Annotated in this window: 44 protein-coding genes and 1 tRNA gene (1 of these 45 running past the window's edge); 18 read left to right on the forward strand and 27 right to left on the reverse strand. The window is 63.7% G+C overall.

Going from position 1 to position 57,671, the window contains the following annotated elements; genetic code table 11:
• Positions 1-504: 504 nt before the first annotated feature.
• From olsB to B9A15_RS14620, 5 genes are all read right to left on the reverse strand, one after another.
• Positions 505-1,347, reverse strand: a complete 843-nt coding sequence (gene olsB, locus B9A15_RS14600) for a l-ornithine N(alpha)-acyltransferase (RefSeq protein ID WP_244556973.1) — start codon at positions 1,345-1,347, stop codon at positions 505-507.
• Between the two features lie 233 nt (positions 1,348-1,580).
• Positions 1,581-2,570, reverse strand: a complete 990-nt coding sequence (gene acuI, locus B9A15_RS14605; RefSeq protein WP_084411210.1) for an acrylyl-CoA reductase (NADPH) — start codon at positions 2,568-2,570, stop codon at positions 1,581-1,583.
• A 53-nt stretch (positions 2,571-2,623) separates the two neighbouring features.
• Positions 2,624-3,142, reverse strand: coding sequence for a signal peptidase II (gene lspA, locus B9A15_RS14610; RefSeq protein WP_084411051.1), 519 nt, complete (start codon positions 3,140-3,142; stop codon positions 2,624-2,626).
• Entirely contained in the window at positions 3,139-4,005 is an 867-nt protein-coding gene (locus B9A15_RS14615) for a TrmH family RNA methyltransferase (RefSeq protein WP_084411053.1), read from the reverse strand. The genes lspA and B9A15_RS14615 overlap by 4 nt, the downstream gene beginning before the upstream one ends.
• Positions 4,006-4,011: 6 nt before the next feature.
• Positions 4,012-5,223: a class I SAM-dependent methyltransferase gene (locus B9A15_RS14620; protein ID WP_084411055.1), complete on the reverse strand. Its 1,212-nt coding sequence runs from the start codon at positions 5,221-5,223 to the stop codon at positions 4,012-4,014.
• Between the two features lie 268 nt (positions 5,224-5,491).
• Here B9A15_RS14620 and B9A15_RS14625 point away from each other — a divergent pair, with 268 nt between their 5' ends.
• Positions 5,492-5,974, forward strand: coding sequence for an SRPBCC family protein (locus B9A15_RS14625; RefSeq protein WP_084411057.1), 483 nt, complete (start codon positions 5,492-5,494; stop codon positions 5,972-5,974).
• A gap of 110 nt (positions 5,975-6,084) precedes the next feature.
• Here the strand turns inward: B9A15_RS14625 and B9A15_RS14630 are convergent, their stop codons facing one another.
• The gene (locus B9A15_RS14630) at positions 6,085-6,498 is read right to left on the reverse strand and encodes a universal stress protein (RefSeq protein ID WP_084411059.1); all 414 of its coding nucleotides are present in this window, start codon (positions 6,496-6,498) and stop codon (positions 6,085-6,087) included.
• A gap of 309 nt (positions 6,499-6,807) precedes the next feature.
• Between B9A15_RS14630 and pheA the strand changes: the two genes are divergently transcribed.
• The 4 genes from pheA to B9A15_RS14650 all read left to right on the forward strand — a co-directional run bounded on the left by pheA (position 6,808) and on the right by B9A15_RS14650 (position 10,713).
• Positions 6,808-7,641, forward strand: coding sequence for a chorismate mutase (gene pheA / locus B9A15_RS14635; RefSeq protein WP_084411061.1), 834 nt, complete (start codon positions 6,808-6,810; stop codon positions 7,639-7,641).
• 25 nt (positions 7,642-7,666) lie between these two features.
• On the forward strand, positions 7,667-8,761 hold the full coding sequence (locus tag B9A15_RS14640; RefSeq protein WP_084411063.1) for a pyridoxal phosphate-dependent aminotransferase: 1,095 nt from the start codon (positions 7,667-7,669) through the stop codon (positions 8,759-8,761).
• Positions 8,761-9,705, forward strand: coding sequence for a prephenate/arogenate dehydrogenase family protein (locus tag B9A15_RS14645; RefSeq protein WP_084411065.1), 945 nt, complete (start codon positions 8,761-8,763; stop codon positions 9,703-9,705). Before B9A15_RS14640 ends, B9A15_RS14645 begins: the two co-directional genes overlap by 1 nt.
• Before the next feature lie 78 nt (positions 9,706-9,783).
• The gene (locus B9A15_RS14650; protein WP_084411066.1) at positions 9,784-10,713 is read left to right on the forward strand and encodes a glutaminase; all 930 of its coding nucleotides are present in this window, start codon (positions 9,784-9,786) and stop codon (positions 10,711-10,713) included.
• Between the two features lie 30 nt (positions 10,714-10,743).
• On the opposite strand, the gene smpB is transcribed toward B9A15_RS14650, so the two are convergent.
• Both smpB and dapA read right to left on the reverse strand, forming a co-directional pair.
• Positions 10,744-11,214: an SsrA-binding protein SmpB gene (smpB, locus tag B9A15_RS14655; protein ID WP_084411212.1), complete on the reverse strand. Its 471-nt coding sequence runs from the start codon at positions 11,212-11,214 to the stop codon at positions 10,744-10,746.
• 109 nt (positions 11,215-11,323) lie between these two features.
• Positions 11,324-12,205: a 4-hydroxy-tetrahydrodipicolinate synthase gene (dapA, locus tag B9A15_RS14660; RefSeq protein WP_084411068.1), complete on the reverse strand. Its 882-nt coding sequence runs from the start codon at positions 12,203-12,205 to the stop codon at positions 11,324-11,326.
• A 482-nt stretch (positions 12,206-12,687) separates the two neighbouring features.
• Between dapA and B9A15_RS14665 the strand changes: the two genes are divergently transcribed.
• Positions 12,688-14,820 (forward strand): lytic transglycosylase domain-containing protein, encoded by a 2,133-nt coding sequence (locus tag B9A15_RS14665; RefSeq protein ID WP_084411214.1) that lies wholly within the window; start codon positions 12,688-12,690, stop codon positions 14,818-14,820.
• A gap of 31 nt (positions 14,821-14,851) precedes the next feature.
• Here the strand turns inward: B9A15_RS14665 and B9A15_RS14670 are convergent, their stop codons facing one another.
• Complete coding sequence (locus B9A15_RS14670) at positions 14,852-15,901, reverse strand: histone deacetylase family protein (RefSeq protein ID WP_084411070.1); 1,050 nt, start codon at positions 15,899-15,901, stop codon at positions 14,852-14,854.
• 152 nt (positions 15,902-16,053) lie between these two features.
• Between B9A15_RS14670 and B9A15_RS14675 the strand changes: the two genes are divergently transcribed.
• The 3 genes from B9A15_RS14675 to B9A15_RS14685 are packed head-to-tail and all read left to right on the forward strand — an operon-like array spanning position 16,054 to position 19,804.
• Positions 16,054-17,052 (forward strand): TAXI family TRAP transporter solute-binding subunit, encoded by a 999-nt coding sequence (locus B9A15_RS14675; protein ID WP_084411072.1) that lies wholly within the window; start codon positions 16,054-16,056, stop codon positions 17,050-17,052.
• A gap of 23 nt (positions 17,053-17,075) precedes the next feature.
• Positions 17,076-17,624 (forward strand): DUF1850 domain-containing protein, encoded by a 549-nt coding sequence (locus tag B9A15_RS14680; protein ID WP_084411074.1) that lies wholly within the window; start codon positions 17,076-17,078, stop codon positions 17,622-17,624.
• A 5-nt stretch (positions 17,625-17,629) separates the two neighbouring features.
• Entirely contained in the window at positions 17,630-19,804 is a 2,175-nt protein-coding gene (locus B9A15_RS14685; RefSeq protein ID WP_084411076.1) for a TRAP transporter permease, read from the forward strand.
• Positions 19,805-19,999: 195 nt separating this feature from the next.
• On the opposite strand, the gene B9A15_RS14690 is transcribed toward B9A15_RS14685, so the two are convergent.
• Positions 20,000-20,530 carry a disulfide bond formation protein B gene (locus tag B9A15_RS14690; protein WP_084411078.1) on the reverse strand — a complete coding sequence of 177 codons (531 nt, stop codon included), beginning with the start codon at positions 20,528-20,530 and terminating at the stop codon, positions 20,000-20,002.
• Between the two features lie 44 nt (positions 20,531-20,574).
• Positions 20,575-21,156: a YqaA family protein gene (locus B9A15_RS14695; RefSeq protein ID WP_084411080.1), complete on the reverse strand. Its 582-nt coding sequence runs from the start codon at positions 21,154-21,156 to the stop codon at positions 20,575-20,577.
• Positions 21,157-21,435: 279 nt separating this feature from the next.
• Between B9A15_RS14695 and B9A15_RS14700 the strand changes: the two genes are divergently transcribed.
• The 3 genes from B9A15_RS14700 (at position 21,436) to B9A15_RS14710 (ending at position 24,411) form a co-directional block, all read left to right on the forward strand.
• Positions 21,436-21,520 (forward strand) — tRNA-Leu (locus B9A15_RS14700).
• A 341-nt stretch (positions 21,521-21,861) separates the two neighbouring features.
• On the forward strand, positions 21,862-23,151 hold the full coding sequence (locus B9A15_RS14705; protein ID WP_210190527.1) for an MFS transporter: 1,290 nt from the start codon (positions 21,862-21,864) through the stop codon (positions 23,149-23,151).
• 18 nt (positions 23,152-23,169) lie between these two features.
• Entirely contained in the window at positions 23,170-24,411 is a 1,242-nt protein-coding gene (locus B9A15_RS14710) for an arsenic transporter (protein WP_084411082.1), read from the forward strand.
• Between the two features lie 169 nt (positions 24,412-24,580).
• On the opposite strand, the gene B9A15_RS14715 is transcribed toward B9A15_RS14710, so the two are convergent.
• From B9A15_RS14715 to B9A15_RS14725, 3 genes are all read right to left on the reverse strand, one after another.
• Positions 24,581-25,060 carry a MarR family winged helix-turn-helix transcriptional regulator gene (locus tag B9A15_RS14715; RefSeq protein WP_084411084.1) on the reverse strand — a complete coding sequence of 160 codons (480 nt, stop codon included), beginning with the start codon at positions 25,058-25,060 and terminating at the stop codon, positions 24,581-24,583.
• 366 nt (positions 25,061-25,426) lie between these two features.
• Positions 25,427-27,070, reverse strand: coding sequence for an acyl-CoA synthetase (locus tag B9A15_RS14720; RefSeq protein ID WP_084411085.1), 1,644 nt, complete (start codon positions 27,068-27,070; stop codon positions 25,427-25,429).
• A 123-nt stretch (positions 27,071-27,193) separates the two neighbouring features.
• Positions 27,194-28,804 (reverse strand): long-chain fatty acid--CoA ligase, encoded by a 1,611-nt coding sequence (locus B9A15_RS14725; protein WP_210190528.1) that lies wholly within the window; start codon positions 28,802-28,804, stop codon positions 27,194-27,196.
• A gap of 334 nt (positions 28,805-29,138) precedes the next feature.
• Here B9A15_RS14725 and B9A15_RS23415 point away from each other — a divergent pair, with 334 nt between their 5' ends.
• Together B9A15_RS23415 and B9A15_RS14735 are read left to right on the forward strand one after the other, a co-directional pair.
• Positions 29,139-34,802 (forward strand): LamG-like jellyroll fold domain-containing protein, encoded by a 5,664-nt coding sequence (locus B9A15_RS23415; protein WP_084411087.1) that lies wholly within the window; start codon positions 29,139-29,141, stop codon positions 34,800-34,802.
• Between the two features lie 234 nt (positions 34,803-35,036).
• Positions 35,037-38,477 carry a galactose oxidase-like domain-containing protein gene (locus B9A15_RS14735; protein WP_084411089.1) on the forward strand — a complete coding sequence of 1,147 codons (3,441 nt, stop codon included), beginning with the start codon at positions 35,037-35,039 and terminating at the stop codon, positions 38,475-38,477.
• 34 nt (positions 38,478-38,511) lie between these two features.
• Here the strand turns inward: B9A15_RS14735 and B9A15_RS14740 are convergent, their stop codons facing one another.
• Positions 38,512-39,228: a transporter substrate-binding domain-containing protein gene (locus tag B9A15_RS14740; RefSeq protein WP_170923313.1), complete on the reverse strand. Its 717-nt coding sequence runs from the start codon at positions 39,226-39,228 to the stop codon at positions 38,512-38,514.
• Between the two features lie 230 nt (positions 39,229-39,458).
• Here B9A15_RS14740 and B9A15_RS14745 point away from each other — a divergent pair, with 230 nt between their 5' ends.
• The gene (locus tag B9A15_RS14745; RefSeq protein ID WP_084411093.1) at positions 39,459-40,127 is read left to right on the forward strand and encodes an HAD-IA family hydrolase; all 669 of its coding nucleotides are present in this window, start codon (positions 39,459-39,461) and stop codon (positions 40,125-40,127) included.
• Positions 40,128-40,175: 48 nt separating this feature from the next.
• On the opposite strand, the gene B9A15_RS14750 is transcribed toward B9A15_RS14745, so the two are convergent.
• The 8 genes from B9A15_RS14750 to B9A15_RS14785 form a co-directional block, all read right to left on the reverse strand.
• Positions 40,176-40,403, reverse strand: coding sequence for a hypothetical protein (locus B9A15_RS14750; protein ID WP_084411095.1), 228 nt, complete (start codon positions 40,401-40,403; stop codon positions 40,176-40,178).
• Between the two features lie 116 nt (positions 40,404-40,519).
• Positions 40,520-41,032 carry an RNA pyrophosphohydrolase gene (locus tag B9A15_RS14755; protein ID WP_084411097.1) on the reverse strand — a complete coding sequence of 171 codons (513 nt, stop codon included), beginning with the start codon at positions 41,030-41,032 and terminating at the stop codon, positions 40,520-40,522.
• Positions 41,033-41,143: 111 nt separating this feature from the next.
• The gene (locus tag B9A15_RS14760; RefSeq protein ID WP_244556968.1) at positions 41,144-42,343 is read right to left on the reverse strand and encodes a divergent polysaccharide deacetylase family protein; all 1,200 of its coding nucleotides are present in this window, start codon (positions 42,341-42,343) and stop codon (positions 41,144-41,146) included.
• 161 nt (positions 42,344-42,504) lie between these two features.
• On the reverse strand, positions 42,505-43,848 hold the full coding sequence (locus tag B9A15_RS14765; RefSeq protein WP_084411101.1) for a S41 family peptidase: 1,344 nt from the start codon (positions 43,846-43,848) through the stop codon (positions 42,505-42,507).
• Positions 43,838-45,514, reverse strand: a complete 1,677-nt coding sequence (locus tag B9A15_RS14770; protein ID WP_170923314.1) for a peptidoglycan DD-metalloendopeptidase family protein — start codon at positions 45,512-45,514, stop codon at positions 43,838-43,840. Before B9A15_RS14770 ends, B9A15_RS14765 begins: the two co-directional genes overlap by 11 nt.
• A gap of 291 nt (positions 45,515-45,805) precedes the next feature.
• Positions 45,806-46,288: a 23S rRNA (pseudouridine(1915)-N(3))-methyltransferase RlmH gene (gene rlmH, locus B9A15_RS14775; RefSeq protein WP_084411220.1), complete on the reverse strand. Its 483-nt coding sequence runs from the start codon at positions 46,286-46,288 to the stop codon at positions 45,806-45,808.
• A gap of 459 nt (positions 46,289-46,747) precedes the next feature.
• The gene (rsfS, locus tag B9A15_RS14780) at positions 46,748-47,158 is read right to left on the reverse strand and encodes a ribosome silencing factor (RefSeq protein ID WP_139798405.1); all 411 of its coding nucleotides are present in this window, start codon (positions 47,156-47,158) and stop codon (positions 46,748-46,750) included.
• Between the two features lie 203 nt (positions 47,159-47,361).
• On the reverse strand, positions 47,362-47,826 hold the full coding sequence (locus tag B9A15_RS14785; protein WP_084411107.1) for a YbgC/FadM family acyl-CoA thioesterase: 465 nt from the start codon (positions 47,824-47,826) through the stop codon (positions 47,362-47,364).
• Positions 47,827-47,989: 163 nt separating this feature from the next.
• On the opposite strand from B9A15_RS14785, the gene B9A15_RS14790 reads away from it, so the two are divergent.
• A complete protein-coding gene (locus B9A15_RS14790) occupies positions 47,990-50,176 on the forward strand; it encodes an esterase-like activity of phytase family protein (RefSeq protein WP_084411109.1) in 2,187 nt (728 codons plus the stop codon).
• A gap of 500 nt (positions 50,177-50,676) precedes the next feature.
• Here B9A15_RS14790 and B9A15_RS14795 read toward each other — a convergent pair whose 3' ends face one another.
• Positions 50,677-52,344 (reverse strand): AMP-binding protein, encoded by a 1,668-nt coding sequence (locus B9A15_RS14795; RefSeq protein ID WP_084411110.1) that lies wholly within the window; start codon positions 52,342-52,344, stop codon positions 50,677-50,679.
• A gap of 119 nt (positions 52,345-52,463) precedes the next feature.
• Here B9A15_RS14795 and B9A15_RS14800 point away from each other — a divergent pair, with 119 nt between their 5' ends.
• Positions 52,464-53,384 carry an alpha/beta fold hydrolase gene (locus tag B9A15_RS14800; RefSeq protein WP_170923315.1) on the forward strand — a complete coding sequence of 307 codons (921 nt, stop codon included), beginning with the start codon at positions 52,464-52,466 and terminating at the stop codon, positions 53,382-53,384.
• Between the two features lie 56 nt (positions 53,385-53,440).
• Here B9A15_RS14800 and B9A15_RS14805 read toward each other — a convergent pair whose 3' ends face one another.
• Entirely contained in the window at positions 53,441-54,517 is a 1,077-nt protein-coding gene (locus tag B9A15_RS14805; RefSeq protein ID WP_084411114.1) for a hypothetical protein, read from the reverse strand.
• Positions 54,518-54,987: 470 nt separating this feature from the next.
• The gene (locus B9A15_RS14810; RefSeq protein WP_084411116.1) at positions 54,988-56,196 is read right to left on the reverse strand and encodes a porin; all 1,209 of its coding nucleotides are present in this window, start codon (positions 56,194-56,196) and stop codon (positions 54,988-54,990) included.
• 809 nt (positions 56,197-57,005) lie between these two features.
• Between B9A15_RS14810 and B9A15_RS14815 the strand changes: the two genes are divergently transcribed.
• The gene (locus tag B9A15_RS14815; RefSeq protein WP_084411222.1) at positions 57,006-57,437 is read left to right on the forward strand and encodes a glyoxalase superfamily protein; all 432 of its coding nucleotides are present in this window, start codon (positions 57,006-57,008) and stop codon (positions 57,435-57,437) included.
• Between the two features lie 163 nt (positions 57,438-57,600).
• Here B9A15_RS14815 and B9A15_RS14820 read toward each other — a convergent pair whose 3' ends face one another.
• A protein-coding gene (locus B9A15_RS14820) for a glycine--tRNA ligase subunit alpha (RefSeq protein ID WP_084411118.1) crosses the window boundary here: on the reverse strand, positions 57,601-57,671 show its 3' end. It continues 865 nt past the right edge of the window; the window shows 71 of its 936 coding nt (coding positions 866-936); its start codon lies off the right edge, out of view — the gene reads right to left on this strand; it ends in the stop codon at positions 57,601-57,603.

The raw sequence follows: 57,671 nt of genomic DNA on the forward strand, positions 1-57,671 counted from the left end.
GAAAGTCGCAATCATCGCCGTCGCCAGAAAGCTTCTCACCGTCCTCAACGCCATGCAGAGAGACAAAAAGGCCTTCGCATGAACACAGTTGCCATTCCCCGGCGAGCGGCCCTAGAGCCTGATGCGGAAAAGTTGCATGACTTTTCCGATCACATCATGCGGCAGAACAAAGGGCTAGAGAGAAATGGCGATCCCGATTCACGGTACACGACAGTCTCTTCGCACGGCGTCTGGAGAGGTCTCGGCGCTTGCAAGTCGGGCGTTCACATGCATCGCGTTCGTCATGCTCGGGCCCCGTCCCGAGCATCCAGTACGCCAGTGAAACCTCTCTATTTTCAGACGTTTCTGGATTCTCGGGACGGCGCCCGAGAATGACGATGCATCGAAGGAATCGATTTCTCGACCAGGTCGCAGGCTGCGCTTGTAAGCGTAGTGTCGTGTACCGCGATCCCGATTGGTCGCATCTCGCTCTTGCCCGTCACAAAAGCGCGCGGGACGAGCCCATCAAGCCGCAAAGCGGCTGGCATCGGCGCCGTAATAGGTGACATAGCGCGGATTGATGCGCTCGCGCGGCAGGACCACGAGAACGTCGGTCGTGCCGAATTGATGGTCGACCACGGCGCCCTCGCCGATATAGCCGCCGATGCGCAGATAGCCCTTCAGAAGCGGCGGCAGGGAAGCCAGCGCGCGCTTCGGATCGGCATTCGCGACATCCGCGCTGATGAAGGTGCCACAATGATCATGGGCGCGCACGCGCCATTCGGCGGGCGACGGGGCATTGTCGCGCAGGAAGGCGAGCGGCAAGGCGATCTTGTCCGGATCGGTGCCGGCGATGGAAGCGCAGCCGAACATCACGTCGATGTCGTGAGCGAGCACATAAGCCCAGATGCCCTGCCACAAGAGCTCCACAGTGCGCTTGCCGCGATAGTCGCGTAAGACGCAGGAGCGGCCAAGTTCGAGGAAGCGGCGACCGGGATGCCGGGCGAGCATCGGCGCGATGTTGAATTCGCCAGCCGTGTAGAAGCCGCCAGCGAGCTGGGCCTGTTCGGCGCGCAGCAGGCGATAGGTGCCCACGATCCGTTCGGTAATCGGCCCGTCTCGGTCGTGATCGATGACGAGGAGATGGTCGCACCATCGGTCGAAGGCGTCGCGGTCCCGGCGCGTCAGCTGCTGGAAGCGATTCGGGCGCGCGCTCATCTCTTCGTAGAAGACGTGATAGCGCAGCTGCTGGGCGGCCTTCACCTCCACCGGGGTGCGGGCCAGCCGCACTTCCAAAGAGCCCAGACGTCCGAGCGAGGGCGCGAGCGGGTCGAAGCGGCGTGCCAGATGCACGATCTTCGCCGGCATGCCCTTGAAGCTTCCGGTCGTGAAACGCGACGAACCGAACCGAAATTTCAGGCTGAACTTTTCCGGGCGAGTGGCTTGATGGACGGCCGCGTGCGCAACCATGTCGTCCTCCGTCGAGTAGTCCGTGCTCATCTACGATGATTCAGCGACGGTTTCATGACGCGCTGTCGTAGCAGACCATTGTCATAAACGGCAGGTCCTGCGCCAAGTTCCGGTCGCGTAAAGCAGAAGCGTCACATCTTCACCACGACTCGGCCGCGGATCGAGCCGTCGAGAATGCGTTTCGCGGTCTCGATCACCTCATCGAAGGCGACGATGGAGGTGATTGCCTTGATCACCTTCGGGTCGAGGTCGCTTGCAAGCCGCGACCAGGCCTTCAAGCGCCGCTCTTTGGGCGCCATGACCGAATCGACGCCGAGAAGCGAAACGCCGCGCAGGATGAACGGCATGACGGTGGCCGGCAGGTCCGGCCCTTGGGCGAGACCGCAGGCGGCGACGGCTCCGCCATAGGATGTGCCCGCCAGCACATTGGCCAGTGTGTGGCTGCCGACGCTGTCGATGCCGACCGCCCAGCGCTCCTTAGCGAGGGGCTTTCCCTTTTCGGACAATTCGACACGGTCGATGATCTCGGCCACTCCGAGGCCCTTCAGGTAATCGCTCTCGCCGGTGCGTCCAGTCGCGGCGATCACATGCCAGCCCTTGGCCGCGAGCAGCGCGACCGCGAAGGAGCCGACGCCGCCAGAGGCGCCCGTGACGATCGCCGGCCCCTTGTCCGGGGTCATGCCGGCCTCTTCGAGGGCGAGAACCGAGAGCATCGCCGTATAGCCCGCCGTGCCGATCCCCATCGCCTGTTCGGCCGTGAAAGCATCCGGGAGCGGGACCAGCCAATCGCCTTTGAGCCGCGCCCGCTCGGCATAGGCCCCGAAATGGGTTTCGCCGCATCCCCAGCCATTGAGAATGACCTTATCGCCCGGCTTCCAATCGGGATGGTCGGAAGTGACGATTTGGCCGGCGAGATCGACGCCCGGAATCATTGGCCAGCGGCGCACGACCGGCGAGGCGCCTGTGATGGCGAGGCCATCTTTATAATTGACGGTGGTCGCCTCGACCGCGACGGTGACGTCGCCTTCCATCAGATCGTCGAGCCCAAGCTCGGTGATCTCGACCGACTGGTTCTTGTCTTCGTCCCGCGAAATCAGAACCGCTCGAAACCGCTCCGCCATCATCGTCTCCCCGTCCCGTTTTTCGTCAGCAGAGAGGGCGAGCGAGCCCGATGTCAATTCCCCTCGCCCGGCCTGCCCTTGCGCGCCAACGCGGCCTCCTTACGCGGCGCGAGCAGGAACTCGTCGATCACGATGAGAAAGGCGCCGACGCTGATGAAGCTGTCGGCGAGATTGAAGACCGCGAAGCTCCAGACCGGCGTGTGGAAATAGACATAGTCGACCACATAGCCGAGGACGAGACGATCGATGAGATTGCCGATTGCCCCGCCGACGACGATGGCGAGGGCGAAATGGGTGAGCTTGCGATCGGGCGGGGTCTTCACCCAGAGCCAGAGCACGGCGACGAGGACCACGGCCGCAAGGCCGGCGAGTTCGATCGGCCCGAGGCCGGCGAGCATCGAGAAAGCGATGCCGGTATTTCTGGCGTGAAGCAGCGCCAGAAACGGCATGATCGGGATCATCTCGCCGAGCGGCATGGTGGCGACGACGATCGCCTTCACCACCTGATCGAGGACGACCGCGAGAACTACCACGACGATGTTCAAGGTCAGAAGGCGGCGGCTCGGCTTCATAGTTTCAGAACTCCGCGGCGTGCCTCGAACAGCATGACGCCCGTGGCTACGGCGAGATTGAGGCTATCGGCGCGGCCCGCTTGGGGAATGCGCACCAGCGTGTCGCAGGACTCCGCCAGCGTGTCGGTCAGGCCCGCCTGCTCGTTGCCCATCAGCAGAACTGCGCCCTTGGCGCCATAATCCGGGTCACGATAGTCGGTCTCGCCCTTCATATGGGTGCCGACGACGAGCGCGGGCGTCGATCTACGCCATTTGAGGAAATCGGCCTCGCTTGCCCGGGCGAGCGGCACCGCGAAGATCGAGCCCATGGTTGCCCGCACGGCCTCCAGCGAAAAGGGATCGACCGTCTCGCCGATCAGAACGACGCCGGCCGCGCCCGCCGCATCGGCTGTTCGAAGCACCGTGCCGAGATTGCCCGGATCGCGCACCCGGTCCAGCGCGATCAGCGCCTCTCCGGGTTTGATGCGTAAGGCGTCGAGTGGCGTCAGCCGCTTGCGGAACACGCCGATCGCGCTTTGCGGATTGTCCCGCCGGGTGATCGCCTCCAGCACCTTGCCATTGGCCTCGATCAGATCGGCGCCGAGCGCGACCGTTCGCGAAGCGGTCTTCTGCAGAAGCGGATTATCGGAAGCCGCCTTGGCAACGACGAGGCTCGATATCTCCCAGCCGGCGTCGAGGGCGTCGATGACGAGCTTCAGCCCCTCCGCCAGAAACAGCCCCGTCTCGTCGCGATGCTTCTTCTGGGCGAGCGCGCGGATATCCTTGACGATCGGATTGGCGGTGCTCGTCACCTCCTTCACCCGGCCGGGCGCGGCAAGGCCCTGGCTGCGGCGGCGATGGGGCGCGTCGGGTCTCTCAGTCATCGTCGGTCAGGCCGTCCAGCGGGAAAAGAGGGAGGTGGAAAGAAGGCGCGGGTCCTCGCCCTCCTCCTCGATGAGAAGTTCGCCGGCCTCGATCTGTCCGCCAAGACCGCGAAAGCTCTCGCCCATCAGCGCGCCGAGGGAGAAGAAGGAGGCGCGGATCGAATAGGCGGTCAAGATCAGGAAAAGCGGGCGATCGGACAGGAGCGCGCGGGTGAGACCCAGGAGATAGGGCAGATCTTCGAACAACTGCCAGACCTCGCCCTTGGGGCCACGGCCGAATTTCGGGGGATCGAGGAGGATCGCCTCATAGCCGCTGCCGCGCTTGACCTCTCGCTCGGCATAGCGGACGGCATCCTCGCAGATCCAGCGGATCGGCTTGTCGTCCATTTCGGCGAGCGCCTGATTCTCCCGCGCCCAACCGATCGCCTTCTTCGAGGCGTCCACATGGGTCACCTCGGCGCCGGCGCGGGCGGCGACGAGCGAGGCGAGCCCCGTATAGCCGAAAAGATTGAGAAGCCGCACAGGCCGCCCGGCCCCAGCGATCGCCTCGGACAGAAAGGACCAATGGGCCGCCTGTTCGGGGAAAACGCCAGTATGGCGAAAGCTTGTAAACCGGCCGTGATAGGCGATGCCGTCATAGGCGAGTGGCCAGGTCTCGCCGAGCGGCTCGGCGGGAAAGCGCCAGCGCCCGGTTCCCTCCTCGTCGGTGTCGCCGGTGAAGATCGCGTCGGCCCCGTCCCATTCGCTGGAGGTCCGGCGGCGTGGCCAGATCGCCTGATTTTCCGGGCGGCGAACGGTCAGCGGGCCATAGCGCTCCAGCTTCTCCCCATCGCCGGTGTCGAGAAGGCCGTAAGTCTCGTCCGGTTTGACGGTGAGGATCGCGGGCGCGGCGAGCTTAGGGCGCGGGCCCGTCGGACGGGGCAGGTCGAGACGCTTGACGCTTGGGCCCGCGTCGGCGGCAAGGGCCGGCGTCTCTTGAGATATGGCCCTCGCACTCTTGCCCTCGGAAGCCGCCGTTTTGGCCTGAGAAGCCGAGGTCGGCCTTGTCCGCCCTCGCCCCGCCTCGTCTTGCCCCTTAGCGGGACGCGCGTCACGCGAACCACCCGGACGAGCACGCGCGCCGCCGCGGCCCTCGCCGCCCGTTCGCTTGTCGCCTCGTCCGTCTCGCTTGCGTGCCACGCCGTCCCGCCTTTCGTCCTTTGGTTCAAAGCGCTGCATAAACGCTGCCGAAGCCCTTGGCAAAGCCGCTCAAGGCGTGATGCTAGGGGCTGGATGTTGTGCGTTCGGCGCTCGCAGGTCCGGGAGGGACTTATCGGGAGAGGCGCGACCCTCTCCTGATCCGCCTTAAAGGATCGGGCGCGGCGAAGGCACCTGGGCCATTCAGCCGAATGGCTCCGACTGGTTTGTTGCGGCCCGTGAGGCTCGCCGAGGGGTTTTGAGATCCTTCGGCGTCATGGTCCGAAGGCTCGAAAGGGAGGAGACCCAAATGGAACTCAAGGGTGAATACCGTCTGCCCGCCGATCGCGAAACGGTCTGGAAGGCGCTGAACGACCCGGACACGCTGCGCGAATGCATCCCCGGCTGTGAAAGCCTGACCATGAATGAGGACAACACCATGGCGGCGACGGTCAAGATCAAGATCGGGCCGGTCAAGGCGACCTTTAACGGCGAAGTGCGGCTCGAGAACATCAACGCGCCCGAGGGTTATTCGATCGTCGGCGAGGGCAAGGGCGGCATTGCGGGCTTTGCCAAGGGCGGCGCCGACGTCCATCTTCAAGAGGCGAGCCCCACCGAGACGATCCTCACCTATGAGGTGAATGCCCAGGTCGGCGGCAAGCTTGCCCAGCTCGGCGGCCGGCTGATCGATTCCACCGCCAAGAAGCTCTCGGGCGAATTCTTCGACTGCTTCGCCAAGAAGGTCTCGGATGGCGAGGCCGATGGCGCCACCGGCGAGGCCGTTTCGGCCTGATCGCCTGCGAGCGATCGAATTGGAGGACGCGCCGGGCCGTCGAAGCGTGACCCGGCGCTTTTCGTTCGGCCTGGCGCCGCGTTCGGCAGGCCGTGCGATGGCCTCCGGTTCTAGCGCACCACGAAGACCGAAATGCCGGCCCGGGTCGCAACCTTGCCGCCATGGGACGAGAAGAAGTGGTCGGGAATGCCCGGCACATGGCTCGCCATCACGATGAGATCGGCATTGCCGTCCTGCGCGGCCTGCAGAATAGCGTGGTCCAGCTCGACGGCCGGATCGTGGACGATGACCGGATGGGCGTTCGTCTCCAATCCGTGCTTCTCGCCTTCGCCCCTCGCAAAGCGTTTCAAGTGCTCGCCGAACTCCTCGGGCGTCCGGCCCGGTCCGCTCGGCGAGCCCGAACCGACCCCCAGATAGGTGACCGAGGCGTCGAAGGTCTGCGCGAGCTTGGCGGCGGTCGAAAGCGCCTTGTCCATCCGCTCGAGATGAGACAGGTCGACCGGGACGAGCAGATTCGTATACATGGCAGGTCCTCCTCGAGGTCGTCGCGCGTTCATCCGAATGCGCTTCTTGATGAAAGACGTTTTGCCATAGGGGGAGGTTTCATCGCTTGACCGAGGTCAACTCGGCGATCGATCTCGACGTCGATCGCGAAATGGGCTCCGATCGCAGCTCCGAAAGCCGATCGGGCGGCCCTATTAAACCGGCGAACGACGTATGTGACCGGTTCCCACCCGTCCCCGATTTGGATTAGAAGGCGTTCATTGTGACGCTGGGGCGCGTCGCTTGAACCATCGGCCCTGAATCTGCCCAATCGGAAAGACGACGATCCCATGAGCGAGAGTTTGACCGGCGACCCTCAGCGTCTCGTGGAACTTCGGGCGAAGATCGACGCCATCGACGAATCCGTCCATCGCCTCCTGATGCAGCGCGCCACCGTCATCGACACCCTTATCGAGGTGAAGGGAACGGCGCGCAACGGCGCCGCTTTCCGCCCGGGGCGCGAAGCCTCGATGATGCACGAGCTCGTCGCCCGCCATGGCGGCCATCTGCCGGTGACCGCCGTCGAGCATCTTTGGCGGGAGATCATCTCAACCTTCACAGCGCTCCAGGCGCCCTTCTCGGTCCATGCGACGCCGATGGAGGGCGACCTGATGGCCGCGGTCGATACGGCGCGCTTTTATTTCGGCTTTTCCGTCCCGCTCCTCATGGAAGCGACGGCCCAGGACGTCGTCGCGACGATCGAAGCCGGCGGCGACAAGCTTGGCATTCTGCCGCTCGAAGGGCTTTATCCGTGGTGGCAGGGCTTGCGCAAAGCCCAGATCGTCTGCCGCCTGCCCTTCATCGAGGCCGAGAACAGGCCGGCCGGACGGCCGGCCGTCGTGATCGCGCCGCCGCTCGCCGACCCTGTTAGTCCCGAGATCACCTGTTACCGGGTCGATGGGCTGAGCGCCATGGCGCCCGTATCGGAGGGCCTGACGATTCTTTCCCAGGCGCCCTACGGCACAGGCCTTTTCAGCGCGCTCGTCGCAACGCGCGAAGGGGTGGACGCCATCACCGCCCGCCTCAGCCATGGCCTCGACATCGCCCCCGTCGGCGGCTACGCCCCGACCATCCCCTATCCGAATGGCGTTCAGACCGCGTCAACGCCATCCGCAAAGCTCTGACGCTCGGCCGAAAGACCTTCAAGCCATGACGACCCCGCAACCGATCGACGGCATTCTCGACATCGACCCTTACGTCCCCGGCAAGAGCTTGGCGCCGGAAGGGGTGAAGCTGCACAAGCTCTCTTCCAACGAGACGCCGCTCGGCGCCTCGCCGGTCGCCCTGGAAGCGGCGCGAAATGCTTTGTCGAAGCCGGAACTCTACCCCGACGGACAGGCGAGCGCGCTGAAGGCTGCGATCGCGGAGGTCCATGGGCTGAACCCCAAGAACCTTCTTTGTGGCAACGGTTCGGACGAGCTGCTTGGCCTTCTCTGCCAATGCTATCTGGCGCACGGCGACGAGGCGATCCACACCGAGCACGGCTTTCTTGTCTATGACATCCAGATCCGGGCGCGCGGGGCAACACCCGTGGTGGCCAAGGAGACGAATGCGACGGCCGATGTGGACGCGATCCTGTCCTGCGTCACCGAGCGCACGAAGCTCGTCTTCCTCGCCAATCCGAACAATCCGACCGGCACCTATCTGCCCTTCGACGAGGTGAGGCGTCTGCAGGCGAGCCTGCCCGGCCATGTCATTCTCGTCCTCGACGCGGCCTATGCCGAATATGTCCGGCGCAACGACTATGCCGCCGGGATGGAGCTCGTCTCGGCCTCGAGCAATGTCGTGATGACGCGCACCTTCTCGAAGATCTACGGCCTGGCGGCGCTGCGGATCGGCTGGCTCTACGGGCCGGAGGCGATCGTCTCGGTGCTCGACCGGGTGCGCGGGCCCTTCAACCTGAACGCGCCGGCGATCGCGGCCGGGGCAGCGGCGATCCGCGACCGCGCCTTCGTTGAAAAGGCCGCCGACCACAACGCCGAATGGCTCGCCTGGACGGTCGGAGCGCTGGAAGGCCTCGGCCTGTTGGTGACGCCGAGCGTCGGCAATTTCGTGCTCATCCATTTCCCCGAGAAGCCGGGCGCCACCGCCGCCGAGGCCGACGCCTATCTGACGGCGCGGGGCTTCATCCTGCGCCGTGTCGCCGGCTATGGCTTCCCCAACGCGCTTCGCATGTCGATCGGGTCGGAAGAGGCCAATCGCGGCGCGGTGGCTGCCTTGGCAGACTTTCTGGGACAAAGCTGATGGCGGAAGCCTTCCAACCCTTTTCGCGGGTCGCCCTCATCGGCATCGGCCTGATCGGCTCGTCGCTCGCCCATAATATGAAGGCGCATGGCCTCGCGCAGCACATCGCCATCACGACACGGCGGGCCGAGACCTTGAAGCGCGCCGAAGCGCTCGACCTCGGCGACAGCTATCATCTGGAAGCGGCGGATGCCGTCGCGGGCGCCGATCTCGTCATCCTCTGCGTTCCCGTCGGCTCCGTCGGCGCGGTAACGAAGGAGATCGCGGCTTCGCTCGCGCCTGGGGCCATCGTCTCGGATGTGGGCTCGGTGAAGGCCTCGGTCGTCAAGGCGATGCAGCCGCATCTGCCAGAGAATGTCCATTTCGTCCCTGCCCACCCGATCGCGGGCACCGAGCAATCCGGCCCCGATGCCGGCTTCCTGGAGCTTTTCGAGCGCCGTTGGTGCATCCTTACCCCCGTAGAGGGGTCGGACGAGACGGCGGTCGAGCGGCTGAAGGCCTTTTGGACGGCCTGCGGCTCGGATGTGGAGGTGATGAGCGCCGAGCATCACGATCTCGTCCTCGCCATCGTCTCCCATGTGCCGCATCTCATCGCCTACAACATCGTCGGAACGGCTGCCGATCTGGAAAAGGTCACGGAGAGCGAAGTGGTGAAGTTCTCGGCTTCCGGCTTTCGCGACTTTACCCGCATCGCCGCCTCCGACCCGACCATGTGGCGCGACGTCTTCTTGAACAACCGGGAAGCGGTTCTGGAAATGCTCGGCCGTTTTTCCGAAGATCTCGCCTCCCTCCAACGGGCGATCCGCTGGGGCGACGGCGACAGCCTGTTCGAACTCTTCTCCCGCACGCGAAAAATCCGCCGGGAGATCATCGAGGCCGGCCAGGATACGGCTAGCCCCGACTTCGGACGCGGGCCTAAGCACGAGGTCAAACAGGAGGGCTGAGGCCGAACGGCCCCTTCCCCTTCACCCCAAGGGCTTTCTATAAGGGAGCGGGAGGCTGGTTCCGGCCCGGAGACCCGTTTGAGCGAGATCGAAGCTGCCGTCCGCGAGATTGCGGAAGAGATGCGCGTGAGGCCCGATCGGGGCGCGGTCGCGACCTATATTCCTGAGCTTGGCCGGGTTGATCCCGGCCAATTCGCGATCGCGGTCGCGACGAAGGACGGCGAGGTGATCGCGGCGGGCGATTGCAACACGCCCTTTTCCATCCAAAGCGTCTCGAAGGTCTTCACCCTGACGCTGGCCCTCGGCATGATGGGCGACGTCGTCTGGCAGCGGGTCGGGCGGGAGCCCTCGGGCAGCCCGTTCAATTCGATCGTCCAGCTCGAATTCGAGAAGGGGCGGCCGCGCAATCCCTTCATCAATGCCGGCGCGATCTCCGTCACCGATCTCATCCTGTCGAAATACCAGCCGCGCGAGGCGCTCGGCGAGATCCTGCGCTTCCTTCAATATCTCGCGGACGACGATGCGATCTATATCGACGAGGCGGTCGCTGCTTCCGAACAGCGCACGGGTTATTCCAACCGGGCGTTGGCGAATTTCATGAAGGCCTTCGGCACGGTCACCGGGACTGTCGACTATACGCTGGGCGTCTATTTCCACCATTGCGCCATCGCCATGACCGTTCGCCAGCTGGCGCGGGCCGGCAGCTTCCTCGCCCATCTTGGCCGCGATCCGGTAACCGGCTTTTCGGTCGTCTCGGCCGAGCGGGCGCGGCGCATCAATGCGGTGATGCTGACCTGCGGCCATTATGACGGCTCGGGCGAATTCGCCTATCGCGTCGGCCTGCCGGGCAAAAGCGGCGTCGGCGGCGGCATTTTGGCGATCGCGCCGGGCAAGGCTTCCATCGCCGTCTGGTCGCCCGGCCTCGATGCGTCCGGCAATTCCCATCTCGGCCGGATCGCGCTGGAAAAGCTCACCCAGCGCATGGGCTGGTCGGTGTTCGGGGCCTGACCTGACTGCCCCGCCTGCTGCGGCAGGCGCTCAACCCTGTTTCAGAATCCGCTGCTTCTGACGGTTCCAGTCGCGTTCCTTGATCGACTGGCGCTTGTCCGGCGCGTTCTTGCCCTTGGCCAGCGCGAGTTCCAGCTTCGCCGTGCCCTTGTCGTTGAAGTAAATCTTCAACGGAACGAGGGTCATGCCGTCGCGCTGGACGGCACCCGCCAGCCGATTGAGCTGGGCCTTATGGACGAGGAGCTTCCGCCGTCGCTTCGGATTGTGGTTGAAGCGGTTGGCCTGGAGATATTCCGGCAGGTTGGAATTGATCAGCCAGAGCTCGCCTTGCTCTTCCGTCGCATAGGCTTCGGCGATCGAGGCCTTGCCGCCGCGCAGCGACTTCACCTCGGTCCCCGTCAAAGCGAGACCCGCCTCAAGCGTGTCGACGATCTCGTAATTGAAGCGCGCCTTGCGGTTCTCCGCCGCAATGTTGCTGCCGGCCGATTTCTTCTTCGCCATGGTTTCGACGAGGCGCAGCATTCGGCGCCTCGATCCCTTTCATCTGTTCCGGTCCGTTTTCGGACAAACTCTCTCGGACCGGCTTAGATTGCGTCTGAGGCCGGTGATTTCAATCCAGAAGGCCCGCATGGCGCAGCGCGTCGTCGATCGCCTTTTCGGTCGAAGCCTCGATCGGCACCATCGGCGAGCGCAAGGTGTTGCGGCCCCGTCCGATGCGCGACAGGGCGTATTTGACGCCCGCCGGGTTCGGCTCGATGAACAGCGCCTTGTGGAGCGGCGCCAACCGGTCGTGATAGGACAGCGCCGTCTCGAAATCGGCCTGGGCGCAAGCCGCCTGGAAATTGGCGCAGAGCGACGGCGCCACATTTGCGCTGACCGAGATGCAACCGACGCCGCCATGGGCGTTGAAGCCGAGACAGGTTGCGTCCTCGCCGGAGAGCTGCACGAAATCCTGGCCGCAGGAAAGGCGCTGTTCGGAGACGCGCTCGACCTTGGCCGTCGCATCCTTCACGCCGATGATGTTGTCGAAGTCCTTGGCGAGCCGGCCCATCGTCTCCGGCGTCATGTCGATGATCGAGCGGCCGGGAATATTGTAGATGATGATCGGCAGCGAGACCGCCTTGGCGATCGCGGCATAATGGGCGTAGAGGCCGCGCTGGTTCGGCTTGTTGTAATAGGGCGTGACGACGAGGAGACCGTCGGCCCCGGCGCTCTCGGCGAAACGGGCAAGATCGATCGCTTCGGCCGTGTTGTTGGAGCCAGCGCCGGCAATCACTGGAATGCGCTTGTTCACGGTCTCGACACAGATCTCGACAGCCCGCTTGTGCTCGTCATGGGTCAACGTCGGCGACTCGCCGGTCGTGCCGACCGGCACCACGCCATGCGATCCCTCGCCAATCTGCCATTCGACGAAGTCCCGATAACCGGCCTCGTCCAACGCTCCCGTCTCGTCGAACGGCGTCACCAGCGCCGGAATCGAACCCTTGAACATATCGCCTCGCACTTTCCCGTCCTCGTCCCACCAAGGGACCGATTCATATCGAAGACGGCCTTCCCAATTCTTGACGAAGAACCGCGATATACCCTGAAAAGGCGCTTGCCAATGGTGGGAAGGCCGACAAAACAGGGTTTCGGCGCAGGGTGTCGCACGGGATCCGCATCACCTAGGCAGCGATGTCCCCGTTGTTGGAAACGAAGCCTTAAGGCTGATCGTGTGAGACTTTCGAAACCATCATGCCGGTCCCGTTCTCGGAATTGGCCGTATCCGTCGCGCCGTGGCGAGCCTTTGAAAGGCCCCGGGTGCGATGACGGCGTTTCGGGCCCGGCGGCGTTGCGGAAAAGTCCGGAAACGAGTTCTGCTGATCCATGACACGCTCTGCCACACGCTGCATCCTCGCGATCCTGTCGGCCTCCATCCTGATCGGGTCGCCGGGGACGAGCCTTGCCTCTTCCCTGCTGCCTGACGCCGGGCCGATGCCGCGCCCGCGCCCCAATGGCGGGGCGCCGCTCTATGCCGCGCCGACACCCGTCCAGACCTCGAACGCCGCGGCGTCTCGCACCAGCGAGCCGATCGGCAACGATCTCGATCCCTGGCGCTTCGGGCGCAAGGTAACGGCACCCGCCAATCCGCTCGTCAGCCGCTCTGCGCCGGACCTGCCGTCCTCGGCCGGGGCGTTCACCGCCTCGATCGCGGCGACCGGCATGCGCAACACCGCCGTCGCGCCGATGCGGGGCGAATTGAAGGAAGGGCTTCAGGCGCTTTCCGACCGGGACGAGACCAAGGCGCGCCGCATCCGCGAGGGGCTGAGACCCGGTTCGCTCGACCGAAAGATCCTGACCTGGGCGATCGCGCTGTCGGGCGCCGACGACGTGCCCTCGGTCGAGATCGCTTCGGCGGCGGCCGAACTGTCCGGTTGGCCGGGCATGAAGCGTCTTCGGATCAACAGCGAGAAGGCGCTTTGGCGCGAAGGCCGGCCGGCCCAGGCCGTCATCTCCGCATTCGGAAGCGGCGCGCCGGAAAGCCCGGAAGGCACGATGGCGCTGGCCCGCGCCTATATCCAGGCCGGACAGGCGGGTAACGCCAAAGCGCTCATCTCCAAACTCTGGCGCACAGAGCGGATGGACGTCGCCACAGAACGGGCAGTTCTGAAGAATTTCGAGACGCTGCTGACGCGCGACGATCATCTCCATCGCATGGAGATGTTTCTCTATGCCGATCGTATCAGCGATGCCGAGCGTCAGGCGGGACGGGCCGGCGCGACGACCCTCTTCAAGGCGCGCACGGCCGCAATTCGCGGCCAGTCCAATGCGGGCTCGCTCCTCAATCAGGTGCCGGCGAACCAGCGCGGCGTCAGCTATCGCTTCGCTCTCGCCGAAAGCGCCCGCAAGGCGGGCCGCGTCTCGGAGGCCGCCGGGATCGTTCTCGATACGACGCGCGATCCGGCCAAGCTGATCGATCCGGACGCCTGGTGGAACGAGCGGCGGATTCTCGCCCGCGACCTCCTCGACATTGGCAAGCCGCAGCTCGCCTACAAGATCGCGGCTGGCCATTCGGCCAAGGACGACGTGGAGCGCGCCGAGGCCGAATTTCACGCCGGCTGGATCGCGCTTCGCTTCCTCAACGATCCGCGCACGGCCCACAGCCATTTCGCCAATATCCTGAAGGTCTCGTCCAAGCCGATTTCCGTCTCGCGCGGCTATTACTGGCTCGGCCGAGCGGCGGAAGCCGGCGGCGGCGGCAATGCGGCGAGCTATTACGCCTCAGCCGCCCAACATTCGACGACCTATTACGGTCAGCTTTCCGCCGCCAAGCTCGGCCGCGCGCCGGGCTCGATCGCCTTTCCGAGCCCGAGCGATGCGGAGCGGCGCCGCTTCGAATCGCGCGAGGCCGTGCAGGCGATCCGCCGCCTTGAATCGATCGGCTCGGACTGGCGCGCCGACATTCTTTACCGCGCGCTCGGCGACGAATTGCAGAGCCCCGGCGAGCTCGCGATGCTCTCGGTCATGGCCGAGCGGCGCGGCGACCATCATCTGTCCCTCACCGTCGGCAAGCTTGCTTATTGGCGAGGCGTCGACGCGCCGGCGCTCGCCTTCCCCGTCGGCGTCATTCCGGCAAGCGCGGAGATCTCGGCAGCCGGCAAGGCACTCGCTTATGCGATCGCGCGCCAGGAAAGCGCTTTCAATCCGAAGGCACGATCGGGCGCCGGCGCGCTCGGTCTCCTGCAGCTCATGCCCGGCACGGCCCAGCAGGTCGCGCGGCGGGCGGGCCTGCCCTACAGCCAGTCGCGCCTCACCGCCGACCCGGCTTATAACGCCACCCTTGGCGCGCGCTTTCTCGGCGAGCAGATCGAGAATTTCGACGGCTCCTACGTCCTGACCTTCGCGGCCTATAATGCCGGTCCGCGCCGGGCGAAGGAATGGATCGAGCGCTTTGGCGATCCGCGCGGCAAGCCGATCGACGAGGTCGTCGACTGGGTCGAGCGCATCCCCTTCACCGAGACGCGCGCCTATGTTCAGCGCATCATGGAGAATTATCAGGTCTACAAGATCCGCCTCGGTGCCGGCGCCTCGATCGTCGAGGACCTGCGCTTCGGTCGCCATCGGTGAAAGGGCGGCCCTGACCGCCCCGCCACCTGAATCAAGCGTTCGACAGGAAAGCCTCTGTGAAAGCCGGGGCGCATTCGGCGACGGCGACGAGGGAATAGCCACCTTCCTGCACGATGACCGTCGGCAAGCCGGCTTTCCCGAAGATCTCGCCGATGCGCGGATAGGCTTCGCTCGAGACGTTCAGACGCGACAGCGGATCGTCGCGATGGGCGTCCCAGCCGGCTGAGACGACGAGCGCCTCGGCACCGAAGCGCTTTGCGGCTGAGAGGAGCTCGGTGACGGCGGAGACATAGTCGTCGTCCCCGGACCCTGTGGCGAGAGGCAAATTGAAGTTGAAGCCCTCGCCCTCTCCTTCGCCGCGCTCGTCCGCATAGCCGTAATAATGGGGATAGTAGCTGGTCGGGTCCGTATGGACCGAGCCCACGAAGACATCGCTGCGCCGATAGAAGATCGCCTGCGTGCCGTCACCGTGATGGGTGTCGAAGTCGATGATCGCAACCTTGGAAAAGGTCTTCCGCAGCCTTTGCGCGGCGATCGCCGCATTGTTGAAGAAGCAGAAGCCGGTCGCGCGATCGGCATAGGCGTGATGGCCCGGAGGGCGGCACAGCGCGAAGGCCGAGCCAACGCCTTCGGCGACCGTTTCGGCGGCCGAGGCTGCGCTCATCGCCGAATGATAGGCTGCCCGATAGGTCCCCTCGCCCATGGCGCAGGAGAGATCGCCGATATACCATCCGGCCTGGCCGAGGATGCCGGTCGTGCGAGGAGCCGGCCGCGCGGCGAGATGGGCGGCGGGCGTCGAATAGGGATGGACGTTCGGCAAGACCTCCGGCCCGGCATTGGGCAAAGCCCGGAAGCGCTCAAAGGCTGTTTCCAGGAAGGTCACATAGTGATCGGCGTGAACCGCCTCGATCATGGAGCGACCGCAATCGCGCGGCTCGGCAACGGAAAGCCCGAGGTCCGTAAGGCGCTCGATCAGCGTCTCGGCTCGTTCGGGATTTTCAAGCGGGCGCACCAGTCGCCCGTGAACGCCATACTGTACGGGTCGATGAGCGAGCTGCTCCCTGGCAAAGAAAACGTCCAAACCGGCCTCTCTTCTTCATTCCCTTTCGGCGCGCTTCGTCACGACGCCCGCCTGATTCGACATGGACACCCCGGCAGCCAGTCGTTGCACCTGGCCGGACAATCGGTATGCTCCCCCTCGGACATAACTAGCGCATTCGGGAGGCGCATAACATGAACCTCATCAAGTCGTTTCGCACTTTGCCTATGGCTTTCGCCGCAGGCCTGGCGCTGTCGCTCGCGGCAGGCGCGCCTCAGGCCGCCAAGGCTCAGGAGACCAATCTCATCTTCGGCACGGGCGGTACATCCGGCAGCTATTATCCGATCGGCGGCGCCCTGAAGCGCGTCTTCGAGGACAGCGACGCGATTGGCGACGTGCAGGTCGTCTCCACCGGCGCGTCGGTCGCCAACATCCAGAACATCCAGGATGGGCTGAACCAGGTCGCCATCGTCATGAGCGACGTCGCCTATGACGCTGTCGAGGGCAAAGGCCAGTTCGAGGGCAACAAGGTCGATCTCAAGGCGATCGCCGGGCTCTATCCGAATGTCGTCCAGATCGTCGCGACCGCCGATAGCGGCATCAAGACCGTCGCCGATCTCAAGGGCAAGCGCGTCGGCGTCGGCAAGGTCGGCTCGGGCGTCGAGCAGAGCGCCCAGAAGGTGCTGGAAGCGGCCGGCATGACCTATGACGACCTCGCCCGTGTCTCCAACACCGGCTATGCCGATTCAGTCACCGATATGAGCAACGGCAATCTCGACGCCGCCTTCTTCACCTCCGGCGTGCCGAACTCCTCGATCACCGGCCTCATGCAGACGAACGACATCACTTTCGTCCCTGTTGACGGCGAGGTCGCCGAGAAGCTTCTCGCCGCCTATCCCTATTACGAATCCTACGAGATTCCGGCCGGCAAGGCGGATGCCTACGACCTTCAGAACACGCTCGATACGGTCGCTATCCGCAACATGCTCGTGGTGCCCGGGTCGCTCGACGACACGGTGGCCGAACAGCTCGCCGAGAAGTTCTACGCCTATCTGAAGTCCGGCAATGTCTCGGTCGGCGCCCTGACCCAGTTCGACCCGGCCACGATGGATAAGGGTCTCGTGGCTCCCGTTCATCCCGGCGCGGCCGAATTCTACAAGACGGTCGAAGGCGGCGAGACCTCGAGCCAGTAAGCTTGAACAGGATCGGGCGGACCATGCGCCCTTCCCTCATCGTCGTTGCGGCCGCCTTCTTCTGGGCGGCCGCAGCCGCGGGTGCGGCTTCTCCCGTCGATCCCGGCGAAGCCGGTCGCACCCAAAACGCCCAACACCTCGTCATCGCCGAGGCGGAAACGCCCCTTCTTTGCTTTCCCGTTCAAACGGGTGATCGCTTCACCTTGTCCTGGGTCCATTCGGTCGAGATGGAAGACTGGCAGGAGGTCTTCGAGATCGAGGCGGATGGCAGCATCGAGGTCGTCGCCACCCGCTTCAAGACCTTCGGCGCCGGCGTTCCCGCCGATGCCGGCCAGACGACCCGGCTGGAGGATGGCTGGGTGGTCATGGAAGGCATCGATCGCGACGTCGATCCTCTGGCGATCCTGGCAACGCCGAGGCAGAAATATCGCTTGAGCCTTGCCGGTCGCACCCTCTCCCTGACGCCGGATGGACAGCCCCATCTCCTGACATTTCGCACGACATCCGATCAGCCGCCCGCCAACTGCCCGGACGCCGATCCATCCTCCGCCACCGCCCCTCTCCAACGGTAAGGCCCATGACCGACGCCAAGAGTGCCCCGACAGCCGACGCGCCCCTCGATCGTGAGCTATTGGAAAAATACGACAAGGAAAGCGCTTATCGGCACGCGCTGCCCAAGCCGATCGCGCTCTTCGTCACGAGTGTCGCCGTCGCTCTCGCCCTCTTCCATCTCTACACGTCGGTCTCCGGCCCGCTGATCGACATCGACCAGCGTTCGATCCACCTCTACACCCTGCTCGGCCTGACCTTCGTCCTTTATCCAGCAACGCGGAGCGGGGCGCGCGATCGCCTGCCGATCATGGACGCGGTCCTCGCCGCCATGGCCTTCGGCATCGGCCTTTACATGCTTTTCGTCTCCGACCGCGTGATCGCCTCGGGCGGGCGCATCACCCTGACCGACGCCGTCATCGGCATCGTCGCGGTCGCTCTCGTCATCGATGCCGCGCGACGCGTCACCGGCTGGGGCCTGACGATCCTCGCTCTCATCTTCTTCGCCTATGGCTTCTGGGCCAAGCTCTCCTTCTACAACGATCTGAACCAAGCGATCGTGCTCGCGACGATTCGCCAGGTGATGAGCCATCTCGTCTTCATCACCGAAGGCCTGCTCGGCACCGCGATCGGGGTTTCGGCGAGCTACATCATCCTCTTCATCCTGTTCGGCGCCTTTCTCGGCAAATCGGGCCTCGGCCAGCTCTTCAACGATATGGCCCTCGCCATTGCCGGCCATTCCAAGGGCGGACCGGCCAAGGTCGCGGTGATCGCCTCGGGCTTTCTCGGCTCGATCAACGGTTCGGCCATCGCCAATGTCGTGACCACGGGCGCCTTCACCATCCCCTTGATGAAGAAGACCGGCTACAAGCCGAACTTCGCCGGCGCCGTGGAGGCCGCAGCCTCGGTCGGCGGGCAGATCCTGCCGCCGATCATGGGCGCCGCCGCCTTCATCATGGCCGAGGTGCTCGCGGTCCCCTACACGCAGGTCATTCTCGCCGGCATCATCCCGGCGCTGCTTTTCTATGTGGGCGTCCTGGCCCAGGTTCATCTCAGAGCCCTTCGAAACGGGCTTCAGGGCATCCCGCGCTCCGAATTGACGCCGGTGCGCCAGGTCATGGCCGAACGCGGCCATCTTCTCGTGCCGATGGCCGTTCTGCTCTGGCTTCTCTATCAGGGCTACGCGCCCTTCTTCGCCGCCTTCTGGTCGATTGCAGCGACGGTTCTCGTCTGCGGAACGCCAGCCGTCGTCGCTGTCTCCGGCATCGTTTTCGCCGCACTCGTCGTCGAGCCGCAGATCTGGGCGATCGTCGAGGCCCGCGACTTGCCGAACCTGCCTTCGGGCCGCTGGCAGCTTTTCGCGATGATCGTCATCCCGATCGTCGTCAATTTCGCGCGGCGCCGCATCGGCCCGATGCATGAGGAGATGGATTTCGCCAGCTGCCGCGACGCAATGGCGAACGGCGTGCGCGAATCGATCCCGGTCGGCATCGCTTGTGGCGCCGTCGGCGTCATCGTGGGCGTTGCGACCCTCACCGGCATCGCGCTCGAAGCCGCCGACGCGGTAGTCGATCTCGGCAGCACGATCCCCTATCCGACGCTTCAGCTGGTGGTGACCCTCGTCCTGACCATGATCGCCTCGATCGTGCTCGGCATGGGCCTGCCCTCGATCCCCACCTACATCATCACTTCCACCATGGCAGCGCCGATCCTCCTCAGCCTGCCGCTCTTTCGCGAACTCGCCGGCTCCAACGAGACGGCGATCTTCGTCGCCCATATGTTCGTCTTCTATTTCGGCATCTTCGCCAATCTGACGCCGCCGGTCGCGCTCGCGGCCTATGCCGGCGCCGGCATTTCGGGCGGCAATCCCAACGCCACCGGCGTTCAGGCAATGAAACTCGCCATTGCGGGCTTCGTCGTGCCCTACATGTTCGTCTTCGCCCATTCGATGCTGATGATCGATGCGACGGTGACCAACATCATCTGGGTCATCGTCACCAGCGTGACCGGCGTTCTGCTCCTGGCAGCGGCGATCGAGGGCTATTTCCGCGGCCCGCTGCCCGCCTGGGCGCGGGTCCTGGCGCTGATCGGAGCGCTTGCGCTCATCTTCCCCGGCCTCGTCAGCGATCTCGTCGGCGCGGCCGTCGTCGCCATCCTGATCTTGGCCGGCGGCGTCAAGCCGACGACCGTGCGGGCGGCTTAAGAGGGCGGAGGGTCAAATCGGGGGCTGCCGCCCCCGATCCCCTGCTTGAGAAGCAGAGCTACCCAAACCCATCCGTTTTTTCATCGAGTGGGACGGGGGTGTGCCCCCGTCCCACTCGATGATGAAAGACACTGAAGGTCTGGAGGCCGAGCCTCCAGGCGGGTTCGGGCGGCAGCCCGATTTAAATCCCGGCGCTCAGGCGAACCGATCGGCCTTGGCGACGCTGGCGCGCAGGGCGATGGCGGCGAGAATGGCCGAGGCAAGCGCGTTCCAGCCAGCGAAAGAGAGGCCGAGGAAGCGACCGGCCGCCTCGTTGCAGGACGGAGCGCGAACCCGGTCGATCGCGCCGAGGAGATCGTTGCTGAGAAGATCGGCATTGCCGCTGGTGGAGCATCCGGTCGGCCCTGGCCAATATCCCCATTCGACGCCTGCGTGATAGACGCCGAGCCCCAGCGAGATCAGCATGATCACGCCGAGTAAGAGGAGGAGGAGCCGAACAAGGGGCGGGCGCGCCCGTCCGGCGGCCGCGATCGCGGCGATGAGCGCGACGGGAATGGCCACATAATACGGGATGCGTTCGGTCAGGCAAAGCGCGCAAGGCATATAGCCGCCCACATGCTCGAAGAGCAGCGCCCCACCGACGGTGAGGGTGGTGCCGATGAGAAGCGCGATCGCCGCCGCGCTTTGGCGAAAGCCGACGGGACGGGCGAGGAAGGAAACAGACATCGGGACCTCATGGAGCGAACGGCAACAAGCGCGCTCTTCGGTGATCAGACCAGATAGCGCAGGGCGACGAAGCCGCCGATCAGTAGGACCATGAAAAGGGTAAAAAGGAGACCGAGCCGGCGCTCGATGAAGCTCTGGATCGGCGCGCCGAAGCGCTTGAGGAGATAGGCGACCAGAAAGAAGCGACCCGCCCGGCCGACGATCGAGACGATGGTGAAGACCAGCAAATTCAACCCGGTCACGCCCGAAAAGATCGTCAAAACCTTGTAGGGAAAGGGCGTCAAAGCGGCGAAGAGGACCGCCCAGCCGCCCCACTCATTGTAGCGCGCGCTCATTTCAGCAAAAGCGTCGGCCTTGCCATAAAGCTCCAAGATAGGACGCCCGATCAGATCGAAGAAGAAGGCGCCGATCGCATAGCCGAGATAGGCGCCCAGAACGCTTGCGATCGTGCAGATCAGCGCGATTCGGAACCATTTGCGCCGATCCGCCAGCACCATCGGGATAAGCAGCGCATCCGGCGGGATGGGGAAGATGGAGCTTTCGATGAAGGAGACGAAGGCGAGCGCCCGTTCGGCGTGACGCGTCGCAGCGAGCGACATCACCCAGTCATAGAGGCGGCGCAGCATAGCCGGTGTCCCTGTTTCTCGTGGGACGCGGGGAACGTTCCAACGCGTCTTCGATATTGCCCGCCCCCAGGCCCGCAATCGCAAAACATCGGGTGAGGCCGGTTCGTCGGCGCGCCCTGATACCCCAACCGGCTTTCGCAGGCCATGCCTCTGATGAACGTGGACGACCGCGCGGCGAATACGGGTCGGTTCGATGTCGTCGCGATCTGCAAGGAACGCCATTGACCGAAGGCCCCTCGCCGGTATAGTCCGGCGCGACTTGACGTTTTCGAACGTCGGGCCCCTGTGGCGGAATTGGTAGACGCGCGCGACTCAAAATCGTGTTCCGCAAGGAGTGCTGGTTCGATCCCGGCCAGGGGCACCATTCATCCCAACGAGCTCTGAAGCAGCCTAGTCGCTTGGCGCGTGGTGTCCGCCCGCCCGCCATTCATTTCAAATCGCAATCATAGCCGGCGAACCAATCCGGCTGTTCCGCATTATTGCTGCGGCGCGGTTGGCGCGGTTTGGGCATCGGCGGTTCCCTCTTGGCCGCCGAGGCGCGGGCTCGCCCTGGAGCTGCGAGCGTGTTCTGAGTTCGAAAGACCAAGGGCGCATCGCGGCCAGCCGAAAGGGCGATCGACGTTCGGCTCCCGCCGAAAGCACCATCGTCGCCGCCGCCGCACGCCCGACGACGAAGGCGACGCCTCGGTTCAAGGATGATTGGATATGTCCACTGCCATGATGAACGAGGCAACCGCCGAGACGGCTTCGCCCAGCCGATCGGTGCGGGCGCTCGGTGCTTTGAACTTCTTTCTCGCCGATGTTCGTGACGGGCTCGGCCCTTTTCTCGGCGTCTTCCTCATCGGCCAGGGATGGAGCGCGGCAACAATCGGCTATGTCATGACGGTCGGCGGCATTGCCGGCATGCTCGCCACGACGCCGCTCGGAGCGCTTGCTGACGCGACCCGCGCCAAGCGGGCGATGGTGGCCGTCTGCGCGGTGCTTGCCATCCTCGCCTCGCTCCTCATCCTCTTCGTCCCGACCGTGCCGATGGTGGCCGCCTCCCAGATCGCCACCGGCATTGCGGGCGCGGCCATCGGTCCGGCGATCGCGGCCCTGACGCTCGGTCTCGTCGGTCAGGCGGGCCTTGCCTTCCAGCTCGGGCGCAACGAGGCCTGGAACCATGGCGGCAATGTCGTGGCCGCCGCCCTCTCGGGACTGTTCGGCTATTGGTATGGGCTCCCGGCGGTGTTCGTCCTGATGACGATCATGGCGGTCGGCTCGCTCGTCGCCCTCGCCCTGATCCGCCCCAGCGATATCGATCACGAGGTGGCGCGCGGCCTCGAAACAGGCAGCCAGGAGAAGGGCTCGGCCCCCGAGGGTCTGAAGACGCTTCTGCGAAACCGGCGGCTGCTCGTTCTCGCCGCCTGCTTGATGATGTTCCATCTCGGCAATGGCGGTCTCCTGCCGCTGCTCGGCCTGCGCGTCGCCTCGGACGGATCGGTCGATCCGGCCGCCTATACGGCCGCCACCATCATCATCGCCCAATTGACCATGATCCCCCTGGCGCTCGTCGCCTCGAGGATTGCGCGCGCAAGAGGCTATTTCCTCGTGCTTCTGGCGGCCTTGGTCGCGCTGCCGATCAGGGGGCTGATCGCTGGGCTCTGGGGCGATCTCTACTCACTGGTTCCCGTCCAGGTGCTCGACGGCGTCGGGGCAGGCCTTCTTGGCGTCGCGGTGCCAGGCCTCGTCGCCCAGATCATGCGCGGCACGGGCCGCGTCAATGTTGCCTTCGGCGCGGTCATGACCGTTCAAGGGATCGGCGCCTCGCTCAGCCCGTCGGTGGGCGGATACATCGCCTCCACATTCGGGTATAGCACGGCCTTCGTCACGCTCGGCCTCTTTGCGGTTCCGGCGCTTTGTCTTTGGATCGTCTGCGGAGCGATGTTCGCCAAGCCAGATGGCGATGGGCGGCGGGAGCGCGAGACGAGCGGCGGCGAGACCGCGTCTCTCTGAGCGATTGGGCATTCATCGATGAGCATCGGTATTGGTCTGATTTCGGCGCTCGCCGTTGGGGGTGTCATCTTCCGCCCCTTCGGCTGGCCGGAATGGATCTTCGCGCTGGTCGGGGCCATCGCGCTCGTGGCGACCGGGCTTTTGACGCCATCCCTTGCGATCGAGGGCATTTTCGAAGGCACCGACGTCTATCTGTTCCTGGCCGGCATGATGCTCTTGGCCGAAATCGCGCGAAAAGAAGGCCTCTTCACCTGGCTTGCAGGCCTCGCTTGCCGTTTGGCCGACGGCTCACCCTGGCGCCTGTTCGTCTTCGTCTATCTCGTCGGCACATTGGTGACCGTCTTTCTGTCCAATGATGCGACGGCCGTTGTCCTGACGCCGGCGGTGATCGCCGTGGTGCGGGCGGCCGAAGCGGAAGATCCGATCCCTTATCTTCTGATCTGCGCCTTCGTCGCCAATGCCGCTTCCTTCGTTCTGCCGATTTCCAATCCCGCCAATATCGTCATCTTCGGCGATCAGATGCCGCCGCTCGGCGAATGGCTCGCGCGCTTCGCCTGGCCATCCGCGGTCGCGATCGCCGCGACATTCGCTCTTCTGGCTCTCACTCAGAGGCGCCGTCTCTTCGGCACGGTCCGAAACGACGCTCCCGGTCAGCCTTTGACGTCAGGCGCCCAAATAGCCGCTTTCGGCCTGGTCGCCGCGATCGCCGTCCTGATGACCGCCTCCGCTCTCGACGTCGCACTCGGCCTGCCGACCGCCCTGGCCGGTCTAGCGACTCTCGCCCTTGTCTCGATCGTAAAGCGCAAAAGCCCGCTGCCGGCCCTTGCCGGCATTTCCTGGACGACGCTCATCCTCGTGGCAGGGCTGTTCGTGATCGTCGAGGCGCTCGATCAGATCGGCCTGGAAACGCAGCTCGTTTCCTGGCTCGGCGATCTCAAGGACAGTGCCGGCGCGTTCTCCGCACCGCTTGTTGGCGCGATCGTCGCGGTCTTGACCAATCTGACCAACAATCTGCCGCTCGGCCTTCTCGCCGGCCATGTGGTCGCCTCGGGCGATACGTCCCGCGAGATCACCGACGCCATTCTGATCGGCATCGATCTCGGGCCGAACTTGTCGGTGACGGGATCACTGGCGACGATCCTCTGGCTTCTCGCCCTGAGGCGCGAGGGCCTGTCCTTCCGGGCCCTCGACTTCCTGCGGATCGGCGCCATCGTCATGCCGCCGACGGTGATCCTGACATTGTGGGTGGCGGCGGGCTGATTACTCGCCGTGCTTGAGACGCGCAACGCAAGAGACGTCTCCGCGACGGGCCATGAAGAGCCCGGCCGAAGAGAGTCTCAGACAAAATTCGTTCGATTGCTTCGCGATGACGAGTTTCAACACGCTCAGGCGCCGCGCGGGGCATCGGCCTGATCAGCTGGATGCCGTATCAGACGGTCTCCGGGGTCTGAACCGCATTCGCTTGCGTCTCGTCCTCGGCCTCCATGCGATTGACGAGCCGCATCAGTTCTTCGCGCAGAGCGGGAAGCGTGACATCGTCGAGTCCCGTCTGACATTCGACGACCGACTGAGCGTCGGCGGCGGCGGACTCGAGCGCCCGTCCCCGCTCGCTGAGAAGAACATGAACGACGCGGCGATCCGCCTGATCGCGCTGGCGCTCCACGAAGCCCGCCCGCTCCAGCTTGTCGAGAAGCGGGGTGATCGAATGGGGCGCCAGTTTCAGCCGCCGGGCAATCGATCCGGAGGTTGAGGCTCCGTCCTGCCAAAGAACGAGCATCACCAGATATTGCGGATAGGTGAGATCGATGGCCTTGAGCAGCGGCGCATAGCTGCGCGTCACCGCATTGGTCGCCGCATAGAGAGCGAAGCAAAGCTGGTCGTCGAGCCGCAGATGCTTGTCGTTCGACAATGTGCATCCTTTCGAATGTTTCGCGCAGGAACAAATGACGCGAGAGGTGTCGTGTCCAGGTGGCGTCGCGCCCGGGTCTTGCGCGCGGACCACCCTCTGGTGATGAAGCGACGGGTCTTGACGCCCGTTCGCCGAAAGATTGACGAGACTCGGCTCATCGCCGAGTTCCACCCCCTGCAATATAACATGACAGCGAAAATCAAAAACAGAATCGTAATTGTACTTACGATATCATGTCAGCGCTCTTGATGATGGCGTTACCATAAAATGCAAGAGCGCTCGTTTCAGATGTAACAGCTCCCATTTAGCCAAATTGCGTGGGAAGGAGGAGACGCTATCACGCCCCCCTTCCTCAGGACGCGCGGATCAGCTTTCGGTTCCGATCGAACGCGCCTGTTCCCGCAGGAGAAACTTCTGAATCTTGCCCGTCGAGGTTTTGGGAAGTTCACCGAAGACGATGGTTTTCGGGACCTTGAAACGGGCCATGTTCTCCCGGCAGAAGGCGATGACTTCCTCCTTGCTCAAGCTCTCGCCGGGCCGCGCCACGACGAAGGCACAGGGACTTTCTCCCCATTTTTCGTCCGGGCGCGCGACGACGGCCGCTTCGGCGATTTTCGGGTGCTTGTAGAGGATGCCCTCCACCTCGATTGACGAGATGTTCTCACCGCCGGAGATGATGATGTCCTTCGAGCGATCCTTGATTTCCACATAAAGGTCGGGGTGCATGACGGCGAGATCGCCGGAGGCGAACCACCCGCCGCGAAAGGCCTTGGTTGTCGCATCCGGGTTCTTCAGATAGCCGCGCATGACATTGTTGCCGCGCATGAAGATCTCGCCGATCGTTTCGCCATCGGCCGGAACCGGCTCCATGGTTTCGGGGTCGGCAACCATCAGCCCGTCGAGCACGGTGTAGCGCACGCCCTGGCGCGCCTTGATCGCGGCGCGCTCGTCCTCGGGCAGGTCGTTCCATTCCTCCTGCCAGGCGCAGACGACGGCTGGTCCATAGGTCTCGGTGAGACCATAGGCGTGGGTCACGGAGATCCCCATCGCCTCCACCCGCTTGATGACGGCGGCGGGCGGAGGCGCCCCGGCGGTCATGGCGTGGATCGGCTTGGGCAGCCCCTTCTTCATCTCGTCCGGTGCGCTCGCCAGCGTGTTAAGAACAATCGGTGCGCCGCAGAAATGGGTGACCTGTTCCTGGCGCATCAGATCGAGAACGGTCTGATCGCGCACGGCGCGCAGGCACACCGCCGTTCCCGAGACCGCCGCAAGGGTCCAGGGGTAGCACCAGCCATTGCAGTGGAACATCGGCAGGGTCCAGAGATAGACCGGATGGAGGCCCATCTGCCAATCGATGGCGTTGGACAAGGCGTTCAGATAGGCGCCGCGATGGTGATAGACGACGCCTTTCGGATTGCCTGTGGTCCCCGATGTATAGTTGAGGCTGATCGCCGCCCATTCGTCCTCGGGTTTGACATAAGAGGCGTCCGGATCGCCCTCGGCGAGAAGCTCGTCATAGGTCAGCGACCCGATGCGTCCGCCCTCACCCGTATAGACCGCATCCTCGATATCGATGACGAGGATGTCCTTTCGACCGGCCGTCTCCAGCGCCTTCTTCGCGACGGAGGAAAATTCGGGATCGACGATGAGCACCTTGGCCTCGGCATGGCCGAGAATGAAGCCGATCGTCGCGGCATCGAGCCGCGTATTGATGGTGTTGAGCACGGCGCCGGTCATCGGCACGGCGAAATGAAGCTCGAACATCTCCGGCACATTGGCCGCGACGACCGAAACCGTGTCGCCGATCCCGACGCCGCGTCTGGCGAGCGCGTTCGCGGCCTTCCTCATGCGGGTGAAAGTCTCGGCCCAGCTGATGCGACGCTCGCCATGGACGATGGCCGTGCGGCGCGGATAGATCGCGGCGCTACGCTCGACGAAGCTGATCGGCGTCAGCGCGGCGTAGTTGGCGCCGCATTTGTCGAGGTCGCGCTCATAGATGCTGTCGGTCATTGGCGTTTCATGTCCTCCCTCGTCGCTAAGCCTTATCGATGCGGCCCAAGCGATCGTTCTCGCAGATTTTCACAAAATCGAACGATCATTCCACAAGGCCATCAAGTGGCCCATCGCGCCACGTCAAACCAGCTTGCGAATATCCGTCTTTCGTAGCTTACCCGTCGCCGTATGAGGCAGATCGTCGACAAAACGCACATCGTCGGGCACGCACCAGCGGGCGACCTTGCCGTCATAGAAGGCCTTGATGTCTTCGACGCCGGGCTTCTCGGTGCCGGGCTTCAAGACGAGGAACAGGACCGGGCGTTCGCCCCATTTCTCGTCGGCCCGCGCTACCACTGCCGCTTCGGCAACCGCCGGATGGCCAACGGCGATGTTCTCGAGGTCGATCGACGAGATCCACTCCCCGCCCGATTTCACCACGTCCTTGGTTCGGTCGACGATCTGGACATAGCCGTCGGCGTCCATGGTCACGACGTCACCGGTCTCGAACCAACCATCCGGGCGGAAGTTCGGGCTCTCGGCATCGCGACCGAAATAGCGGCTGGCGACCCACGGTCCGCGCACCAGAAGCGCGCCAAAGCTCTTGCCGTCGCGCGCCACGTCTCCACCATCGGCGCCTTCGACGCGGAACTCCATTCCAAAGAGCGGGCGCCCTTGCTTGGCAACGAGCGCCAGACGCTCCTCATCCGAATGTCCCGCATGTTTGGCTTTCGGCGCCGAAGCCAGCCCCACCGGGCTCGTCTCGGTCATGCCCCAGGCATGACGGACCTCGACCCCGAGTGCGTTCATCCGGCTCGTCAGTGCCGGCGGCATCGCCGAGCCGCCTACCGCGACGCGTTTCAACTTTTGGAAGCGGGCCCCTTCCTTTTCCATATGCGCCGTCAGCGCCATCCAGATCGTCGGCACACCCGCCGACATGGTGACACCTTCCTCGTCGAACAGGCGAGCAAGGCTCGCCCCGTCGAGATTGGGTCCTGGCATGACGAGCTTGGCGCCCATCATCGGCACCGCGTAGGGAAGCCCCCAGGCATTGACGTGGAACATCGGCACGACCGGGCAGACCGTATCGGCCGCCGAGACGCCGAGCGCATCTGGCCAGCCGATCGCCATGGCATGCAGCACCGTCGAACGATGGGAATACAGAACGCCCTTGGGATCACCCGTCGTGCCCGACGTGTAGCAGAGGGCGCAGGCGGTGTTTTCGTCGAGGCTCGGCCAGTCATAGGCCTCGGGCCGCCCGACGATGAGATCCTCATAAGCCGTCAGAGCCGGCAACGTCTCCGAAGTCGGCAAGTCGTCGGCCCCGCAGAGTACGACGATGCGGCAAGTCTTGGGAAGCTGGTCTGCTATCGCCTCAAGAATCGGCAGAAAACCCGGCTCCACGAAGAGCGCGCGATCCTCGGCATGCTGGATGATGAAGGCGATCTGTTCCTTGAAGAGGCGCGGATTGATCGTGTGGCAGACGCGGCCCGAACCACCGACCCCGTAATAGAGTTCGAGATGCCGGGCGGAGTTCCAGGCAAGCGTCGCCACACGGTCCCCGGAGCCGAGGCGCATCTCGTCGAGCGCATGGGCAAGCTGGGCGGCACGGCGCGCCAGCGCCGCATAGGTGGTGCGCGATCGGCGCCCCCCGGCCTCCGCGCTCACCACCTCCGTATCGCCGTGGTAGGCGGCCGCATGGTCCAAGATCGCGGAAACAAGAAGCGGTCTGTCCATCATCAGAGCTTGCACGGCATGTCCTCCCGAATTGGGCCGCCTTCTCGCATCACTCGGGCGACGGCCTCACCCGGTCTCTTTTGTGGCCTGAAGCGCGGCGTTCCCGCAAGCGCGACGTCTTCCCGAGACACCCATTGCCGGACAGTTCGAGGCCCGCAGCGATGCCAGGGAGAGGCGACGCTGCCCCCGCGGCGGCAAGGGAATATTCATCGTGTTCCGCAAGGATGTATTATATTTAGATTTGTCAGTATTAACTAATCCTTGACGATAAACTTGCCCTCACAGGAGAATTGTTTACGCCTATTCATCAGGATAAACCCAATTCTTTTTGACTCCTGAGGGCGCAGACATGATTCAGTCCGATATCCGCGACATCGAAGGCAATGGCGAATGGGGCCCGATTTTGTCATGGCCGATCATTCCGCTGCATTCGGTCGTGCTTCCCGACGGAAAGGTGCTGTCCTTCGGCTCGACCGAGCAAGGGATGCAGGGCGGCCAGTTCGTCTACGACCTTTGGGACCCGGAAACCGGCGCCCATCGCACGCTGGAGAACACGACGGGCACGAACATCTTCTGCTCGAACATGGCGATCGATCCCAAGACCGGCAATGTGATCATCATGGGCGGCGATCATAATGGCGAGCCGGGCTATGGCGCGCTGACCGGTCGCCAGGACGTGCTCGTCTTCGACTACGAGAAGCAGGAGATTCGGGACGCGCAGGGCGGCGACGCAAATTTCGATCTCGCTTATGGCCGCTATTACGGCACGACCGTAACCCTCTCCAACGGCGAAATCCTCATGGTCGGCGGCCGTGACGAGAATTACGAGACCCCGACGATCGCGGAAGTCTACAACCACGAGACCGGCATTCGTCAGTTGACCGGCGCGGAGATGCCCGATCTCAAGGCCAATCCCGATGGCTCGACCATGACGAGCACGGACGGCAATTATTGGTATCCCCACGCCTTTGCGACCAGCAAGGGCGATGTCGTCGTCATCGAAGCCGATGGCGAGACGATGTACCGGATGACGACCGAAGGCACCGGTTCGGTCCAGGAGATCGGCACGCTTCCCTTCAAGTCCTACACGCTGAACTCGTCGATCATGTATCGGCAGGACAAGATCATGCTGACGGACGATGATGGCGGTCTGTGGACCATCGACGTTTCCGGATCGAAACCGCAATTCGAAAAGGTCGCCCAGCTCGACAGCGCCCGCACCGATGCCGGCTTCGTGCCGCTCGCCGATGGCCGGATCGCGATCGTCGGGGGCGGCAGCGCCTATGACCAAGGCAACATCCTCGAGGACGCCCAGAAAGCCGTCGCGATCTGGAATCCGGACGACAACTCCGTCGTCTATCAGGCCGATGCGGCGCTCGCCCGGCTCTATCATTCGACGGCGCTGATGCTGCCGGACGGCACGATCTTCTCGGGCGGCGGCGGCGCGCCGGGTCCGCTCACCAATCTCAATGCCGAGGTCTTCACGCCGTCCTATCTCTTCGACGAGAACGGCAATCTCGCCGACCGCCCCGAAATCACCTCGGCGCCGAAGAATGTCTCGACCGGCGACAGCTTCGAGATCAAGGTCGACGACGCCTCGGATGTCGCGATGGTCACGATGCTGCGCTCGGGCGCCATGACCCACGCGCGCAATTCCGATCTGCGTTTCGAAAAGCTGAGCTTCGAGGTCGTCGACGATCAGACGATCAAGGTTCAGCTGCCGACGAGCGGCGCGGCGATGCCGGGCATGTGGATGCTGACCACCGTCGACGAGGCGGGCGTTCCCTCTAAGGCCAGCCTTCTGGGCATCGACATGGTGCCGCTGGTCGACACCGGCCCGCTCGAAGCCAACAATCCGATCTACAATATCGACGACGAACAGATCAACGGCGCCTTCGAGCTGACGGTTGAAGCGCGCTACGACGATATCGACGCCGGCAACTATCAGCGTGTCTTCGATTTCGGCAACGGCCCCGCTCAGGACGAGATCTGGCTTGGACAGGTCGGGTCCAGCACGGACATGCGTTTCGAGATCATCCAGAACGGCCAGACCTTCAACATCACCGCGCCGGGCGCGATCCTCGAGAACGAGATCGCGACCTGGAAGGTCTCGGTCGACGAGACCGGCTTCATGCAGCTCTTCAAGAACGGCACGGAGGTCGCAAGGGGCCAGGGCGTCGTGCCGGTCGATGTCGAACGCACCCAGAATTTCGTCGGCGCCTCCAACTGGCCTGCCGACAGCTATCTGCGCGGCATGGTGCGCAATCTCGAAATCACCAATGATCTCGGCGCGACGGATGGCGACGACATGATCACCGGCACGGCCGGCGACGACGTGATCGACCCGCTCGGCGGCAACGACGTAGTCGATGCCGGCGCCGGGAACGACGCGGTCTATGCGAGCGCCGGGAACGACACGCTCGATGGCGGCGCGGGCAACGACACGCTGCGCCTTGATTCCGCCTCGCGTCCCGCCGGTGACTGGAGTGTCGATCTGGCGGCCGGAACGGCCGGGCCCACGGGCCAGCCGGACGCCAATATCGTGAAGAATTTCGAGAATGTCGTCGGCGGTGCCGGCAACGACAACATCGCCGGCACTGACGGCAACAACGAGTTGAGCGGCGGGGCCGGAGACGATCGGCTGACCGGGCGCGGCGGCAACGACATACTCGATGGCGGCGCCGGAACCGATACCGCCGTCATGGCCGGCAGCCTCGCCGATTATACGGTCGAGGTCCGCACGCCCCATGATATGGCCAATATGGGCGGCATGGGCGCCATGGCCCCAACCCTCTCGCTGACCGCCGCGAGCGGCGCGGTCACGCTGCTGAAGAACATCGAATCAGTCCGCTTTGAAGGCGAGGACAAAACCTACACGATCGACGAAGTGGCGAGCCAGGAAGGCGACAACGGCGGAGGCGGCGAGACGCCGACCGACTACCCGGACATCAACGGCGCCTTCACCGCCGAAGCGACGGTTCGCTTCGACGATATCGACGGCGGCGCCTGGCAGCGCGTCTTCGACTTCGGCAATGGCCCGGACAGCGACAATGTCTGGCTCGGCCAGTTCGAGAACAGTGATGACATGCGCTTCGAGGTCCTGATCGGACAGACGAAATACTCGATCACCGCCGAGAACGCGATCGTCGAAGGGGAAAGCGCGACCTGGAAGGCCACGGTCGACGAGACCGGCTTCATGCGGCTCTACAAGGACGGCCAGTTGGTCGCCGAGGGTGAAGGCGCGGTGCCGGCCGATATCGACCGGGCGAACGAATTCCTCGGCAAGTCCAACTGGCCGGGCGACACGCCGCTTATCGGCGAAGTGACGAGCTTTGACCTCAAGGACGGCGTCGACCCGGTCGATGGCGGCGGCACGGACGACGGGATCATCACCGGCACCGACGGGGATGACATTCTCGTCGGCACGGATGGCGCCGATCTCTTCAAGGCGAGCGCCGGCAGTGACAGCTATGACGGCAAGGACGGCAACGACATCGTCGAGATCGCCGGTTCTGCCGCCGATTACACCGTTACTCTCGTCGGGGACGACGAAGTCCGTCTCACCGACGTGAATGGCGCCACCAAGAGCCTGACCCGCATCGAACAGGTCCTCTTCCTCGGCGAGGACAAAACCTACACGATCGACGAGGTTCGGGCGCTGATCGACGATGGGGGCGAGACGCCGACCGACTATCCCGACATCAACGGCGCCTTCACCGCCGAGGCGACGGTTCGCTTCGACGATATCGACGGCGGCGCCTGGCAGCGCGTCTTCGACTTCGGTAACGGCCCGGACAGCGACAATGTCTGGCTCGGCCAGTTCGAGAACAGCGACGACATGCGCTTCGAGGTCCTGATCGGACAGACCAAATATTCGATCACCGCCGAGAACGCGATCGTTGAAGGCGAGACCGCGACCTGGAAGGCCACGGTCGACGAGACCGGCTATATGCGGCTCTACAAGGACGGCCAGTTGGTCGCCGAGGGCGAAGGCGCGGTGCCGGCCGATATCGACCGGGCGAACGAATTCCTCGGCAAATCCAACTGGCCGGGCGACACGCCGCTTATCGGCGAAGTGACGAGCTTTGACCTCAAGGACGGCGTCGACCCGGTCGATGGCGGTGGCACGGACGAAGGCCAGGTGTTCCCCGGTTCGCCGTCCGATGAATTCCTCACGGGCACAGAGGGCGACGATCTCTTCAAGGCCAGCACCGGACGAGACGGCTTCGACGGTCGTGGTGGCTCCGATACGGTCGAAATGGGCGGCAAGATCGCCAATTACGAGATCAAGATCGACGGCGACAAGGTCATCATGACCGACACGACGACGCCCTATCCGTCGGTCAAGACGCTCATCAATATCGAGTCGGTGTTCTTCCCGGACGTGAACAAGGGCTACACGATCGAGGAGGTCCGGGCTCTGGCCGAAGGCGGCGAGGAGCCGAGCGGAAACTTCTTCCCCGGCACGGGCCAGGACGACAACCTGATCGGCACCAGCGAGGACGATCGATTCGGCGCGAGCACCGGCAACGACAAATATGATGGCCTCGACGGAAACGATCTCGTCGAACTTTCGGGATCTGCGAAAGACTATACCGTCGAGATCATCAGCAATGTCGCTGTGCTTCTCACCGACGAGAGTGGCGAGACCAAGCGCCTGACCCGGATCGAGGAAGTCCGCTTCCTCGGGGAGGACAAGACCTACACGATCGACGAGGTCCGCGCACTCGCAGACGACGGCGGCGAGCCAGGCGATGGCGGCGGCGACGTCAATGTCATCAATGCGCCGGGCGGCTATGTCGCCGGTACCGACGGGGCGGACCGCTTCATCGGGACAGAGGGCAAGGACACCTTCTACGGCGGCAAGGGCAACGACGTCTATGAGGGCAAAGGCGACTACAACCAGGTCGACTATGACGGCAAGGCGAGCGACTACCAGTTCGTCCGCAACGCCGACGGCACGGTGACCGTCACCCATCCGACCTATGGCACCGACACATTGGACGGCATCGACGGCTTCTGGTTCCGGGGCGAGGAGAAGTGGTATCCGATCGAGGATCTCGCCGCGGAAGCTCCGATCGACGGCGGCGGCGAGCCTGATGGCGACTTCAACGTCATCAATGCCACCGGCGGCTATGTCGAGGGAACCGATGGCGCCGATCTCTTCATCGGCACGGGAGGCAAGGACACCTTCTATGGCGGTAAAGGCGACGACGTCTACAAGGGCGGCGCCGGCTACGACCAGGTCGATTACGACGGGAAGGCGAGCGATTATAGCTTCGTCCGCAACACCGACGGCTCGGTGACCGTCAGCCATCCGACCTACGGGACCGACACGTTGGAGGGGATCAACGGCTTCTGGTTCCGTGGTGAAGGCAAATGGTATGCCTTCGACGACCTCGTCTCGACGACGCCGACAGATGGCGGCGGGGAGCCCGGCGACGGGGGCGGTGACGGTGAGCCCGGCGATGGCGGCGGCGAACCCGGCGATGGCGGCGGAACCGATGGCGGGATCAATGTCATCAACGCGCCCGGCGGCTATGTCGCGGGCACCGACGGGGCGGACCGCTTCATCGGCACCGAGGGTCGCGACACCTTCTATGGCGGCAAGGGCGACGACGTCTACAATGGCGGCGCCGGCTACGACCAGGTCGACTATGACGGGAAATCGCAGGATTACGATTTCAAGCAAAACGCCGACGGCACCGTCACCGTGAGCCATCCGACCTATGGCACCGACAAGCTCGAGGGAATTAACGGTTTCTGGTTCCGCGGCGAAGAGAAATGGTACGGGCTCGATTCACTCGTGAGCAGCAAGGCCGCCGCGCCGGCCCCCGCTCTCAGCGCGATCGAGAGCGCCGAAGCTGCCCCGGCCGAGACACCGGATGCGGAGGATGCGGCTCTCGTCACGGCGACGACCCAATTCTTCGGCGACGATCTCAGCGCCGATGCGGGCGCTTCGGACCATGACGCCGGCCAACATCATGCGGACGATCACCACGCCCTCACCTGATGATCCGAACCGCGCGAGGCCCGGTATCACGCGATCGGGCCTCGCGCTTCAAATCTCGGGGGGTCGCGCCGGGTCTGACCGAGGCGGCACCAAGGGAACGGAGAGCGTCCAGCGATTGGGGGTAATCGCCCGACGCTCTCGCGCCTTGCTCGTTTCAACGGGCTCTTCAGGATTTCGACGGAGAGACGCCGGGTCTTTCTGCGAACGAGCGTTTCTTGAGTGGGGACTGGCAGCATGGACATTCGACGCAGTGGAGAATGGGGCGAACTGATCGACTGGCCGGTGGTCGCCATTCACTCAATCGTCATGCAGAACGGCAAGGTCATGACCTTCGGGACGGACGTCTCGGGCAATCAGGGCGCCATGATGGTCCATGACGTCTGGGACCCGGTGACCGGCGAGCACCAGCTTCTCGAACACCACATGCACACGCCGACGGACATCTTCTGCGCTGCCGCCGTGCTTCTGCCGGGCACCAATAAGGTGCTGATCGCCGGCGGCGACTCGCGCGGCGAAGGCCGCCCGATCAATATGGGCGTCAACGACGTCAACGTGTATGATATCGATACCGGCGAGATCCATCCGGCGAGCGATGGCGAAATGAACGCCGCGCGCTGGTATCCGACGACGATCGCACTGCCGACCGGCCAGGTCCTCATCCTCGGCGGCTCGGATGCCAATGGTGTCGGCGTGGCGACGCCCGAGATCTACACCCCCGGCCAGGGCTGGCGCAGCCTTCCGGGCGCCACCGATCAGGACGTCGCCGACTTCTTCGACTATCCCAAGACCTGGGTGGCTCAGGACGGCAAGGTCTACTATTTCGCCAATGGGCGGGGATCGGACGGCGTTCAGGATCTCGTCGCGCTCGACCCCTCCGGCGAAGGCAGCATCGAGAAGATCGCCTCGATGCCCTTTACTGCGGCCTGGGAGTCCCCGGCGATCATGTTCGACACCGGCAAGGTGCTGATCAGTGACATCGGCACCGATCTCTGGGTCATGGACATCAACGGCCAGACCCCGACCTTCGAGAAGGTCGGAACGATGCCGCAAGAGCGCAACTATTCCGACATGACCGTGCTCGCCGACGGCACGGTCATGATCAATGGCGGTAGCGGCAAGGACAATCTGGAGGCCTATGCCCAGACGACCGCCATCATCTTCGATCCGAAGACCAGCGAGATTCGCGAAGTGGGAGAGGAAGCCCATTCCAGGCTCTACCACTCGACGACGGTCCTTCTCCCCGACGGCACCGTCCTGTCCTCCGGCGGCGGTTCGGCGGACAATGCCGAGAAGACCTTTCTCGACTCCCAGATCTACAAGCCCGGCTATCTCTTCGACGAGACCGGCGCGGACGCTATGCGGCCGGTGATCGAAGACGCGCCGAAAAGTGTCGATCCGGGCGATGCCTTCGTCATCACCGTCGACGACGCGGACGCGATCGCATCGCTGCGTATGGTGCGGACCGGCGGCACGACCCATGTGCTCAATGTCGATGCCCGGGCGATCGTGCCGGATTTCGTCAAGCTGGACGACCATCGCATCGAGGTGCGCCTGCCCGAGAACGAAGCAGTCTCGCCGGCGGGCTTTTGGATGTTGTTTGCCTGGAACGCCGACGGCGTTCCCTCCGTCGCACCGATCGTCTCGATCGAACCGAGAGACGGCTTCTATGACGGCATCGGCGATGTGGAAGCGCTCTATTTTGCGGTCGATCAAAAGGTGACGAGCCTCGACCAGGTCGATTTCGACGCCGCGCCGCTCCATACGCAAGCCGTCGTCACGATCGACGAGGACACCTCCCACGCATTCTACGAAGGCGGGCCCAAGGATCATTTCGCCGTCCGCTATCAGGGCAGCTTCGATGTGACCGAGACCGGATCCTACAGCTTCTATCTGACGGCCAATGATGCGGCGCGCCTCACCATTGACGGACAGCGGGTCGCCGATCTCGCCGACCTCAAGCAAACGACGACGAGCACCGTCACTTTGACGCTCGAGGCCGGCATTCACACGATCGGGGTCGATCATCTGGCCGAGACCGGGCCGTCGGTCATCGACCTCGACTGGTCGGGTCCGACCTTTTCGCGAAAACAGCTAACCTTTGACGGGCTCGATTCGATATCCCCTGGCGATGGTGGCAGCGAGATCAATGTAATCGCGGCGCCCGGAGGCTATGTCGCGGGAACCGACGGCGCCGATCGCTTCGAGGGAACGGCGGCCGACGACACCTTCTATGGCGGTCTTGGCGACGACGTCTATCGCGGTGGCGTCGGCTACAACCAGGTCGACTATGACGGCAAGGCTGCCGATTACACGTTCACCCACGAGGCCGACGGCACCGTCACGGTTTCGCACCCGATCTATGGCACCGATACGCTGTCCGATATCGACGGCTTCTGGTTCCGGGGCGAAGGCAAGTGGTATCCGATCGCCGATCTCGTCACCGATGGCGGTGGTGAGGGCGGCGAACCCGGCGAGCCGGCCGAACCAGGAAACGACGTCAATGTCATTGCTGCGCCCGGCGGCTACATCGAGGGGACGGACAGGGCCGATCGCTTCGAGGGAACGGCGCAGAACGATAGCTTCTATGGCGGTCTCGGCGACGACATCTATCGCGGCGGCGCCGGCTATAACCAAGTCGATTACGATGGGAAGGCATCGGACTACAGCTTTGCGCGCAAAGCCGACGGCACCGTTACTGTTACCCATCCGACCTACGGCACGGACACGCTGACCGATATCGGCGGCTTTTGGTTCCGGGACGAGGAAAAGTGGTACCCGCTCGACGAGCTCGTGAGCGAGGCTCCGAGCGATGGCGGAGGAAGCGGCGGCGAGCCGGGCGACACCGTCAATGTCATCGCGGCCCCTGGCGGCTATATCGCCGGCACCGATGGGGCCGATCGCTTCGAGGGCACCACGGCGAACGACACCTTCTATGGCGGGACAGGCAACGACATCTATCTCGGCGCGGCCGGCTATAACCAGGTCGACTATGACGGCAAGGCGTCCGACTACGTCTTCGCCCGCAAAGCCGACGGAACCGTGACCGTCACCCATCCGACCTATGGCAGCGATACGCTCTCCGACATCGGCGGCTTCTGGTTTCGCGGCGAAGAGAAGTGGTATCCGCTCGACGATCTCGTCAGCGAGGCCCCGAGCAATGGCGGGGGAAGCGGCGGCGAGCCCAGCACCGATATCAATGTCATCGCGGCACCGGGCGGCTATGTCGAAGGCACGGACGGGGCCGATCGCTTCGAGGGAACGATCGCGAATGACACCTTCTATGGCGGAGCCGGAAACGACATCTATCTCGGCGGCGCCGGCTATAATCAGGTCGACTATGACGGCAGGGCGGTGGACTATGTCTTCACCCGCAACGCCGACGGCACGCTGACGGTCTCTCATCCGACCTATGGCGCCGACACGCTTTCGGATATCGACGGTTTCTGGTTCCGGGGTGAAGAGAAATGGTACGCCTTCGAGGAGATCGGGGCCGCCATCCAGGCCACGCCGGCTCTGAATCGTCTATCCGACGAGAGCGCAGACGATACGGGCGATGACGATGCCGCACTCCGCACGGAGGTCGATCTGTTCTTCGCAGACGACCTCTCAGCCGATTACGAGGCGCCGCTCGCCTCCGAGGACGTTCATTCCGTCCATGACCACGCGATGGCCTGATCGAGATCGCTTGCCTGCCGGGTAACGACGAGGTTCAAGGCGCGACCGCCAGACTGTTCTGGCCGCTCTCGTCGAGGGCCCGGCGCACGAAACCCTCCTCCTTCGCCCGGCGGACGAAATCGCTGAGGGCCGGCGCCATCTCGCCCTTGGCAACCGGCAGGGCCATGGCCTGCTCGATCGCCGAGATCGCCCCGCTTAGAAAGCGGTAATCCGGGTCTTTCGCAAAGGCCGCCTCAAGAGATTGGCGCACGCCCGCGACGGCATCGGCGCTGCCCGGCTCCGACCGAAAGCGGTCGAAAGAGGCTTTCGGCGTCTCGGCGCGCACGAGGTCGAGATGGCGGGCATTGGCCGTCAGATAGAGGTCATAGGCCGAATTCCGGGCGACGAGGAGCCGCGTCTGCGGCCGGTCGAGCTCGTCCACATGGCTGAGCTGCGAATCCTGTCGAACGACGGCCGTCGCCTCGATCAGGACGTAAGGGTCGGAATAAGCGATCGCCTCCGCCCGTTCCTTGTCGATTGCCAGGAATGCGATGTCCCAGGCATCGGACGGCGCGGCGGCAACGACCTTGCCGGCGCCTTCGAAGAGGATGAAGTCAGGCTCGGCTCCGATCTCATCGCAGAGGCGCCTCGCAAGCGCGACGGTCACGCCCGAAAGGGCCCCCGTCATCTCGTCCTGCCGGGCAAGAGCCGCATTGCCGAGATTGATCGCGACCTTGAGCTTGCCGTCCCGTTTCAAACCGTCAAGCGTCACATTCCCCTCCCCTTCGATCCACGGCGATATCGGCCGATTGTTGGCCCGCCCATGGGCCGACCCTCTCAGCGCCTTACTTTCTGGCGTGCTGATCCGCTCGTAGCGTGTGCCATAAACTATGACGCACTTGGTAAGCGACCAGCTCATAAGCGGCAGTCGGAGCCGAGCCGCCCGTTTTTACGTTGTCCCTGCGAGCACACCGGCAAACACACCCATCGAAAGGCATCGTCATGGCACCTTCGAAAGTCGTCGTCTTCGACATCATCGAGACTGTCTTCTCGCTGGAACCTGTTCGCCATGGACTGGCCAGCGCCGGTTTCGATCCATCGGACCTCGAAACCTGGTTCGCCTTCGGGCTGCGCGATGCCTTCGCCCTCAATGCGACGGGTGATTTCGTCCCCTTCAAGGAGGTTCTCGACGGCGCTTTGGAGCAGCTTGCCGCCACGCGCGGCCTTGCCATCGGGCAGCATCGCCGTTCCGCGATCTTGTCGACTATGGCGCAACTCACCCCGCAAAAGGGCGCGGCCGAGATGTTTCAGGCTTTGCAGGAAGCGGGCCTGCCGATCCACGCTTTGTCTCACGGCGCCGTGTCCGCGACGGCGAACCTCTTCGATCAGGCTCAGATGCGTCATTTCCTGACGGGCATTCATTCCGTCGAACCCGCCAAGGCGTTCAAGCCGCGCGGCGAGGTCTATCGCGCCGCCCTCGCCGAGATCGGCGTCGAGCCGCAGGACGCGATGATGGTCGCCGCCCATGCCTGGGACTGCCATGGTGCGAAAGCGGTGGGCATGCGCACCGCCTTCGTCTCAAGGGGCCATCCGGTGCCGGCCTCCATGGCAAAGCCGGATATCGTCGTCGAAGACCTTACGGACCTGCCAGCCGCGATCCTGTCCGAGTAAAGACGACAGCGGCGCGCCTTTGACGCGCCGCGTCGTCTGCGCGTCGGCTTATCGACCGCTTGCCAGACGGGCGCTGTTGCCGTGCCAATCGTCCATGGCGGCAACACCGGTTGCGCCAGACCGCGCCCCGTCCGTGTCCGGGCGGCTCGCCAGATCATAGGCCGTCAAGGCGACGAAGCCGGCGATCGTGAGAATGCCGGCGATCTTGGAGGCGGAGGCGGACGGCATGTCCGCACTGGCCCAGAAGCGGGGCGATCTTTCTTCAAGCAGGGCCATCGGCTCTCTCCATCGTTTCAACCAAAGCGATGGAGTTTAGATCGACCCTTCTTCGCCATCATTCAAACGAATGTATTGAATGATGGGCATCAGATTGATTGATGAGAAGTCTTGATTCAACCCGCGAGATGGCGAAAGGCCTTCACGACCTCCTCATAGACCCCGCGCTTAAAGGGCACGATCAGGTCAAGAAGCTCGTCCATCGGCTTCCAGGCCCATTCGTCGAATTCGGCGGCATGGCCCGCCGGCGGTGGATTGATCTGAATCTCGCTTTCGTCGCCCTCGAAGCGGAAGGCGAACCAGCGCTGGGTCTGGCCGCGAAAGCGCCCTTTGAGCGCCACGCCGACCAGTTCGGGCGGCAGATCGTAATTGATCCAGTCCGGCGCCTCGTGAAGCAGCGAGACCGTCTTGATGCCGGTCTCTTCCCATAGCTCGCGCTGGGCGGCGGGAAGCGGCTCCTCGCCCTCGTCGATGCCGCCTTGGGGCATCTGCCAGAGCTTCGTCGCCCCGGTCATTTCGCCCTTGTCCTCGATCTTCCGCCGGCCTGCCCAGACGAGACCCTCGCGGTTCAGGACCATGATCCCGACGCAGGGACGATAGGGCAGATTCTCGAATTCGATCGGCTTCATGTGGCCTCACCCCTCTGTGCCATCCGGCCGAAGGGGTCAGCTCCGGCCGTCCGGCGAAGTATCGCGCGCCAAGGCTCCGCGACAAGGCCTGCACTGAGGAGGATCGGTTCGTCAGCGACGCTCGGGATCGAGGGCCGCGGCTGAAACGGGGATGATCTCGACGCCCCGCTTCTCGGCTTCAGCGATCCAGTCGGCAATCACCGCAGTCGATGCTTCGAAGGCGGAGGCGACGCCGACGGCCGTTCCCTTCGCCCGCGCGGCCTGTTCGAGCTGGTCGAGGCGGCGTCGAATCTCGCCCGGCTCCTGAACCGCATCCAGCACCATATCGGTCGTCGCAGCTGGCACAGAGGCGAGCTGCGCCACATCGCCGGCGACCGAGCGCATGGACGAGCCGTCGTCGAGATACATGAGGCCCCGGCGCGAGAGTTCGCGCATCAAGGGGTCGAGCGCGACAGCATTGGCGCTCAGCTGGCCGCCCATATAGTTCATGATGCCGACATAGTTGGTCAGCCGGCCGAGCGAGGCATAGAGCGCGGAGAAATCCTCGCCGCGCATCGCCTCGGCCGTGACCGTGTTCTCGCCCGGATCGACGGTTGGATAGCCGACCGGCTCCATCGGCACCTGCAGAAGAATTTCATGCCCTTCTCGCCGGGCGGCCTGCATCCAGCGATCCAGACTGTTGCCGTTGGCGGCGAATGCGAATGTGACCCCCGGCGGCAGAGCCTGAATGGCGGCCTGGGTTCCGGTCTGGCTGATGCCGAGCCCACCGACGACGATGGCGATCCGAGCGCCCAAGCGACCCGAGCTGCGGCCCGCATAGACGTCGAAGGGCCGGCGGCCGTCCGGCCCGCGCATGGGCAACGGCCCGTATTCCGTTTTCTCGATCAGAGCGTCGTCGGGAAGATGGGCCATCATCGGCGACTGGCGCAGATCGGCGACGTCCATCACCGTGACGGTCGCGGGTTGATAGGGCGCGTCCGCCGCCATCGGCTGCTCACCAAGCCGCTGCTTGGCGAGAGCGGCATCCACGTCGATCGACAAGGCCCCGCCGCGCGTGCGCCGCGAGGACGGCTCCGCGATTTCGGTGGTCGCGTTGGCGGCAAGCTGCGCGGCGCGCTCCGCCAGCCTATCACCAGAGCCGCGCTCGGGCCGATCGAGATAGGCGGGAAAGGCCGACAATCCGGCCAGAACGAGGAAGGCGAGCAGCAGCCCCCCATCACCCGCCGTTGGGCGAAGCCAGCGGCGGCGGGAGGAATCGATCGTCAAGGGGCGATGAAGCTCGGCGTACATGGCGCCGCAGACTAGGCGCATCGCCCTTCGCGAGGCTTGCCGGATATCGGACGAGCCGGCGCGACCCAATTTGCGCGGGACCAAAAGGCCCCCCAAAATACAGAACGGCCCAGGCAACACTGCCCGGGCCGTTCAACATCTTCGCATTCAGTCGATCGCGCTGGACACGGTGTGCGCAGCGATCAGTTCGCGGCGGCCTTCGCCTCCTGCTTCGGCGGGAACATGGCGTTGGTCTTCACGCCATTCAGGAGATCCAGCGCATATTGCAGCTGCAGATCCTTGTCGCGCTCCGGCGGCACGTAGCTCGATGAGCCCGAGCCTTCGTCCGTCTCCTCGGCGCCGGTGATGTGACCGCGCAAGGAGGATTCGCCGCGGCTGACCTCTTCTTCCGGATCAAGGCCCATCTGCGCCTTGATCTCGTCGGGAAGCGGCTGATCGACTACGATATCCGGGTCGATGCCGCGGCCCTGGATCGAGCTGCCCGACGGCGTGTAGTAGAGTGCCGTGGTCAGGCGCATAGCGCCGGCCGAACCGAGCGGAATGATCGTCTGCACCGAACCCTTACCGAAGGAGCGAGAGCCGACGACCGTGGCGCGGCGCTGATCCTGCAGGGCACCGGCGACGATCTCGGAGGCCGAGGCCGAACCACCATTGATCAGCACGACCAGCGGCTCACCGGCGATCTCGTCACCCTGGCGGGCATTGTAACGACGGGTCTCGTCGGCGTTGCGGCCACGGGTCGAGACGATCTCGCCTTTGTCAAGGAAGGCGTCGGAGACCGACACTGCTTCGTCGAGAAGGCCGCCCGGATTGGAGCGCAGGTCGAGGACGAAGCCCTTCAGCTTGTCGCCGAGCTTGGCCTTGATCTCTTCGATGCCTTCTTCGAGACCGACGGTCGTCTGCTCGTTAAAGGAATTGACCTTGATATAGCCGACATCGCCGATCTCCTCGAACTTCACCGACTTCACGGTGATGAGGTCACGGGTCAGCGACATGCGGATCGGCTTCTCCGCGCCTTCGCGAACGACGGTTAGCTTCACGTCGGTGCCGATCTCGCCCTTCATCTTCTCGACCGCTTCCGACAGAGTCAGGCCGCGAACGGGATCGCCATCGATCTCGACGATGAGATCGCCGGAGAGAATGCCGGCCTTCTCGGCCGGGGAGTCGGCGAAGGGAGAGCCTTCGACGAGAACCACCTCGTCCTTCATGGTCACTTGGATGCCCAGACCGCCGAACTGGCCGCGGGTCTGGGTTCGCATGTCCTGCGCTTCCTTGGCATTCATGTAGCTGGAATGCGGATCGAGCGAGGTCAGCATGCCGTTGATCGCCGTCTCGATCAGCTTCTGGTCGTCCGGCTCCTCGACATATTGTGCCCTGACGCGCTCGAAGACGTCACCGAAGATTGCAAGCTGCCGATACGTATCGGAGCCGGCCGCGTTCGCCACGCCCGCATTCTGGCCGACGACGGTCACCGCCGCCGCGCCCGCGAGCGCCCCGGCGAAGAGTATCGAAAGCTTACGAATCATTCCCCGTCCTTCCAGAGGTCTCGTCGATCCACCACGAAGAGGGATCGACCGGTTTTCCTGCTTTACGGAATTCCACATAGAGCGCCGGCCCGCTGGCGCCGAAATCCGCCATATTGACGCTCGCGATACGCCGAGCTCCCATCGCCGCTACCGGCTCTCCGGCGGAAACGAATTGACCGCTCTCCACATCGATCCGGTCCATCCCCGCTAAAACGACATGATAGTCATCGCCGGCGTCCAGGATCAAGACTTGTCCATAAGAGCGGAATGGGCCCGAATACAAAACAGTCGCATCGGCCGGCGCCGTCACCACGTCGCCAGGCCGTGTCGCAAAGGAAGCTCCCGTTACGACGCGGCCGATATCGTCCCTGTCCCCGAACCCGATGAGTTGCCGTCCTGCCACCGGTGGAGACAAACGCCCCTGGAGTGACGAAAATGCGGCAGTGGGCTGCAAAGCCTTGATGTCACGGCGAAGTGAGTCGATGTCGTATTGTTGCAGCGCCGGCGCGGCTTCGTCCGGCGCAAGCGCTGCAACGCGCATGCTCTTTTCAGCCGTAACGGGGCCGGAGGTGTCGGCCTCGGCGATATTGGTTTCACTCGCCTCCAGCGCGGCGCTTTCGGCTATTTCGCTCTGCTGCGCCTCAGCCTCTTCGCTCTGCTGCACCTCGGCTTCGGCAATCTTTCGCGCCTTCTCCTCCGCCGCCTGTCTTTCAGCCTCCAGGCGCATTTCTTCGGCCTTGGCTTCCAGGCGCGCGCGCTCGGCCGCTTCGGTCAGCCGTGCCGTCTTCACGTCCTCGTCAAGGGACGCGATCAGCGATTTCAGATCCTCGGCCTTGGCCGCAAGCTCTTCAGCGCGCTCGGACGCGGCCGTCTGCTTATCCCGGTTTTCAGCCTCGAGCGCGGCCTTCGTCTCGGCCAGACGATCGAGGCGGGTTTCCTCTCGCCGAAAATTGGCGAGCTGGTCGCCATAGCGCTGCATCTCGCTGTCGAGCTCGGCGCGCAGATCGCGAAGCCGCGTCAGATCGGCGAGAAGCACTTCCGTCTCGTGGCGCAATCCCGGCACGACCGAGCCGAGAAGAATGGCGCTGCGCACCGATCCGAGCGCATCCTGTGGCTTGACGAGAAGCGCCGGCGGCGGCTTGCGTCCCATGCGCTGGAGGGCGGCGAGCACCTGAGCGAGAAGTCCGCGCCGCTCGACGAGCGAGGCTTCGATCACGCCCTCCTCGCCGGACAATTTGGAAATCCTCTCTTCGACCGCATTAAGTGACGCGCTGGCGGCCTTCTGCTTCTCAGCTGCCTCGATCATCGCCGCACGGATCGCCTCGCGATCGGAGCGAAGGGTCTCGATCTCGGCATTGAGGGCGGTCAGCGTGTCCTGATTGAGGGTGATCGTTCCGGCGATCCGATCGAGTTCGGACAGGGTATCGAGACGCTGGCGCTCCAAAACCTCGGAGCGGGCCGGAGCGAGCGCTGCGGTGAGCATGGGGTCGGTCGCGGCGTTCAAGACCGGATCGGCATCAAGACCGCTTGCGGCCTCCTGGGCCCGGCCGATCGAGCTGACCAAGGCACCGGCCAGAACGCCCGCCATGAGACAGACGATCAGTGCCAAGCGGCCATTGCCGGCCGGCTCACGCGTCCTTCCGCTCTGGCTCAGACTTCGTCCCACCCGCACTCCGTCCGGTTTGAAACGCGCGATGATCGAGACAAGCGGAGCTTTGTCGAGCCCGCCCATCGCGGCCTATCGGGCTCGCCAAGCTCGGTTCGACCGGAACCGATTGCCCGTCACCCGCTCTCGAAAAGCCGTCCCCACGCGGCCGCCGAACATTCGAACATCATAGACTTAACAAAGGATCAACCATGGATGAGCAAGCGGTTTCGCGCCCTCCCGAGCGATTGCAAAGCGATCGTTGCCCGGTGGTGACGGTCCAGACGATCTCGCGCATCCCGTCGGCATCCCTCACGCCCGGTGATAGGGGTGGCCGGCCATGATGGTGGCGGCCCGGTAGAGCTGCTCGGCGAGGAGAATGCGGGCGATCTGGTGCGGAAAGGTCATCCGGCCGAGGGACAGAACGCAATCGGCGGACTTACGCATGTCCTTCTCATGGCCGTCGGGCCCGCCCAGGATCAAAGCACAGGCTTTGGCGCCGTCGTCGCGCCAGCGGCCGAGGCGGTCGGCAAAGGCGACCGAGCTCAGCATCTCGCCGCGCTCGTCGAGGATGATGGTCTTGGCGCCCGCCGGCATCGCGCCAGTGAGACGTCCCGCCTCCTCGCGCATTCGCTCCTCGACGGACGAGGCGCGGGACTCGGGAAACTCCGTCAGACCCTGCCATTCGAGCCCCATGGCCGGCCCGGCCTTGGCGAGCCGCTCCAGATAGCGCTCGGCCAATTCCCGCTCGGGCCCCGCTTTCATCCGCCCGATGGCGGCGATGAGAAGTTTCATGAACGCCTTGCAAATGAGATCGATGAAAGGAATGGCGCATGCCGCCGAGCCCTGCGGCGGGCAATGCACGCAGACATGCAAAAGCTTTCGGATCGCGAGTCAGCGGGCGCCCAAGATCCATAAGGGGCGCTTGCTTTCAGGTGAGCCGATAGAGCTTGCGCGCCAGAACGCCTTCGGCGTCGAAAGCGACGTCTCTGTTACAGGCCAAAAACCGGGTCGCTGGCAGTCAGCGGTGCGCGCGCCATGCCCGTCGAAGAGACAAACATGCTCATCTGCCACCGGCAAAGACGGAGACGTCAAGCGCAGCACATCGATGCCTCCTCAAAAGATGAGGGGCGCCCAGCCAAATGCGGACGCAGGACCGCTCCCGTCGCATCGCCTGTCCAGCACGGAGACTGCCGAACATCTCAGTCGATGTTCGGCCGATCCTTCCACTTGCCGACGCCCTGCCGGACCGGCTCAGTGAACCGTCGCCACAGCCTCTCCGCCGACGCTCCACATCTTCTCGATATTGTAGAAGCTGCGGACTTCGGGCCGGAAGATGTGAACGATGAGGTCTCCCGTATCGATCAGCACCCAATCACCATTCTGCAGACCCTCGACCTTGGGCGCCTTGACGCCAATGGCTTTGAGATCGCGCAAGAGATGATCGGCGAGCGCCGAGACATGTCGGTGGGATCGGCCCGAGGCGATCACCATGTGATCGGCGAGAGCGGACTTGCCCATCATGTCGATGGAGACGAGGTCCTCGGCCTTCGAATCATCGAGGCTCTTAAGGACGAGGTTCAAGACCGTCCGGGCGTCCGTCTCATCGACGGCGGCGGGCGTGTCGGAAGCGACGGCGTCGAAGCCGTTCTTCACTTCAGCCATTGGTCTCAGTGTCGTTTTCCCTTTCTGAACGACCATAGACCGGAGCCGGGAGGCACCGGCTGTAAGTAAGGTGGCAGTGATCTGCGACGGTTTCAAGACAAAGGCATAGCGGCATTTCGGCGACGTCGATGTTTCGCGCCATTTGCCGCTTGGCTGTTGTAGCGAAGTCTCGCGAGAACGGGGCCAAATTATCGCGGTCAGACCTAAGCAGCGGTATCGTCAGACTTAAATCGTTCGCCGCCCAGCGTCTCGGACACGGCCGTCGGCATGCGCATCGGTTTTCCCTCCGGCGAGATCACCGCGACCTTCACCTTCGCCGTCAGAAGCGCTTCGCCACCGCGCGAAACCGTCTGGTCGAGAAGAATGCGCGCCCCACCGAGGCTGCGCGTCACGGTCGAGACCAGAAGGACGTCGTCGATCCGGGCGGATCTTAAAAAGTCGATCTCCATATGACGAACGGCGAAGGCCATGGGCGCCCCGAATTCGCCGGCGCTCAACGCGCGATGGCCGATGCCTTTCAGACGCAGAAAGTCCGAGCGACCCCTTTCGAGAAAATGAAGATATCGCGCGTGATAGACGACGCCCGAAAAGTCGGTGTCCTCGAAATAGACGCGCACGAACAACTCGTGCCCCGCCGGCGTCAGGCGCCCTGCCAGTCCGTCTTCCATAGCGTCATGCCTTTCATGTCTCGCGCGTGCGCAGTCTTGGCTGGCGAACGTACAGCGCCGGTCGTTGCGTCATCCAACTGTCATCCGCCGCAGGTCATAGAGGGGTCCGCCATGTCCCGACGGCCGGCTTTTCGGCCTCCAACACTAAAGGAAGGAGCCGCTCATGCAGCGCAGCCTCTTGAAAGCTCTTCTCGCTTCGTCCGCCCTCGCCGCCACGGTCGGTTTTGCTCAAGCCGAGCCGGTCTTCAACCGCATCGCATCCTTCCCTGTCGCGAGCAACCTGCCGGCCGACGCCGATCCCGCCACGGTGACCTCTTCCGAGATCATCACGGTCAGCCAGGATGGCAACACGCTGGTCTATTCCGACAGCCCGGCCGGCGGCATCGGCATGGTCGACATCACCGACCCGAAGGCGCCCAAGGCCGGCGGCTTCATCAACCTCTCCGGCGAGCCGACCTCCGTCGCGATCGCCGGGCCGGACGTTCTCGTCGGGGTCAACACCTCGGAGAGCTTCACCAATCCGTCCGGCCGCCTCGCCGTCATCGACGTTGCCGAGAAGAAAGAAATCGCCTCTTGCGATCTCGGCGGTCAGCCGGATTCCGTCGCCGTCTCCAAGGATGGCCAGTTCGCGGCCGTCGCTATCGAGAACGAGCGCGACGAAGATCTGAATGACGGCGCCCTGCCGCAGATGCCGGCCGGCTATGTCACCATCTTCAACCTGAAAGACGGCGCGCCGGACTGCGCTTCGATGAAAAAGGTCGAACTCACCGGCCTGTCCGACATCGGCGGCGACGATCCGGAGCCGGAATTCGTCGATTTCAATAGCGCCAACGAGATCGTCGTCACGCTGCAGGAGAACAACGCCCTCGCCATTATCGATGCGGCGAGCGGCAAGGTGACCAACCACTTCTCCGCCGGCACGGTCGACCTTCAGAACATCGACACCGACGACAATGGCGAGATCGCCCTGACGGGCAGCCAGGAAGCGCGCAAGCGCGAGCCGGATGCCGTCCAGTGGATCGATGACGATCGCTTCATCACCGCCAATGAGGGCGACTACGAGGGCGGCTCGCGCTCCTTCACCGTCTGGGACAAGGACGGCACGGTCCTCTACGAATCCGGCCCATCCTTCGAATATGAGTTGGTGCGCGCCGGCCATTACCCGGACAAGCGTTCGGATGCCAAGGGCATCGAGCCGGAAGGTCTCGAAGTCGCGAGTTTCGACGGCACGACCTATGCCTTCGTCCTTTCCGAGCGCGGCTCGGCGGTCGGCGTCTACAAGATCGGCGAAGGCGATCCCGAATTCACCCAGCTTCTGCCCTCCGGCATTGCCCCGGAAGGCGCCGTCGCGATCCCCTCGCGCAATCTCTTTGTCACCGCCAATGAGGAAGACCTCGTCGAGGATGGCGGCGCACGCTCCCATGTCATGATCTACGAACGCGCCGAGGGCACCCCGGCCTATCCGACCATCGTCTCCGTCGATCAGAATGGCATCCCGCTCGGCTGGGGTGCCTTGTCGGGCCTGGCGGGCGATCCTCAGGATGCCGCAAAGCTCTACTCGGTCTCGGACTCCTTCTACAAGAACCAGCCGCGCATCTTCACGATCGACGCTTCCTCGATGCCGGCCAGGATCACCGGTGCGGTGACGATCACCGAAAATGGCGAGCCGATGCAAAAGCTTGATCTCGAAGGCGTCACGCCCGATGGCGAAGGCGGCTTCTGGCTGGCGAGCGAGGGCAATCCGGAAAAGGAAATCCCCCATCGCATTCTGCATGTGAATAGCGACGGCGCGGTTCAGAAGGTGGTCGATCTGCCGAAGGAACTGTCGGACCAGTCGACCCGCTTCGGTGCCGAAGGCATCACCATGGCCGGCGACACGCTCTGGATCGCGATCCAGCGCGAATGGAAGGACGATCCGAAAGGCGAGGTGAAGCTTCTCGCCTACAAGCCGGCCTCCAAGGAATGGGGCGCGGTGCGTTATCCGCTCGATAAGGCCGAGAAAGGCTGGGTCGGCCTATCGGAGATCACCGCTCATGACGGGGCGCTCTACATCATCGAGCGCGACAACCAGATCGGCGAAGCGGCCAAGGAAAAGAAGCTCTACAAGGTTTCGCTCGATGGTCTGACCCCGGCCCCGCTCAGCGGCGACCTGCCGCTCGTCGAAAAGACGGAGGCCCACGACTTCCTGCCCGATCTTCAGGCTTACAATGGGTTCGTCGTCGACAAGATCGAAGGCTTCACCTTCGCCGCCGACGGCACGGCCTATGCCGTCACCGACAATGATGGCGTCGACGATTCCTCCGGTGAGACCTTCTTCTTCAAGGTCAATCTCGGCGGGTCGGCGATGTAATCGCCTCGACGGGCAAAACGGCACGAAATCGAAAAGCGGGGCGTCGATCGGATCGACGCCCCGCTTTTTTTCCGTCGGTCATTGTTCGATGAGGTGCACTCAGTCCTCCCGCGTCATCTCCATAACGATCGCGGTATCTGCAGGGCTTGAAGGTGAGAGCGATCCCCCCGACGCTTCGTCATCCTCGCTCTCGCGAGAGAGCGGGGACCATGCCGTCACCATCTGAACCCGCATTCCGGTCGAGAAAGACCAAGATGAAAGACCGCAATCATTTGGAACTTTGAAGAGCGTGCGAGGCATGGGTCCTAAGGCCCTGGCGGGCCGAGGATGACGACCGGCATCAACGCTTCGACCAATCGTCCGCCGTTTCCATCCGACACAGCTGGACTAACGAAAGGACCTACGAAATCCGTTGGAGCGCTGTGCGATAGCGGTTTTCACGACGTTCACGTGCCGCGCGACTTTGATGCGGAACCCGACTGAAGCAGTCGGACCCCGTATCAATCGCGTAATTCCCGGCGCAGGACCTTGCCGACGGGGGACTTCGGCAGCTCGTCCCGAAATTCGATGATGCGGGGACGCTTGTAGCCGGTCAGCTGTTCGCGGCACCAGGTCTTGACCGCGTCCTCGTCGACGCTCTCGTCTTCGCGGACCACGAAGAGCTTCACGGCCTCGCCCGAATCCTCGTTCGGGACCCCGATCACGGCTGCTTCCAGAACGCCGGGCATCGCGACGACGGCATCCTCAATCTCGTTCGGATAAACATTGAAGCCGGATACGTTGATCATGTCCTTCTTGCGATCGACGATCGAGAAGAACCCGTCCGCATCCATCCGCCCGATATCTCCGGTGCGGAAGAAACCGTCTTGCGTCATCACCTTGGCGGTCTCGTCCGGCTTGTTCCAATAGCCGGCCATGACCTGCGGACCGCGAATCGCGATCTCGCCGATCTCGCCGACACCGAGGGCGCGACCCTCTTCGTCGAGCACCGCCATCTCGGTTCCGGGAATCGGCAATCCGATCGTGCCGGAGAATTCAACCTTATGGGTGGGGTTGCAGCTCGCTACGGGTGCCGTCTCGGAAAGGCCATAGCCTTCGCAGATCGACCGACCAGTGAGCGCTTCCCACATCTCGGCGGTCTTCTTCTGGACCGCCATGCCGCCGCCGACGGACAGAAGCAGGCTCGACCAGTCGATCTCTTTCGCCTTGGGATGACGTGCGATCGCCGTGAACAGGGTATTCACGGCCGGGAAGGAGTGGAACCGTCGTCCCTTGATCGCCTTCAACAGGGCGGGGATATCGCGCGGATTGGGGATGAGAATGTTGGCTCCGCCGGTGCGCATCGCCAGCATCATGCCGACCGTGAAACCGAAGATGTGATAAAGGGGCAGCGCGCAGACGAAGACGGGTTGTTCGTCGCTCTCCACCTGACCAAGGGCCGGCTTATACCAATATTCGGACTGGATGACATTGGCGACGACATTGCCATGGGTCAGCGTCGCACCCTTGGCCACACCGGTCGTCCCGCCCGTATATTGCAGCACCGCCACGTCATCGAGCGTCATCTCGAGCGGACGAAAACTCGCCTTCTCGCCATGTGAAAGCGCTTCGTGAAAAGAGATTGATCCCGGCAGATCATAGGACGGGACCATCTTCTTCACGTAGCGCAGGACGAAATTGACCAGAAAGCGCTTTGCCGTCGGCATCAGATCGCCCACCGAGGCGACGATCACATGCTCGAGTTCCGTCTCCTTCCGGCAGGCGGCGAGTGTCGAGGCCATATTCTCCAGAACGACGATCGCCTTGGCGCCGGAATCCGTCAGTTGGCGCTTGAGTTCTCCGGCCGTGTAGAGAGGATTGGTGTTGACGACGATCAGACCGGCCCTCAGCGCGCCTGCCACAGCCACCGGATAGGCAAAGACATTCGGCATCATCAGCGAGATGCGATCGCCCTTCTTCAAGCCCACCGACTGAAGATAGGCCGCGAACACTCGAGACTGATGCTCAAGATCGCGAAACCGCATTACGCTTCCCTGAAGATGGAAAGCGGGACTGTCGGCAAAACTGGAAAAGCTCTTATCTAGGAGATCCACCAAGGAGTGGTATTCATGTGGCGGCAGTTCATGCGGAACGCCTTCAGGATAACGATCGAGCCATGGCTTGTTCATGCGGTTCCTCACCAATTTTTGCGAGACACTAGCTGTAAATCAGGCCAAAGCAAGTGTTCTTGATGCGCGCGCCAGGGTTCGACACCGCCTTACACCATAAAAATAGAGGAGCGGCGGCGATGGACAGCCGATTGAAAGCCAAAATCGTCTCAGATGACGCAGACGATAAGCAACTCTTTACTTTCGAGCGCGGCGGACTGAGCTTGCGCGGCCGCCTCTATGGCCGGCTCGAATCGGAACCGCCGCTCGTTTGCCTGCCCGGCCTGACCCGCAACAGCCGCGATTTCGACGGGCTCGCCACGGCCTTGCGGGACCTCCGACCCGAATGGCCGATCGTCGCCTTCGATTCGCGGGGCCGCGGCCTATCGGAGCGCTGCGACGACCCCAACCTCTACAGCGTCCCGGAGGAGACGCTTGATCTTCTGGCCGGCCTCGACGCGCTCGGCATCGAACAGGCGGCTTTCCTCGGAACCTCGCGCGGGGTCCTTCTCATCCTCACGCTGGCCGCTTTCGCGCCCCAGCGGATCCTGGCGGCAATCTTCAATGATGCAGGCCCACGACTGGAAACCGCAGGCCTGAAGGCGATCCGCGCTCTTGTCGGGCAGGGCGAGACCTTCGAGACAATGGAAGACGCTGCAGTGCATGTCGCTGAGCTGTACGGTCCGACGTTTCCCTCCCTCGCCGAATCCGATTTCCGCAAGATGGCCGAGGCGCTCTACGACAAACGAGAAGACGGCCTCCTGGCGGCGGCCTACGACCCTCGGCTCGCCGAACCCTTCAACGCGCTTGATCTCGATCAGCCGCTTCCCGAACTCTGGGACCTTTTCGAAACGCTCGTGGATCGGCCGCTTCTCGTCCTCAGGGGGGAGATGTCGAACATCCTGTCGGCCGAGACCGCCCAGGAAATGGCCAAACGCCACCGCGATCTCGAACATCATATCGTCGAAGGCCAGGGCCATGCGCCCTGGCTCGATACGGCTGGCTTACCTCAGATCATCGCGAGCTTCCTTGCTCGCAGCCTTGGGCCGGCGAGGCCTTGAGCGGGCGAAGCGCCAAGGCCGCCGGAAGGAGACCCATCCCTTGCTCGCAGGCTTGATCAATCCGCCCCCTGGGTGAGCGCCATCGCCCGGCCAGGCCAAGCCCCCCGGGAAATGGTGCCGGGTTCCACGGCAAGCTTTGCCTCGACCCAGCGGATTTCGTCCTCGGTCCAGCCGGCGATCTGATCGAAATGAAAGATACCCATTTCGAACAGAAGGCGCTCCATGGACGCACCGATCCCTTCGATCCGGGTCAGCTCGTCCGGCTGACCATAGCGCGCGCTATCCAAGCGCAAGGGCTCTTGGCCGATCGGGGTACCGCCCGAAAGGGCGACATCCTCCAGTGTCTCCTCCGCCTGGTTCGGATCGCGCAGGATCGGCGCGTCGGCGCTCGACTCCTCGGCCGAAACGGCCTCGTCCTCGTCGTCGTCGTCCCCGCGGCCGTAGCGATGGGTCCGCCAATCCTTGTCGAAGGCTTCCGCCTTATGCTTTTCGGCGAGCGGGTCCGCCGGCATATGGCTCCTGCGCGATTCGTCCGGCGTGCGACCGCGCGGGTCTGGCGCACCGAGCGGCGCAACGCCCGGCAGATGCGGCATCATGCTGGGCGCGGACAGTTTGGGCTCCGGCCCATGCTGGACCTCGGCGGAGACGGTACTTCCGCCGAAATTGGCAAATTTGGCCTCCGCCGCGGGCGCCTCACCCTTCGGCGCTTCTTCCGGCGCAGTCCAAGTCGAATACGAGGCTCGCTTCCGGCGTCGTTCGGCCTCCCGTTCGGCTTCCGACTTCGACAGGCCCTTATAGTCGACCGTCCGAAAATCCTTTCGATAGGCATCAGCCTTGTGCTTGGACACGAGCGGATCGTCGGCATCATCCGCTTCGACCGGGGTGCCCTTGAAGCCCTTGATAAGCTTGGCGTCGGCGACGGGACCCGGATCCCAGTCATTGGCTGCGGGTGTGGAGCCGATTCGTTGCGCGTCGCGCTTTTCCGGCCCGCCATTGGACGTCGTCATCGAACTTCTCCCGTGATCGCGCTCGGGAACGGCCTCGGACGGTCCGGCCCCTTCACTCGGCTGGCGTTTGGTCAGGGCTCGAAGCCCGAACACACCGACCATGAGCATCAGAAAACGAGCAATCATCGGTCAGCCTCGTCCCTCGGACCCAGCAAATCGTCTCAAGAACAAGATTGGGTCAGACACGGCCAATCGGCAAGCGGTGAAGCGAAGTTATCGATGCGACAAGGCTTGGGAAGGGGACGAGGAACGGCCATTGTGCACGACACGGCGCTCGATCGCAGGGCGTGACTTGATCAAAAGGCCGATCCCTTCGACGCGTCGTCCTTCTCGGGCGCCGGGCCGAGAATCCAGAAACGTCCGAAAAAGGAGCGGCTCCATCGGCCCACCGGATGCTCGTCACGGAGCCCGAGCATGACGAACGCGATGAATGCGAGCGCCTGTTTCTCAATTGTCGAGCGTTCGATACACGCGGTTCGAAAAGACTGTCGTGGGTCATGCGGAAGAGCTCGGGTCGAACCCCACCTCAGTGCCTTCAAACGAAAAAGGGCCCGGCCGAAGCCGAGCCCTTTCCATTCGATTTTTAGGTCGAATGATTAGAAGGAGCGGACGAACTGGATGAAGCCAGACGTCTGGTCCAGGCTGTTGTCGAAGGCGCCGTTGCCGCCGTCGAAGTCGAAATCAGCGTAAGAGATTTCGGCCAGCATGTCGAAGTTGTTGGTGATCTCGTAGCCGACGTTTGCGACGAGCTTGTAGTAGTCGGCCTTGCCGGCGTCGAAGAAGCGAGCGTTCAGCGTGTCGTAGTCACGGAAGTCGAACGTCTCACCATACGCACCCGAAAGACCAACAGCCAGCTTACCGAAGCTCTGGGCGTAGCCAGCACCAGCCTGCCACTCAACAGCGATGTTGTCAGCCGCAGTCGAGATACGAGTTGGGTAGACACCGTTGTTGAAGATGCCGATCGAGGAGTAGAGCGACGGATCGAAAGCGTAAGAACCTTCGAACTTCAGCTCGGAGTCGGTGGCGACCAGATCCTTGAGCGACAGAGCGCCCTTCAGAGCGAAGGCGCCATCGCTGTCGCCGTCGATGCCGAAGCCCGTGGTCGAAGCGAAGGTGAAGGCGTCAACGCGCTCGTCGTAGGAACCGGCGAGGTAGACAGAACCCCAACCGCCCTCATAGGCGAGGCGGCCGACGACGTCCGGAGCGAAATCGCCCGTGCCATCGTCTTCGAGCGAGAGAGCGGCAGTGAAGCCGTTCGCCGCATAGGTGTAGGAAACGCGGTTCACCTGGAAGTCACCAACGGCGAGGTCGGTGTCGGTCAGGAGGCCGTCGCCGTCCGTCCACAGCGTGTCGAGGTAACCCATGGTGAGGCCACCGAGCTGGATGTAGCCCAGGTCCATCGCATAGGCAGCGTCAGTGTTCGGCGCGCTATAGGCGTTGTTCTCGGCCTGAACGCGAGCAACGGCGCGCAGGGTGCCGAGCTCGGTCTCTTCGCGAGCGTCGAAGTTCAAGCGAACGCGGACGCGGCTGTAAGCGCGGTAGTCGTCGCCTTCCTTGTTCGACAGGAAGTCAGCGCCGTTGTCGTCCTGGAGCGGGCCGTTGACGATGTACTTGAAGCGGACGTAGCCGCCGATCTTCAGGCAGGTTTCGGTGCCCGGGATGTAGTAGAAGCCGGTGCCGTAGACGTCGCAGACGCGAACGTATTCGACGGGCTCCTCAACCGGAACGATGACGTCCGCAGCGCGGGCGCCGGTGACTGCGACGAGAGCTGCCGCGGAGCCGAGAAGAAGGCTCTTGATGTTCATGTCCTGACCTCCAGTCAATCATGTGTTGGGGCTGGGCGCCTTATTGCGAAGGACAGCCGTCCTGCCCCATCCCCTCTCTAGCGAAAGCCGGCGATTTGTCCCCGCGGTCTTTCTGATGGCGACAATAGCCGTCGTGCTCCGTGGCGCAATTACCGAAATGCCACACTGCCCCCAAACCGGCAGGTCGGTCACACCCCTGTTGCCCCGATGTCACTTTTTCGGGAACCGCCGAGCTGCAAAGGTTTTGCCGACAATCGCCTGCCGCGGGCCCTTCGGCATGGCTTGCCTGAACCTGGACGAAAAGGAATAAGCAATCTTAAACCATGCCCAAGGTTTCTCGAGCCTTCGGCACGGTGGAGAGGCCGGTTGGCGTGATTCGGCGTGGTCCAGCTGATCGCATAGGCCGCAGCCGAAAAGTGCGAGGGCGCCCTCCGCTCGGTCGATGGAACGTCCTAGCGCGTGCCTCTTGGCTCTACGAGCATAGTTCCGTGCGTGCGATGTTGCGGTTGCTGCCTTTGGCCGACGCCTTCAATCCACGAGCCGTGCAAATTCGATTGCCGGTGAACGCACCTGCAGCTATTCTGCGCGTTGAAGGGCCTGGGCGCCCTGCCGTCCGCGGATCCGGCAAGGATCACGGTGAATCGCCCGGAACGACAAGCCGAACCCATGCTCTTCGTGGCATCCCGGGCCGGTGGCAATGCGGACACCCACATCTTCACGGCCTTATGCGGATGCCGGAAAGGCTGTTCGCCATGTCATTATCTCAACGCTCCGTCTCGCAGCGATCCGATCCCTTGCGGCCGGCGCCGATGCCCCTGCCCTCTCTCGATAGCCTGAAGGATCAGGCAAGACGCCTGCGAGGGGTCCTGCGGGAGGAGGTCGTCCCGGTCTCCTATTCCCACGCGCTGGAGATCGTCGCCCGTCAATATGGCTACCGAGACTGGAACACGCTCCACGCCGCGATCGGCAATCGACCGCCTTTGGCGCCACTGATGCCGGGTTCGCGGGTTGCCGGAACCTATCTCGGTCAGGCATTTGCCGGGCGAATTCTGTCCGCTGGCGCGCTTCAGGCCGATCCCAGCCGAATCAAGGTGAGGATCCTCTTCGACGATGCGGTCGATGTCGTGCGCTTCGAGAGCTTCTCCGCCTTTCGTCGCCGGGTCAGTGCGACGCTCGACCGGACGGGACGCACCGTCGAGACCACGTCGGATGGTCGCCCCCATCTCGAGCTTGCCTGGTAACGGGTAAGAAGCGCTCCGCGGAACAAGAACGCCCGGGCCGACCAATCCGCCCGGGCGTTCAAAGATCAATGGCTAGCCCATGGAAATGATGGCAGCGATGGCGGCCCGTCCCGCGAGCGCGGCTACACAGCCGTCTGGGAGCCGACTTCGAGACGCACGCTCGTCAAGCGGTCGCGCCGCCGGCCTCGGTCAAGAGGAAGGCCTCGCCGCAAGCCTTGGCGAGATTGCGGACTC

It is taken from the genome of Fulvimarina manganoxydans (genome assembly GCF_900176465.1).
In the GTDB taxonomy this organism is placed as follows: Bacteria; Pseudomonadota; Alphaproteobacteria; order Rhizobiales; family Rhizobiaceae; genus Fulvimarina; species Fulvimarina manganoxydans.

Coding starts and splice junctions, on each gene's coding strand:
- olsB (WP_244556973.1), bottom strand. CDS start 1,347: ATGCCGGCGAAGATCGTGCATCTGGCACGCCGCTTCGACCCGCTCGCG.
- acuI (WP_084411210.1), bottom strand. CDS start 2,570: ATGGCGGAGCGGTTTCGAGCGGTTCTGATTTCGCGGGACGAAGACAAG.
- lspA (WP_084411051.1), bottom strand. CDS start 3,142: ATGAAGCCGAGCCGCCGCCTTCTGACCTTGAACATCGTCGTGGTAGTT.
- B9A15_RS14615 (WP_084411053.1), bottom strand. CDS start 4,005: ATGACTGAGAGACCCGACGCGCCCCATCGCCGCCGCAGCCAGGGCCTT.
- B9A15_RS14620 (WP_084411055.1), bottom strand. CDS start 5,223: ATGCAGCGCTTTGAACCAAAGGACGAAAGGCGGGACGGCGTGGCACGC.
- B9A15_RS14625 (WP_084411057.1), top strand. CDS start 5,492: ATGGAACTCAAGGGTGAATACCGTCTGCCCGCCGATCGCGAAACGGTC.
- B9A15_RS14630 (WP_084411059.1), bottom strand. CDS start 6,498: ATGTATACGAATCTGCTCGTCCCGGTCGACCTGTCTCATCTCGAGCGG.
- pheA (WP_084411061.1), top strand. CDS start 6,808: ATGAGCGAGAGTTTGACCGGCGACCCTCAGCGTCTCGTGGAACTTCGG.
- B9A15_RS14640 (WP_084411063.1), top strand. CDS start 7,667: ATGACGACCCCGCAACCGATCGACGGCATTCTCGACATCGACCCTTAC.
- B9A15_RS14645 (WP_084411065.1), top strand. CDS start 8,761: ATGGCGGAAGCCTTCCAACCCTTTTCGCGGGTCGCCCTCATCGGCATC.
- smpB (WP_084411212.1), bottom strand. CDS start 11,214: ATGGCGAAGAAGAAATCGGCCGGCAGCAACATTGCGGCGGAGAACCGC.
- dapA (WP_084411068.1), bottom strand. CDS start 12,205: ATGTTCAAGGGTTCGATTCCGGCGCTGGTGACGCCGTTCGACGAGACG.
- B9A15_RS14665 (WP_084411214.1), top strand. CDS start 12,688: ATGCCGCGCCCGCGCCCCAATGGCGGGGCGCCGCTCTATGCCGCGCCG.
- B9A15_RS14675 (WP_084411072.1), top strand. CDS start 16,054: ATGAACCTCATCAAGTCGTTTCGCACTTTGCCTATGGCTTTCGCCGCA.
- B9A15_RS14680 (WP_084411074.1), top strand. CDS start 17,076: ATGCGCCCTTCCCTCATCGTCGTTGCGGCCGCCTTCTTCTGGGCGGCC.
- B9A15_RS14685 (WP_084411076.1), top strand. CDS start 17,630: ATGACCGACGCCAAGAGTGCCCCGACAGCCGACGCGCCCCTCGATCGT.
- B9A15_RS14690 (WP_084411078.1), bottom strand. CDS start 20,530: ATGTCTGTTTCCTTCCTCGCCCGTCCCGTCGGCTTTCGCCAAAGCGCG.
- B9A15_RS14695 (WP_084411080.1), bottom strand. CDS start 21,156: ATGCTGCGCCGCCTCTATGACTGGGTGATGTCGCTCGCTGCGACGCGT.
- B9A15_RS14705 (WP_210190527.1), top strand. CDS start 21,862: ATGTCCACTGCCATGATGAACGAGGCAACCGCCGAGACGGCTTCGCCC.
- B9A15_RS14710 (WP_084411082.1), top strand. CDS start 23,170: ATGAGCATCGGTATTGGTCTGATTTCGGCGCTCGCCGTTGGGGGTGTC.
- B9A15_RS14720 (WP_084411085.1), bottom strand. CDS start 27,070: ATGACCGACAGCATCTATGAGCGCGACCTCGACAAATGCGGCGCCAAC.
- B9A15_RS23415 (WP_084411087.1), top strand. CDS start 29,139: ATGATTCAGTCCGATATCCGCGACATCGAAGGCAATGGCGAATGGGGC.
- B9A15_RS14735 (WP_084411089.1), top strand. CDS start 35,037: ATGGACATTCGACGCAGTGGAGAATGGGGCGAACTGATCGACTGGCCG.
- B9A15_RS14745 (WP_084411093.1), top strand. CDS start 39,459: ATGGCACCTTCGAAAGTCGTCGTCTTCGACATCATCGAGACTGTCTTC.
- B9A15_RS14750 (WP_084411095.1), bottom strand. CDS start 40,403: ATGGCCCTGCTTGAAGAAAGATCGCCCCGCTTCTGGGCCAGTGCGGAC.
- B9A15_RS14755 (WP_084411097.1), bottom strand. CDS start 41,032: ATGAAGCCGATCGAATTCGAGAATCTGCCCTATCGTCCCTGCGTCGGG.
- B9A15_RS14760 (WP_244556968.1), bottom strand. CDS start 42,343: ATGCGCCTAGTCTGCGGCGCCATGTACGCCGAGCTTCATCGCCCCTTG.
- B9A15_RS14765 (WP_084411101.1), bottom strand. CDS start 43,848: ATGATTCGTAAGCTTTCGATACTCTTCGCCGGGGCGCTCGCGGGCGCG.
- rlmH (WP_084411220.1), bottom strand. CDS start 46,288: ATGAAACTTCTCATCGCCGCCATCGGGCGGATGAAAGCGGGGCCCGAG.
- rsfS (WP_139798405.1), bottom strand. CDS start 47,158: ATGGCTGAAGTGAAGAACGGCTTCGACGCCGTCGCTTCCGACACGCCC.
- B9A15_RS14785 (WP_084411107.1), bottom strand. CDS start 47,826: ATGGAAGACGGACTGGCAGGGCGCCTGACGCCGGCGGGGCACGAGTTG.
- B9A15_RS14790 (WP_084411109.1), top strand. CDS start 47,990: ATGCAGCGCAGCCTCTTGAAAGCTCTTCTCGCTTCGTCCGCCCTCGCC.
- B9A15_RS14795 (WP_084411110.1), bottom strand. CDS start 52,344: ATGAACAAGCCATGGCTCGATCGTTATCCTGAAGGCGTTCCGCATGAA.
- B9A15_RS14800 (WP_170923315.1), top strand. CDS start 52,464: ATGGACAGCCGATTGAAAGCCAAAATCGTCTCAGATGACGCAGACGAT.
- B9A15_RS14805 (WP_084411114.1), bottom strand. CDS start 54,517: ATGATTGCTCGTTTTCTGATGCTCATGGTCGGTGTGTTCGGGCTTCGA.
- B9A15_RS14810 (WP_084411116.1), bottom strand. CDS start 56,196: ATGAACATCAAGAGCCTTCTTCTCGGCTCCGCGGCAGCTCTCGTCGCA.
- B9A15_RS14815 (WP_084411222.1), top strand. CDS start 57,006: ATGCCCCTGCCCTCTCTCGATAGCCTGAAGGATCAGGCAAGACGCCTG.